We start from the raw sequence: 55345 nt of genomic DNA on the forward strand, positions 1-55345 counted from the left end.
GATCATGCTGTTTGGGCAGAATTTGATCGGTCTGGGGCTTGGGCCGTTCCTGTTCGGCGTGCTGTCCGACGCGCTGCAGCCGGTGGCGGGGCAGGAAAGCGTGCGCTGGGTGCTTTACGGCGCGGCGTGGCTGGGGCTGATCCCGGCCTTCTTCTTCTGGCGCGCGAGCCTCAGGCTCAAGGCCGAACTCAAGTCGGGTTAATAGGGCGGGTCGACCTTCGCTCGCTGCGCCTTGGCCGCGTCGATCCACCAGTTCAGGTCGTCGGCGAAGCGTGGGAAGGCCTTTTCGAGCCTCGCCCCGTCATCGCCCGCCGGCTTGCCGTCGGTGTCGAACGCGCGGCCGATGCGCGCGACGGGCAGGATCGAGGAGATTACCGCCATGCCCATCTCGCCCAATATGTCGCGCCAGCCCATCATTGCGCGCACCCCGGCAAAGGAACCGCCCGAGTAACAGGCGATCGCGGCGGGGCGCCAGAACCATTCCTCGAGAAAATGGTCGGTGAGGTTTTTCAGCCCCGGCTGCGGCCCCCAATTATATTCGCCGGTGACGAACAGGAAGCCATCGGCGGCGCGGATCTGGCTCGCGAGTTCCTCCATCGCGGGCGGTGCCTCGCCTTTCGGATATTCCTTGTACATGCGGTCGAGCATCGGCAGGCCGACCGCCTTGGCGTCGATCAGCTCGGCGCTGTCGCCGCGCGCCGCGATCGCATCGACGAGCCACTCGGCGAACCTGATGCCCTGCCGGTCGCGGCGATAGCTGCCATAGAAGAGGAGGATGCGGCGGGACATGATGGCTCCTGCAAAAACTTATGTTCGACGGCGTAAATCTTCCCGAACCCCCGAGCCCTTCGACTGCCCTGGCGGGCGCTCAGGATAAACTTCGGCCTTTGGCCGAAGACGAGGGGCTCGTTCGAGCGAAGCGAGAACCTCGACATCGCTGCCTCACCTTCGCTCGGCATAGTCCCTCGACTTCGCTCGGGAAAGCGGCACTTCGCTAAGGTCGTGAATTGCTAGGGGCGTATAGGGAACGGAGTGCCGTCGGGAACGACATCCCACAGCTGCTTTATCCCGGCGTCGATGAGCGCACTAGCCGCCGGCGACACGGCCGATCAGCGTACCCTTCGTACCCGACCGGTCATAGGCGAAATCGATCTGCGGCCACCGCTTCTGCCAGCGCCGCGCGACCAGGCGCTCGCCGGGTCGTGCCGCATCGTCGAGCAGGATCATGGCATCGTCGGCAAGACGCGGGAACAGCGATTCGGCAGCGCCGCGCACCAGCGGATGCAGCGCCCAGGGCGGACCGTCGATCACGAGCAGGCCGATGTCGGTCGGCAGGTCGGCGAGCTGATACCAGAGCCCCGGCCAATCGCCCGGCGGCAGGCCAAGCGGCGCGTGGCGCAGGTCGGCGGCCACGCCCTGGCTCGCCAGCCAGTGGCCGGTTTCGACCACAAATTCCTGATGCTGATCGTAACTGATCAGCCGGCCGCCGCCGAACATCGATAGGGCCTTGGCAATGACGAGGCTGCTCGCGCCGCAGCCGAGTTCGACGACGACGGAGGGGCGCAGCTCCTCGATGGCGTCGACGATGTGCGTCAGGAAGCGCGTGTCGGCCTTCCAGCTGCCGAGATGTGGCAGGGCGTCGTCGGCGAGGTCAAGCCGTTGCAGCAGCGCTGCCTTTTCCGTTTTGCGGCCGCCCCACAAGGATCGCAGGAGCCACGGCCACTGGATCGCGCCAAAGGCGATAACCTCGATCCGTTCGCGCGCCGGGCGCGGCAGGGCGTCGTACATGTCGGGACGCGCGAGGAGATGCGTCGTTTCGCGGCTTGTCATCCGCAGCCAACTAATGACGGCCTATGGCAGTTCAGTGACGATAAGCCTGCTTGCGCCCAGTCGCCGCGCTTGCGCGACGACCGGCATTCCAAAATCAATCGCTGAACGGGTCGCGAATCAGGATCGTGTCTTCGCGCTCGGGGCTGGTCGACACCAGCGCGATCGGGGTTTCGATCAGCTCCTGCACGCGCTGGATATATTTGATCGCCTGCGCGGGAAGGTCGGCATAGCTGCGCGCACCCGCGGTCGATTCGTGCCAGCCGTCCATTTCCTCGTAAATCGGCTCGACCTCGGCCTGATCGGCCGAATGCGCCGGGAAATAGTCGAGGATCTTGCCGCGGAGCCGGTATCCGGTGCAGATGCGGATGGTGTCGAAGCCGTCGAGCACGTCGAGCTTGGTCAGCGCGATGCCGGTAACGCCCGATACCGCGCAGCTCTGGCGCACCAGTACCGCGTCGAACCAGCCGCAGCGACGCTTGCGCCCGGTGACGGTGCCGAATTCATGCCCGCGCTCGCCGAGCTTTTGCCCGGTCGCATCCTCGAGCTCGGTCGGGAAGGGGCCGCTGCCGACGCGCGTCGTATAGGCCTTGGCGATACCGAGCACGAAGCCGACCGCGCCGGGCCCGAGGCCCGAACCGCTCGCCGCGGTGCCGCTGACGGTGTTCGAGCTGGTGACGAAAGGATAGGTTCCATGATCGATGTCGAGCAGCACGCCCTGCGCGCCCTCGAACAATATGCGCGCGCCGGCCTTGCGGACTTTTTTCAGGCGCTTCCAGACGGGCTGGGCATATTCGAGCACATAGTCGGCGATTTCGGTGAGGTCGGCGATCAGGCGTTCGCGATCGATCGGCGGTTCGCCGAAGCCGGCGCGCAGCGCGTCGTGGTGCGCGGTCAGGCGGTCGAGCTGCGGTTCGAGCTTGTCGAGGTGCGCCAGGTCGCAGACGCGGATCGCGCGGCGGCCGACCTTGTCCTCATAGGCGGGGCCGATGCCGCGGCCCGTGGTGCCGATCTTGCCCGCGCCCGCCGCGGTCTCGCGCAGCGCGTCGAGGTCGCGGTGAAAAGGCAGGATTAGCGCGCAATTGTCGGCGATGGCGAAATTCTCGGCGTTAATCACGACGCCTTGCCCGCGCAGCTTGGTGATCTCGTCGCGCAGCGCCCACGGGTCGAGCACGACGCCGTTGCCGATGATCGACAGCGTCCCGGTGACGATACCCGAGGGGAGCAGCGATAGCTTGTAGACCTGCTCGCCGACGACGAGCGTATGGCCGGCGTTGTGACCGCCCTGGAACCGGACCACGGCATCGGCGCGGCTGGCGAGCCAGTCGACGATCTTGCCCTTGCCCTCGTCGCCCCATTGCGACCCGATGACGGTAACATTTGCCATGATGCTGTCCTGCTGAACGGGCCCCAAAAAACAACCGGCGCTGGCCCGGCGCGGCCTTAGCGGATTTGGCCGAAGAGGCAAGCGCGCTGGGATGAATTTGCGACATTTGGCGGGCAGGCAGGTGCCGCCGGGACCCGAAGGAGATGCTGCGATGACCAATCGATACTGGATCGGAATTCTGGCGGTGACAGCGTTCGTCGCGGGCGGTGCCGACCCGACCGACGCGCGGGAGAAGATGCGCGACCGGCTACGCGAGCGCCTGGCGGAACGAATGGGCGCCGACGAAGGACCGAAGGTTCCGGGCGGCGAGACGATATCCTATGGCAGCGACCCGCTGCAGATGCTCGATATTTGGCGCGCCAAGGGAGCGAAGGGGCCGACGCCGCTGGTTGTCTTCGTCCATGGCGGCGGCTGGAAACGCGGGAGCAAGGACAATGCAACGGGGCGCTTCAAGCCCGAACATTATCCGGCCGCGGGCTATGCTTTCGCCTCGATCAACTATCGGCTGGTCCCCGACGCAACGGTCGAGCAGCAGGCGGCCGACGTGGCAAGCGCGGTGAAAGCGCTGGTGAACCGCGCCGACGGCCTTGGTATCGACCGGCGACGCGTCGTGTTGATGGGGCATAGCGCAGGTGCGCATCTGGTCGCGCTGGTCGGCACCGACGAGCGCTATCTGAAGAGCGCGGGGCTCTCTTTTGCCGACATATCGGGGGTGATCCCCATCGACGGCGCGGCTTATGACGTACCCGCGCAGATGAAGGACGGGCCGCCGATCATGCAGGCGACCTACGGCCAGGCATTCGGCACCAATCCGACCCGGCAAAAGGCGCTGTCGCCGACCGCGCACGCTATTGCGCCCAATGCGCCGCAATTCCTGTTGCTATACGTCCAGCGCGCTGACGGCGTTCGGCAGGCCGAGGCGCTCGCCGCCGCGCTGACGGCGGGCGGTAGCCGGGTCGAGAAGGGCAGCTTCCCCGGTGAGGGGCTGAAGGGTCATGCCGAGATCAACCGTCGCCTTGGCGATCCCGCCTATGCGCCGACGGCGGCGGTCGATGCCTGGCTGAAACGGGTTTTCGCACGCTGATCGATGCGATAGGGTTGGGACATGACGAACCCCGACGCCCCCTATCACGCCCATATCTATTTCGACGATTCCGAACGCGTTGCTGCGACCGGGCTGCGCAAAGATTTTGGCCGCGATCCCGCGATCCTGTTCGTCGGCGACATGACCGACGGTGCCGCCGGGCCGCATCCGATCGCGCAATATGAGGTGCATTTTCTTGCGCGCTCGAAGGATGGCGTCGTCGCGGCCATCGAGGCCACCGGACTGCGCGCGCTCGTCCATCCGCTCACCGACGACGACCTTGCCGACCACACCACCCTTGCACACTGGATCGGCGAACCCGTCGAGCTCGACGTGACCGTGCTCGATCCGCCCGGGATCAACCAGGGCATCCCGCGCTTCGGAATATCGGACTTTTAGGCTTCGACCGGCCCGTCGGGACCGAGCCACCAGCCGCACCCAAGCGCGCGCGCGTCGTCGGCTTCGGACAGTGCCGCCACCGTCTGCCAGTCATCGGCGCGCAGGCTTGCCGCGAGCGCGGCGTCGTGGCCGAGCGGCAGGAAGATGCGGCGGTCGGCATCGTCCTCAGCGCCGAGTCCTGCGTCGATCAGCGGATCGGGGTAGAGCGAGAAGCCGACGGCTGATTCTTCCTGTTCGCCCACGGGAATCGAGTAACCGCCGCCACGGCCAACCGCGTCGCCTTGCCCCGGAACGAAGATCTGGAAGCCGAACCAGCTTTGATAGGCGAAGCCATGGCGTTCGGTCGGATCGAGGGTCAGGGTGACGCGGTCCCGCACCGGCGCCGCGATGGCTTCGAGCGCGTCGATGCGGGCGGAGAGTACGCCGGTGGTGTCGAAGGCGCGAAGGTCGGCGATTGCTTGGTCGAACGGGCCCGTGGCGCGGAGTAGCGGCAGATAGGCCTGTGCGCCAAGCCGCGTCAGCGCGCCGGCATCCTTGGCGTCGAGTTCGTCGCGAAGCTGCTGGATGTTGACATCGACGGGGAGTGGCCCGGTCGCGAGCAAGTCGACGACATCGGGCAGGGTGAAATCGATCGTGACGGGGCCAATGCCCGCGGCTTCGAGCGCGTCGATCGCGACGGTGACGATCTCGCGCGCCGCGGCGACGCTGTCGCTGCCGATCAGCTCGGCGCCGACTTGCAGCATCTCGCGCGCGGGGCGGAGCTGGCTGGCGCGCAGTTTGACGACCTGCCCGGCGTAGCAGAGGCGTAGCGGACGCGGCGCGTCGGCGAGCAGCGAGGTTGCGATGCGGCCGACCTGTCGTGTGATGTCGGGGCGCAGCGCGAGCGTGCGCTGCGACACCGGATCGGTGAAGCGGAGCAGATCGCGGGTCGAGCGGTCGTCATCGCCGCCGAGCGTCTCGCGGAACTCGGCGAGCGGCGGCGAGACACGGCCATAACCATGCGCGCGCATCGCATCGACGAGCGCGCGCGTCACGCGCGACGCGGCTTCCGCCTGTTGGGGGAGGCGGTCGCGCAAGCCTTCGGGCAGCAGGGCAGGGGCCTTGGTCATGGGTGCGGCCTTAGGCGGGTGGCGGCGGGAGTTCAATATAGTCCCCCTCCCGCTTGCGGGAGGGGTTAGGGGTGGGCAGCGACGTTGCCGGACCCACCCCGCTGCGACTTAGCGAGCAAGCTCGCAAGTCTCGCTGCCCCTCCCGCAAGCGGGAGGGGACAATTCGTTTTAGAACTTCAAACCCTTCACCGTCTTCACGCCGGGAAGCTGGCAAAGCTGCCACAGCAAAGGCTCGGGCATCGGCGAGTCGAGACTGAGCAACAGCACCGCTTCGCCCCCCGCGGCGCGGCGGCCGAGGTGGAAGGTGCCGATGTTGAGCCCGGCTTCGCCGAGCGCGGTGCCGATGCGGCCGATGAAGCCCGGCGCGTCCTCGTTGACGATATAGAGCATATGGCCGTCGAGATCGGCCTCTACCTTGATCCCGAACATCTCGACGAGGCGCGGGTCGCCGTTGCTGAACAAGGTGCCCGCGACCGAGCGGTCGCCCTGTTCGGTCGCTACCGTGACGCGAACCAGCGTATGATAATCGCCGTCGCGGTCGTGGCGCACTTCGCGCACATCGAGCCCGCGCTCGCGCGCGAGATGCGGCGCGTTGACCATGTTCACGCTGTCCGAATAGCGGCGCATCAGGCCGGTGAGAACCGCCGCGGTAATCGGCTTCAGGTTGAGCTCGGCGGCGGCGCCTTCAACTTCGACCGAGATCGTCGTGAGATTGTCGTGCGCGAGCTGCCCGACGAGGCTGCCGAGCTTCTCGGCGAGGCTCATATAGGGGCGCAGCTTCGGCGCTTCCTCGGCCGACAGGCTGGGGACGTTGAGCGCGTTCGTGATGCCGCCGGTGAGGAGATAATCGCTGATCTGCTCGGCGACCTGGATTGCGACATTGACCTGCGCCTCGTCGGTCGACGCGCCGAGGTGTGGCGTGCAGATGAAGTTCGGCGCGCCGAACAGCGGATGGTCGGCCGCCGGCGGTTCCTGCACGAACACGTCGAGCGCCGCGCCCGCGACCTGGCCGCTTTCGAGCGCGTCCTTCAGCGCCGCCTCGTCGATCAGCCCGCCGCGCGCGCAATTGATGATCCGCACGCCCTTCTTCGCCTTCGCGATATTCTCCGCCGACAGGATGTTGCGCGTCTGGTCGGTCAGCGGCGTGTGCAGCGTGATGAAATCGGCCTTGGCGAGCAGCGTGTCGAGATCGGCCTTTTCGACGCCAAGCTCGATCGCGCGCTCGGGGGTGAGGAAGGGGTCGAACGCGACGACCTTCATCCGCAGCCCCAATGCGCGTTCGGCGACGATGCTGCCGATGTTGCCGCAGCCGATCAGGCCGAGCGTCTTCGAGGTCAGCTCGACCCCCATGAAGCGATTCTTTTCCCACTTGCCCTGCTGGGTCGACACGTCGGCCTCAGGGATCTGGCGCGCGAGCGCGAACATCATCGCGATCGCATGTTCGGCGGTGGTGATGCTGTTGCCGAAAGGCGTGTTCATCACGATTACGCCCTTTTTCGACGCCTCGGGAATGTCGACATTGTCGACGCCGATCCCGGCGCGGCCGACGACCTTGAGGTTCGTCGCGGCGGCGAGGACGTCGGCGGTGACCTTGGTGGCCGAACGGATCGCAAGGCCGTCATACTCGCCGATCATCGCGATCAGCTCATCCTTGGTCTTGCCGGTGATCTCGTCGACCTGGATGCCGCGTTCCTTGAAGATCGCGGCGGCTTTGGGGTCCATCTTGTCGCTGATGAGGACTTTGGGTTGGGTCATTTCGATATTCCTTTTACCTCGTCATTCCCGCGAAAGCGGGAACCCAGTGTGGGGGCAGTCCAAACACGCTCTGGGTCCCCGCTTTCGCGGGGATGACGAAAAGAGACTAGGCAGTGAGGGTCGCGTAGGCCCAGTCGAGCCACGGGCCGAGCGCTTCGGCATCGGCGGTGTCGACGGTCGCGCCGCACCAGATGCGAAGGCCCGGAGGCGCGTCGCGGTAGCCCGCGATGTCATAGGCCGCGCCTTCCTTCTCGAGCAGGCCCGCGAATTTCTTGATGAAATCCGCATCGGCGCCCGCAACCGACAGGCAGACCGAGGTCTTCGAGCGGCTGGCGGGATCGGCGGCGAGGTGGCTCAGCCAGCCGCGTTCCTCGACGATCTTGTCGAGCGCGGCGGCATTCGCATCGCTACGTGTCTTCAGCCCATCGAGGCCGCCGAGCGATTTCGCCCATTCGAGCGCGAAGATCGCATCCTCGACCGCGAGCATCGACGGGGTGTTGATCGTCTCGCCCTTGAACACGCCCTCGGCAAGCGCGCCTTTCGAGACGAGGCGGAAGACCTTCGGCAGCGGCCAGGCGGGGGTGTGACTTTCGAGCCGTTCGACTGCGCGCGGGCCGAGGATCAGCACGCCATGGCCGCCTTCGCCGCCGAGCACTTTCTGCCAGCTGAAGGTCGCGACGTCGATCCTGTCCCACGGCAGGTCGTAAGCGAATACCGCGCTGGTCGCGTCGGCGAAGGAGAGGCCCTCGCGGTCGTCGGCGATCCAGTCGCCGTTCGGAACGCGCACGCCGCTGGTCGTGCCGTTCCAGGTGAAAAGCACGTCGTTCGACCAGTCGACCTCGGTCAAATTGGGAAGCTGGCCGTAATCGGCGCGGATGACGGTCGGATCGAGCTTGAGCTGCTTCGCCGCGTCGGTGACCCAGCCCTCGCCGAAGCTCTCCCAGGCGAGCGTCGTTACCGGCTTGGCGCCGAGCATCGTCCACATCGCCATCTCGAAGGCGCCGGTGTCGGAGCCCGGGACGATGCCGATGCGGTGGGTGTCGGGCAGCTGCAGCATCTCGCGCATCAGGTCGATGCAATAGGCGAGGCGTGTCTTGCCGATCTTCGCACGATGCGAGCGGCCGAGCGATTCGGTAGCGATTTTGGAGGCATCCCATCCGGGCGGCTTTGCGCAGGGGCCGGAGGAGAAATAGGGGCGCAGAGGGCGCAATTGTGGCGTCGGCACTTCAGTCATCATAGTCTCTCCTTGCAGAGAGCTCGCGCGGCGTTGGGACCGCGTGGCCCGGCGCCGCGTTTAGGGCGCGCGCGCGGGCTGTCAAACAAATTGCACGGGCCGGGCGAAATTTTCGACGAGCCGAAGAAAAGGTATACAGCTTGTTAACCATTTCGTCGGTATTTTGACGCCATGGGGGTCCCTGCGTTCTTGAAGCTCCGGATATTGGTTGCCGCGACCGCGGCGCTGGCGCTGTCGGCCTGTTTCGGTGCACCCGAGGCGATGAAGAATGGTAACGGCAAACGCCCGAGCGCGAGCACGCAAAAACGCCCGCAAATCGCGAGCACCCCCTCCTTCACCAGCGCCGAAGCTCAGCAATGCGCCTTCGACCTCAAACAGGCGGGGGTGCGTTTTACCCCGCTCGCCAATGAGGATCATGGCGGCGGATGCACTTCGATCGATTCGGTGAAGCTGCTCGACATCGGCACCCCGGTGACGAACCTCGGCGCGATGACCTGTCCGTTGGCGCGCAACTTCGCGGCATGGGCGCAATATGCGGTGAAGCCCGCGGCGCGCAAATATTTCGGGACCGAGGTCGTGAAGATCGAGACCTTCGGCACCTATAGCTGCCGCAACATCTATGGCGGCCGGTCGGGCAGGATGTCGCAGCACGCCTATTCGAACGCGGTCGACGTGTCGGGCTTCGTCCTCGCCGATGGGCGCCGTATCATGCTCGACGGCGGGTGGACGGGCGACCAGGCGTCGCAGGACTTCCTCCGTGCGCTGCACAAATCGGGGTGCCGCCGCTTCGGGACCGTGCTTGGCCCCGATTACAACGCGGCGCACTACAACCATTTCCATTTCGACATGAGCGGCGGCGGTTACTGCCGCTGAAACAGCCCCATCTTGGCAAAGCCATGCGAAGCGGCTAGCCGTCCGCTAATGGCAGAAGATAAACAACCCCATCGTTCGCGTTTCCACAAAGCCAAGGACGACGCGCAGTTCGCCAAGCAGGCGACAACCACCCCGCAGACCGCGAGCGCCGCTTACAAGCTGGCCTTTCAGGACAATGACTTCCTGCTGCGCGAGGATTTGCGCCCCGTTCGCTTCCAGCTCGAGCTGCTCAAGCCCGAACTGCTGCTCGACGAGGCGAAGATCGAATCGATGCTCGTCATCTATGGCTCGGCGCGTATCCCCGAGCCCGCGGAAGCCGATGCGCTCGAGGCCGCGGCGACCAATGACGTTCAGCGCAACATCGCGCGCCGCCTGAAGGAAAAGGCGAAATATTATGAGGAGGCGCGCGCACTCGCGCGGCTCGCGAGCCAGGTTCCACCCGACGAAAATGGCTGCCGCCACTTCGTCGTCTGCTCGGGCGGCGGGCCGTCGATCATGGAAGCCGCGAATCGCGGCGCCGACGACGTGGGCAAGGAATCGGTCGGGCTAAACATCGTGCTGCCGCATGAACAGGCGCCCAACCGCTTCGTCACCCCGTCCTTGAGTTTCCAGTTCCACTATTTCGCGTTGCGCAAGATGCACTTCCTGCTGCGCGCCCGCGCCGTGTGCGTCTTCCCCGGCGGTTTCGGCACGTTCGACGAAATGTTCGAACTGCTGACGCTGATCCAGACGGGCAAGATCAAGCCGATCCCGATCGTGCTGTTCGGCAAGGAATTCTGGACCCGGGTGGTCAATTTCGACGCACTGGTCGAGGAGGGCGTGGTGAGCGCGCGCGACCTCGACCTGTTCAAATTCGTCGAGACCGCGGACGAGGCATGGGCGATCATCCAGGATTTCTACGCCAACATCGAGCATCATTGATTAGCGTCCTCCCAGCGAAAGCTGGGACCGCTATCGGCCCTGCACGACGCAAGCGATCCCAGCTTTCGCTGGGATGACGGTCACTTCGACTGTTCTTCCAGATACAGGATCAGTGCCTTGCGATCGGCGGCGTCGATCACGCCGGCAAAGGCCATGCGCGTTCCCGGCACCGCCTTCATCGGCGCCTCAAGATAAGGGTCGAGCGCCGCTTCGTCCCAGACCCCGCCCTTCGCCTTCATCGCGCCCGAATAGGAAAAGCCGGCGTGCGATGCGACCGCACGGCCGACAACACCATGCAGATTGGGGCCGATGCCGTTCGATCCGCCCTTGTCGATCGTGTGGCACGCGACGCAGCGTTTGAACACCTGCTCGCCCATCGCCGCGGTCGGCTGAACGAGAGGCGCTTCGACGCCGGGTTCGCCGGTCGCCGGCGCATCGGCCGGTTTATCGCTCTTGCCGCAACCGGCGAGCGTCAGGGCGCCCGCCAGCAGGACGGGCGCGAGCCGCATTATTTCTTGGCTTCGGCCGGAGCGGGGGTCGCGGCCGCCGGGGCGCCTGCAGCCGGAGCGGCTGCGGCGCCTTCGGCCGGTGCTGCGGCAGCGCCCTCTGCCGCGGCGGCGCCGTCCGCGGGTGCGGGTGCGGCTTCAGCGGCGGGCAGCGGCAGGTTCGAACCCTGGGCGTTCAGATAGGCGATCAGGTTCGCGCGGTCTTCGGGGCTGCTGAGGCCGGCGAACGACATCTTCGTGCCCGGCGCATATTTACGCGGGCTCGTGATCCACGCGTTCATGCCTTCGAAATCCCAATTGCCCGCGACGCCCTTCAGCGCATCCGAATAAGCGAAGCCCGGGACATGGCCATGCGGCTTGCCCAGCGCGCCGAAGAGATTCGGGCCGATGCCGTTGGCGCCGCCCGAATTGATCGTGTGGCAAGCGGCGCATTTCGCGAACACCGCCTCGCCCTTCACCGGATCGGCAGTCGCGAGCAGGTTGGCGAGCGGCACCGCCGATTCGCCGCCACCGGCGCCGGCTTCGGCGTCTTCGATCGGATAACCGGGCTTTTCCGGGTTGTGGCTGGCGAACAACATGCTCGACCCGATCGTCAGGCCCAGCGCGCAAATGCCGGCGAACAGCACCCATCCGGCAATAGTGTTGTTGCGATTGTCCATGCTCTTGCAGCCCCGTTAGCTGGCGCCCGCTTGCCGGGCGCGTATTTGATTTGGACGCTCCCTTACTGGCGCGGCGACGGCGGCGCAAGGGGATGAAATGGGCGAGCGCGCCGGTTGCGTGGACAGCGTCTGGCCGCTATGCGCCGCGGCTTCGGCTTGGGAAGGCAATCATGGGCAGTTATTCGGCTTCGGCACAGCATCTGGTCGACGAAATGCGGACGGTGGCACTCGCGCAGCCCGCACGCGGGCTGGCGTTCCAGGGCGCACCGGGGGCGAACAGCGACCTCGCCGCGCGCGAATATGATGCGAACGCGCTGCCGATGCCCTGCTACGCATTCGAGGATGCGATCGAGGCGGTGCGCGAAGGCCGCGTCGACCGCGCGATCATCCCGATCGAAAACAGCCTGCACGGCCGCGTCGCCGACATCCATTTCCTGCTTCCCGAATCCGGCCTGTCGATCGTCGGCGAGCATTTCCTGCCGATCCGCTATGGCTTGATGAGCCGCGACCTCGGCCCGGTGACGCGCGCGATGAGCCACGAGCAGGCGCTCGGCCAGTGCCGTCACTGGTTGCGTGCCAACGGGATCGCACCCGTCGCGCATAGCGACACCGCGGGCGCCGCGGCGTGGGTGGCCGATAGCGACGAGGTCGGACTCGCCGCGCTGGCGCCGCCGCACGCCGCCGAACTCTATGGGCTGACGCTCCACGGCACGGGGATGGAAGACGCCGATCACAATACGACGCGCTTCGTCGTGCTCGCGCGCGAACCGCTGAACGACGTCGCGGCGATCGAGGGGCCGGTGATGACCACCTTCATCTTCGAGGTGAAGAATATTCCCGCCGCGCTCTACAAGGCGCTGGGCGGCTTTGCGACCAATGGCGTCAACATGACCAAGCTCGAAAGCTACCAGACCGGCGACAGTTTTGCCGCGACGCAATTCTACGCCGATATTGTCGGCGCACCGGGCGAGGAGCGGATCGACCGCGCGCTCGAGGAGCTGGATTTCCAGACCAAGTCGCTGCGGCTGCTAGGCACCTACGCCCAGGCGCGGGTTCGGCCTTAAATCGCCTCACCCGCCGCGACGGCGGAGCATCCGCGCGGTCGCCGACGTCTGGACGATGAACAGCGTCACAAGGATGCTGGAGACCACCAGCGCGAACAGGTCGAAAGCCGACAGCGTCGTTCCCGCCACCAGGCCGGTACCGACGATCGGCATCAGGGCGGTCATCGCCATCAGCATCAAACGCAGCTCGGTCGGGCCGCCGGCCATATAGGAGAGGCGGAATTCGCCGACGACCTTGGCCGCGATGAAGGTGTGGATCGACAGCAGGAAATAGCCGGCGACGCCCATCAGGGCGACGTCGAGGCGCATATAGGGGCTGACGCCGATCGCGCTGATCATCATCAGCGTCGCGAGCGCGTCGACGCTATGGTCGACGAAATAGCCATAGTTGGGCCGCTCGATGCCGCGCCAGCGGGCGAGGCTGCCGTCGAGCGAATCGCCGAACCAGTTGACGATATAGCCCACGAGCGAGAGGCCGAGCCATTCGCTGTCGAACCAGCTGAGCACATAGCCCGCGGCGACCAGCACCGCGCCGGCGAAGCCAAGCGCGGTCAGCTGGTCGGGCGTTACCCAGCCGGGGAGGCGTACACACAGCCAGTTGAGGAGGCGGCGCTCGCCGCGGGCGAGGATATTCTGCTGAATACGAACCGGCGCCGAAACGACGGGTTGGAACTTGCTCATGTGGACCCTTTGTTGCTGGCTGTCACAAAGGCGCCAACCAGATGTCATCGGATCGTCATAGAGAGAAAGTTGCGGCGGCGAAAGGGCAGGGCCGTCGGCGCGGCGTATCGGAGCGCCGGTCAGTCCCGCCAGGGGCCGATCTCGCCGACCTCGCCGACCGTGCGGTAACGAACCGCGTCGTCGATCCACGCAACCTCCCACATCGGCGCGGGGCGTGCCCATTCGCCGATCACGAACAGCGGTAGCTTGTTCGCGGCGACAAAGGCGAGGTCGTCGGGCGTCGGCCCGGGGACGATGGTTTCGGACCGCTGGTGCAGCCGGACGATCGCGAGCGTGCCCCGCGGCGGGGCGGGCAACGCCTGACGCGAAGGAAAGCCGATACTGGTCGCGATCACCGGGAAACCTTTGTCATCGCGCGCAATCAGCAGGATCTTGTCGGCGGTGGTATAGGGCCCGCCGACCGCACGCCCCGCGACCTTGCGCCCGGCGATCGCGGCAAACTCGCGCAGATCGGTGTCGGCAATGGGGGACGGGGGCGCAGGCACCACTGCGCCGGCCGCCGCTCCGGGGGCCGCGACAACCGGATCGGCGGCGAGCGCCGCGACGAACAACAGTGCGGAAATCAATGCGCTTCGCCCCAGCTCTTCCCGGTGCCGATCTCGACTTCGAGCGGGACCGACAGCTTGAGCGCAGGTTCGGCGGCGCCCGACATCACCGCACGAATGACCGCGCCCGCGGCTTCGGCCTTGTCTTCCGGCGCCTCGAACACGAGTTCGTCGTGCACCTGCAGCAGCATTTTAACGTCGGACAGACCCGCATCGGCCAGTGCCTTCGGCATGCGTGCCATCGCGCGTTTGATCAGGTCGGCGCTGGTGCCCTGGATCGGGGCGTTGATCGCGGCGCGCTCGCTGCCGGCACGTTCATTCTGGTTCGCCGCCTTGATCCGCGGGAACCAGGTTTTGCGGCCGAACAGCGTCTCGGTATAGCCCTTCGCCCGCGCATTCTCGAGCGTGTCGGTGATATAGTCCGAAATGCCGGGGAAGCGCTCGAAATAGCGCGCGATCAGCGCCTGTGCCTCGTCGGGGGTGACTTCGAGCCGGCCCGCGAGGCCCCAGCGCGAAATGCCGTAGAGGATCGAGAAATTGACCGTCTTCGCCTTGCCGCGCGTGTCGCGATTGACCTCGCCGAACAATTCGATCGCGGTCGCGCTGTGGATGTCCTGCCCCTGCGCAAAGGCCTCCTTGAGTTCGGGGACGTCGGCCATATGCGCCGCGAGGCGGAGCTCGATCTGGCTATAGTCGGCGGCGATCAGCATATGGTCGGGCGCTGCGATAAAGGCGTCGCGAATCTGGCGCCCGACCTCGGTGCGGATCGGGATATTCTGGAGATTCGGATCGGTCGACGACAGTCGCCCGGTCTGCGCGCCGACGAGGCTGTAGCTCGTGTGGACCCGCCCGGTCTTCGCGTTGATCTGCTGTTGCAGCGCGTCGGTATAGGTCGATTTCAATTTCGCGAGCTGGCGCCATTCGAGGATCTTGCGCGCGATCGGCACGCCGTCGCGTTCGAGGCGTTCGAGTTCGCTCTGGTCGGTCGACCAGTCGCCCGACTTGCCCTTCCGACCGCCCTTCAGCGCCATCTTTTCGAACAGGATCTGGCCGAGCTGCTTGGGGCTGCCGATCGCGAAAGGCTGTTCGGCTAAGGCGTGGATCTCGCCCTCGATACGCAGCATTTCGGTCGCGAACTCGCCCGACAGCTTCGCCAGATAGTCGCGGTCGACCATGATCCCGGCGCGCTCCATCCCCTCGACGATGGCAGCGAGCGGACGGTCGACCATTTCGTAGACGCGCGTGCCGCCCTCGATCGGCAGGCGCAGCTTGAGCAGCTTCCACAGCCTGAGGGCAACATCGGCATCCTCGGCGGCATATTCGGTCGCGCGGTCGAGTTGCACTTCGGCAAAGCTGATCTGCGATTTGCCCGTGCCGCACATTTCCTTGAAGGTCAGACAGGTGTGATCGAGGTGGAGCTTCGCCAGCTCGTCGAGCCCGTGCTGATGCTTGCCTGCGTCGAGCGCGAAGCTCATCACCAGCGTGTCGTCATAGGGCGCGATGATGACCCCATGCTGCGCGAGCACGCCGATGTCGTACTTCAGATTATGCCCCACCTTGAGCACCGCATCGTCGGCGAACAGTGCGCCGAGCCGCGCGAGCGCTTCGTTCATCGGGATCTGGTCGGGCTTTTCGGCGAACATGTCGGTGCCGCCGTGGCCAAGCGGGATGTAGCAGGCGCGGCCGGGCGCGGTCGCCATGCTGACGCCGACGAGGCGGCCGGTGACGCTGTCGAGGCTCGCCGTTTCGGTATCGACGCCGATGACATGCGCGGCGCGCGCTTCGGCGATCCAGCGGTCGAGCGCGTCGATAGTCGTGACGCATTCATACGCCGACCGATCGATGGCGGGCATCGGGGGGAGCGTCGGTGTGGACGGCCCGGTGGAGGGGGCCGCCACCGGCGCCGCGCTTGCGCGCGGGAACGTCGGTGGTCCGCCCGGCGTCGCGCCAAGGTCGAGCTTGGCCGAAAGCGAGCGGAAACCATGTTCGTCGAGGAACAGTTTGAGCGGTTCGGGCGGGATCGAACCGAGCTTCAGATCGTCGAGCGCGTCGATAAGCGGCACGTCGCGCTTCAATTCGACGAGGATGCGCGACAGCCGCGCCATATCGGCATGTTCGATCAGATTGTCGCGCAGCTTCGACGTCTTCATCGTCTCGGCGCCGGCGAGCACGCCGTCGAGGCTTTTATATTCCTGGATCAGCTTGGTCGCGGTCTTCGGCCCGACGCCGCGCACGCCGGGCACATTGTCGACGCTGTCGCCCATCAGCGCGAGGACATCGCCGACAAGGCTCGGCGTCACGCCGAACTTCTCGTCGACCGCCTCCAGCCCCATGCGGACATTCTTCATCGTGTCGAGCATGTCGACCTGCGGCGTGCCGTCGCCTTCGCGGATCAGCTGCATCAGGTCCTTGTCGGACGACACGATCGTGACGTCCCAGCCCGCGAGCACCGCGGCCTCGGTATAGCTGGCGATCAGATCGTCGGCCTCGAACCCTTCCATCTCGATGCACGGCAGCGAGAAAGCGCGCGTCGCGTCGCGGATCAGCGGGAATTGCGGGCGCAGATCCTCGGGCGGCTCGGGCCGGTTCGCCTTGTACAGGTCGTAGATGTCGTTGCGGAACGACTTGCTGCTATGGTCGAGGATGACCGCAAGATGCGTCGGCCCGTCGGCGTCGTGCAGATCCTTCGCGAGTTTCCACAACATCGTCGTGTAGCCATAGACCGCGCCGACCGGCACCCCCTTCGGGTTCGTCAGCGGCGGCAGGCGGTGATAGGCGCGGAAGATGTAGCTGGAGCCATCGACCAGATAGAGATGATTCTTCTCGGACATGGCGGGGATGTAGCAGGGGTGCGACGGCGGTGCGAGACCCCGCCGTCGCTTCCGGTCACACCGCGTCTTGGGAGCCGTTAATTACCCAGCTGCCCGCGGATCGCTCCGTCGGGATAGGCGGTCGTATGGATGTTCACATAATAGTTCGACGGATCGCGCTCGATCGCGCCCTCGGTCCATTCGGCCCGCTTCTTGCAGCCCTTCCAGCCACCTTCATTGGCCTGCGTCATCGGGAACACGACAGGTCCATTGACCCCGGCGCGGCCGCGGTGGATGTGCATGCCGGTGATATTGTCGAGGTTGCGGATGTCGTTGATGTCGTAGCAGATTTGATCGAGCTCGTCGGTGACGGTGATTTGGGCCCGCGCGTAGCCGTCGGGATCGCCGCGGCCCACTTCGTTCGCGCCCGATAGCGTGGCGTTATAGGTGTCGCCGATACGTTGGGCGACACCCTCCTCGACGGTGGCGCAACCGGCGAGCGCGATGGTAGCGAGCAACGGACCCGCCCAGATATGGCTTTTCATGACATGTCTCCCAGGGAGTAGTGGCCCGGCGGGCCATGATAACCCAACCCCTGGCAGACGGGGCGGTTCCGCCGCCCGGATTAACGCAGGCGCGGCCGCAGGTTCAGCAATAGTCGATGACCAGCTTCCCCGCCGCCGCGACCGCCGCCGCGCGCGCATCGTCGGTCGTGCCGCCCGCGACACGCGCCAGCGCGACCCCCATGCGACGGTAGGGCCGCGTGACGGGTTTGCCGAAGATGCGCGCGTCGACCGCCGTCGCGGCATCGGGCGCGGCGAGCGCGTGGGCGAGGCCGGTTATCGTAAAATCCGCCGCGTCGCGGTCAGCGAGCAGCACGGCGCTTGCGCTCGCGTCGGGCGCTTCGACGACAGGGATCGGCAGCCCAAGGATTGCGCGCGCGTGGAGGTCGAATTCGGACAGCGATTGCGAAATCAGCGTCACCATGCCGGTGTCGTGCGGCCGCGGCGAGAGTTCCGAGAAGATCACCTGATCGCCCTTCACGAAAAATTCGACCCCGAAAATGCCATGGCCGCCGAGTGCATCGACGACCTTTGTCGCCATATTTTGTGCGCTCGCGAGCGCAACGTCCGACATCGCCGCGGGCTGCCAGCTTTCGCGATAGTCACCGCGCTCCTGCCGGTGGCCGATCGGAGGGCAGAAGGCGACGCCGTCCTTGTGGCGGACGGTCAGCAGCGTGATTTCGTAATCGAAATCGATAAACGCCTCGGCGATAACGCGCAGCCGGTCGCCGCGCATGCCGGTGGCGGCATAATCCCATGCGGCGTCGACGCCCGCGGCGTCCTTGACCGTGCTCTGCCCCTTACCCGACGACGACATGACGGGCTTGACCACCAGCGGGAAACCGATGCGCGCCGCCGCGGCGGCCAGTTCCTCGCGGCTCGTCGCATATTCGAAGGTCGAAGTAGCAAGGCCAAGCTCGCTCGCCGCAAGGTCGCGAATCGCGTCGCGGTTCATCGTCAACTGCGCCGCGCGCGCCGACGGCACGACATGGAAACCTTCGGCCTCGACTTCGGCGAGGATTTCGGTGCGGATCGCCTCGACCTCGGGCACGATATGGTCGGGCCGGTGCTTCTCGATCGCGGCGCGCAGCGCATCGCCGTCGAGCATCGAGAAGACCTCGAAACTGTCGGCGACCTGCATCGCGGGCGCGTCTTCATAGCTGTCGCACGCGATGACGCGACAGCCGAGACGCTTCGCCGAGATCACGAATTCGCGGCCGAGCTCGCCCGAACCTAGGAGGAGGATGATGGCGGTGGGGGTCATGTGCGGCTCCGATTCTGCGGCGCCCTCCACACCCGATATTGCGGAAAAGCGCAACGCACGTTTGTTCAACGCATCCACGCCGCTGCCCGTTAGCCTCTTCGCGACATCAAGGGAGAAAAAGGATGGCCGCCAACGCACAAATCGAACGCCCCCTTTCCATCGAGGCCTTGTTCGACCGCTATCATGTCGGTTGGGAAACCAAGGATCCCGACCTGATCGCGTCGCTCCACAGCGAAGATACAATCTTTGCGCTCCGCGACGGGACCGAAGCTGTGAAAGGCCGCGAGAGGCTGCGCGAGCATTGCCGGCAATTGTTCGCGACCTTCGACTTCGAGCAGGAGATGGGCCGCCGCCTCTATGGTGATGGTCATTGGGTGTTCGAATGGACGATGCTGCTCTCGCTCCGCGAGCCCGGCGGCACCCCCTTCACCGCGCGCGTCGGGATGCTCGACGTCGTCACCCTGAACGGGGCGGGCGAGGTAACGCGCAAGGATGTGTATCCGAATGGGCGCGAGATGCACGCGGCGTTCGCGCGCGCCGGGATTGCACAATAGGAAGGCGGATCGATGAAAGGATCGGGGCCGGGCAAGGCTTTCCCCTCCGCCGCCTCTTGCGCGCCGTCCGCGCGGGGAGGATAGTCGCGGCGATGCCCGACCCGATCTCGCCCTTCCTGTATTCCTGCTTTCCGGTGGGTAGCCGCAAGCTTGCGGCGCATGCCAATCCCGTGACCGCGGTGCTGGTCGGGCGGTCGGGTCCCGTGCGGCTGGAGCGCGAGGGCCAGCGGGTCGAGGGCGATATATTGCTCGTCCGCCCCGGCATCGTCCACGCGGTTGCCTTTGCCGAGCGCGGCGCCGACGTCCTCTACCTCAATGGCCTTGGCTTTCCGTTCGACACACTGTTGGGGCGCGGCCTGACGGGCGCGCCCGCGTATCTGGCGCTCGACGCGATGCGCGGCGACGAATCCGCGATGGCCGAGCTGCGCGACAGACTGACCCCGGCCGCTTGCGCGCCGCCGCCTGCAGTCGCAGCCGCCGTGCAAGCGATCCACGCCGACCCGATGTGGCGGATGCCGCAGTCCGAACTGGCAAGCCGCCTCGGCATGGAGCGCACGCAAGCCTTGCGCGCCTTCAAGGCAGCGACAGGGCAAAGCTTTCGTGCGTTCAAGCTGTGGTCGGCGCTGCAATATGCGACGCAGCAGATGGCCGAGGGTGCGCTGGTCCGCACCGCGGCGATGGATGCGGGCTTTGCCGACACCGCGCATCTCTCGCGCGTGTTCCATCGCCACTTCGGGTTGACGCCCAGCGCGGCGATCGCGGGGCTTTCGGTGAACTGACGCGCGGCGTGCCTATTCAGGCCATGTGCCGGTGTCGTGATCGGGGTGCTGGTGGTTGCTCGCCTTGATCGCGCCGACGAGCGCGTGCATCGTCTCCTCGGTCGTGCCTTCTTCGCGCAAGGGAAGGCACTCGAATGTCGGCAAGCGGGCTTCGATACCGAACTGCATTTTCGGCGGGAATTGGCCGGGGTCGTCGAACGATCCGGTCGTCAGGTTGATATGCTTGCTCTCGAAATAATCGTAAAGGAGCGGCGTCCCGCAATCGCCGCAAAACCCGCGTGCCGCCTTGTCCGAACTGTTGAAGGTCGCGGGCCTGCCGCGTGTCCATGTGATTGCATCGCGCGGAACGCCGATCAGCGCGATGAAGAAATTGCCCGCCGCCTTCTGGCACATGCGGCAATGGCAGATATGCGACGTGTCGAGCACCGCGCTGACATGATAGCGCACCGCGCCGCACTGGCATCCGCCCGATGCTTCGGTTTCGATCCTGTCCATCGGCATTTGCTATCAAAGGCGACGCGCTCTCACAACATCGGTTGCAACGATGAGGTGCGCGGCGGCGCGGGGCCGCCGCGCACCGCTATGCGGGTCAGGCGCCGTAACGGTCGATCACTTCGTCGAGCGGAACATGGCCCAGGCACAGGCCGCGGCCTGCCGCGACCTCGCCGCTTTCGAGCGCGGTGGCATAGATGACGGCCGGGTCGGCCTCCAGCCGTGCGCCGAGTGCCGCGAGTTTCGGCCAGCGAGTCGGCTCGGCAACCCCGTGGAACGCCAGCCATCGCGCGACGCCGATGAACAGCGCATCGGCTAGCGTCGGCCGATCACCCGCCAGATAGGCGCTGTCGCCCACCATCGCCTCCAGTTTGTCGTGCCGTTCGATGACCGCTTCCTTGCCCCATTCGCGAAGCGCCGACTGCAGCGCGGGCCGCGGGGGAGCCATCTCGAGCGCGACCCAGAGCGGGCTGAAGGCGCCGGTGAAGCCCGTGTTGATGAATGCCATCAACTGGGTCATCCGGTCGGCTTCGGGCGACAGCGGGTCGAAGCTGATGCGCCGTTCGCTGTCGCGCGCCGCGAACCAGCGGGCGATCGCCATGGTTTCGGTCAGCACATTGCCCTGATCGGTGATCAGTGCCGGCGTCTCGTGCCGCGCGTTGATGCGGGCATAGGCGGGCTCGCGCATTTCGCCGAGCATGTCGACGCGGCACAGGCGATAGGGTTTGCCCAGCCATTCGAGGGCTGCGACGAGCCCCATGGAACTTCCCAGCGGGAAGCCATAGATAAGGATCGGTTCCAATGTATTGCTCCATCTTCTTGAGGGGGAGCTGCGCAGCGGAACCAGATATAGGGCGCGCTGCCCGCGCGTAAATTACGCACCTTTTTGTAACCATGAGGCTCCGATGAAAGATCTGGTTTCGCGCTGTCCGATCGAGGAAGTGATGCAGGTGCTGAGCGGCCGCTGGCCGACCTTGCTCATCTATTATCTCAGCGACGGGACGAAGCGGTTCAGCGACCTGCGCCGCGACAATCCGACGATCTCGCACAAGATGCTGACGCTCGAGCTGCGCAAGCTCGAGGATGCGGGGATCGTCCGGCGCACCGAGTTCGAGGGCTATCCGCGGCGCGTCGAATATGACCTGACCCCGGACGGCGAACGGCTTGTCCCGTTGATCGATGCGCTTGGCGACTGGTGGGATGCAATTGCTGTCGGCGCCGATGTCGACGAAGCTGTCGTCACTGCGACCAACGCTTGAAACCGCTTCGCAGCGGTGTCATTTGGCCTTTTGCGGGTGAAAGGTCTCGCCGCGCTTCAGCATCGCCACAAAGTCGGCAATCTTCTTCGTCCGTCCCGCCTCGGTCTTGATATTGCCGAGACGGAAGATCAGCGCGAAACGGTTCTGCGCGGTCAGCTTTTCCAGCATCGCCTTGGCCCCGGGTTCGGCATCGATTGCGGCCTGCAAGTCGTCCGGAATATCCGAACCCTTGACGCGATAGGCGCGGTCCCATCGGCCATCCGCCTTGGCGGCTTCGACCTGCTTCAGGCCATGCTCGGTCATCTTTCCTTCGGCAGTGAGGCGCGCGACATTGTCGATGTTGATCTGGCTCCAGACGCTCTTCGCTCCGCGGGGCGAATAGCGTTGCAGGAAGCTCTTCTCGTCAAAGGATTTTCGAATCCCGTCGATCCACCCCCAGCACAGCGCGGCCCAGATCGCCTGTTCGGGCGAGATCGATTGGAGGCCGGATTTGACCTTGTGGATCTTGATCCAGACTTCGCGTTCGGCGGCGTGATGTTTGGCGAGCCATTGATAGAAGCCGTCCATGTCCGCAAATTCGTGGACCTTGTCCGGGTTTACCTCGACGGCGGCCATGATCCTATTCCCACTCGATCGTCCCCGGCGGTTTCGACGTATAGTCGTAGACCACGCGGTTGATGCCCTGCACCTCGTTGATGATACGCGTCGCGCAGCGGCTGAGGAAGGCGGCGTCGAACGGGTAGATGTCGGCGGTCATGCCGTCGGTCGAGGTGACCGCGCGCAACGCGCAGACATGATCGTAGGTGCGATAATCGCCCATCACGCCGACGGTCTTGACGGGCAGCAGCACCGCGAACGCCTGCCAGATCGCATCGTAGAGCCCAGCATTGCGGATTTCTTCCAGATACACCGCGTCGGCCTTGCGCAGGATGTCGCAGCGTTCCTTCGACACTTCGCCGGGGATGCGGATCGCGAGGCCGGGGCCGGGGAAGGGATGGCGGCCGACGAAAATGTCGGGAAGGCCGAGCTCCTTGCCGAGCAGGCGGACCTCGTCCTTGAACAGCTCGCGCAGCGGCTCGACGAGCGCCATCTTCATGCGCGCGGGCAGGCCGCCGACATTGTGGTGGCTCTTGATCGTCACGCTCGGCCCGCCGGTGAACGACACGCTTTCGATGACATCGGGATAGAGCGTGCCCTGCGCGAGGAAGTCGGCGCCGCCGAGCTTCTGCGCTTCCTCGTCGAAGACGTTGATGAACTCGCCGCCGATGAACTTGCGCTTCGCCTCGGGATCGGTCACCCCGGCGAGGCCCGCCATGAAGCGCTCCTCGGCGTCGACCACCACCAGCGGGATATTATAATGATCGCGGAACAGGCGCTCGACCTGCTCGCGCTCGTTCATACGCAACAGGCCATGATCGACGAAGACACAGGTCAGCTGCTCGCCGATCGCTTCGTGGATCAGCACCGCCGCGACCGCGCTGTCGACGCCGCCTGATAGGCCGCAGAGGACGCGTTTGTCGCCAACCTGCGCGCGGATCTCGGCGATTTTGGTCGCGCGGAACTCGGCCATCGTCCAGTCGCCCGAACAACCGCAGACGTGGCGGACGAAATTGGCGATCAGTTTGGCGCCGTCGGGGGTGTGGACGACCTCGGGATGGAACTGCGTGCCATAATAGCGCCGCTCGTCATCGGCGATCAGCGCGAAGGGCGCGCCGTCGCTGATCGCGACAATCCGGAAGCCCGGCGCAAACTTGGTCACGCGGTCGCCGTGGCTCATCCACACCTGGTGGCGTTCGCCGACCTCCCACAGGCCGTCGAACAAGACGCAGGGTTCGGTGACGGTGAGGAACGCTCGGCCGAATTCGCCGTCGCGCTCGCCGTCGGCGCCGCCGGGGTCAACCTGCCCGCCAAGTTGCTGGCTCATCACCTGCTGGCCGTAGCAGATGCCGAGGACGGGGAGGCCGCTATCGAAGATCGATTGCGGCGCGCGCGGGCTGCCCGCCGCGGGGACCGACGCGGGCGAGCCCGAGAGGATCACGCCCTTCGGCTGCATTCGTTCGAGCGCGGCCTCGGCCTGCGTAAAGGGGACGATCTCGCTATAGACCCCCGCTTCGCGGACGCGGCGGGCGATGAGCTGGGTCACCTGGCTGCCGAAATCGACGATCAGGATGGATTCGGGCGGAGTGGAGGAGTCTGGAGTCGGCATGGCTGGCCGATAAGGGCGCGCGCCCATGCTGTCCAGCGGTCGTAGTGGGATACCGGTCGAACTTTTATGGTCCTGCCATATTGTTGCGACAAATTGCGACCAGATGAACCGCGGGCGCGTTTCAGTGTCATCACGCGTTAAGCCACGGCGCCCTAAGAAAAAAACCAATATAAAAATGAAGAAGGCATCTCCCCCATGAATAAATCTCGCCTGTCCTTTTCCGCGCGCGCCGTTTTGCTGGCGGCGACCGCGTCGCTCGCCTGGCCCGCGATGGCGGAAACAGGCGCGGTGTCCGAAAGCGCGGCGACGACGGCCGAACAGCCCGCCGATACGGCCCCGAGCGCTTCGGACGATCCCCAGGATGATTATGACGAGATCGACGGCGAAGAGATCGTCGTCACCGCGCCGCGGCTCGCCGGACAGCTCGACACCGAGATCAAGGCCGAGGCCGAACTCGATGAGGCGGCGATCGCGAGCTATGGCGTGTCGAACGTGTCCGAACTGCTCGACGCGCTTGCGCCGCAGACGCGCTCGGGCCGCGGGCGCGGCAGCGGTCGGCCGATCATCCTCGTCAACGGGCGCCGCGTCGGCGGTTTCGGCGAGGTGCGCAACCTGCCCCCCGAAGCCATCGCCAAGGTCGAGGTTTTCCCCGAAGAGGTCGCGCTCCAATATGGCTATTCGGCCGACGAGCGCGTCGTCAACCTCGTGCTCAAGCCCAATTTCCGCCAGATCGCGGTCGAGGCCGAGGGCGGCATTCCGACGCAGGGCGGGCTGTTCAAGAGCGAGATCCAGCCGAGCTTCCTCGCCATCGGCGACAATGGGCGCCTCAATGTCAACGCGGGTTGGGAACATGCGACGATGCTCCGCGAAAGCGAGCGGAGCCTGGGCTATGACGACCCCGCCCAGGCTGCGGAGGCCGCGGCGCGCAGCCTGCTGCCCGCGACCGACCAATATTCGATCGACGCGACGATCCAGCGCAGCCTGAACAAGGTCACCGACGCATCGATCAACGTGCGGTTCGACCAGACCGACAGCCTCTCTTTGCTCGGCCCCGGCGCTGGCGGCGTCACCGATCCACTCGAACGCGACAGCCGCAGCCAGAATCTGACCACGACCGCCAGCGTCAACGGGATGCTCGGCGACTGGCGCTGGTCGGTGTCGGGCAATTATGGCGATGCGGACCAGCGCACCTTCACCGAACGCGACACCGGCACGCGCGACCGTTTCGACAGCAGCCAGCAGAGTTTTGGCGCCAACGCCAATTTGTCGGGCACCGTGACCGAGGGCTGGGCGGGGCCGATCCGCCTGTCGATGACCGGCGGCTATTCGGGGCTGCGCTTCGACAGCCGCTCGGACCGTTCGGGCGACATCGTCACGACCGATCTCGCGCGCGACCTGCCGAGCGTGTTCGGTTCATTGACCGTGCCGCTGCTCGATCCCGAATATGAGGTCGGCAACATCGGCCGCGTCTCGCTGACGCTGAGTGGTCAGGTCCAGAACCCCAGCGATTTCGAGGCGCTCAAAAGCTGGGGCGCCAACCTCAACTGGGGCGTGACCGATAATCTGTCGCTGATCGCGAGCTTCAACAATGACGAGGCGGCGCCTGGCATCCAGCAGCTCGGTGCCGCGCCGCTGACGACCGACGGGGTCACCTATTACGACTTCTCGACCGGGCAGACGGTGCAGATCACGACGACGACGGGGGGCAACCCCTTCCTGCTCGCCGAGCAGCGCCGCGACCTCAAACTGGGGCTCAACTGGTCGCCGCCGATGGTCGAAGGGCTGAATGTCTCGATCAACTACAACCGCAACAAAAGCTATGACACCGCCAACGCATTTCCGCTGCTGACCCCCGAGATCGAGGCGGCGTTCCCCGATCGCGTGACGCGCGACGCGAACGGCGTGCTGATCGCGCTCGACCAGCGGCCGGTCAATTTCGATCGCGCCGAAAACTCGCAGATCCGCTGGGGCCTCAATTTCGGCAAGAGCTTTGGCCAACAGGAGGCCCGCGGTCCGGGCGCTGGCGGCGCGCGCGGCGAGGGTGCGGGCGCTGGTCGTCCGCGTGGGCCCGGAGCCGGTGGGCCGCGCATGGGCGGCCGCGGTGGCCGTGGCGGCGGCGGTCCGGGCGGGATGCTCGGCGGCGGTCCGCAGGGCGGGCGCTGGCAGGTGTCGCTCTACCACACCATCAAACTCACCGACAAAGTGCTGATCCGTCCGGGCGTTCCCGAGCTCGATCTGTTGAACGGGTCGGCGACCGGCAGCGGCGGCGGCAGCAACCGCCACCTCTTCGAACTCGACGGCGGGCTTTTCAACAAGGGGCTCGGCGTGCGCCTCGCCGCCAAATATGACAGCGGCAGCACCGTCACGGGCGGCACCGCAGGCGACCTCAAATTCGGCGACCTCGCGACCTTCAACCTCCGCTTCTTCGTCGATTTCAACCAGAAGCCGAAGCTGACCGAGGATTTGCCCTTCCTCAAGGGATCGCGCCTGCGCCTGTCGTTCGACAATATCTTCGACGCCCAGCGCAAGATCACCGACGCCAACGGCATCGTGCCGCTCAACTACCAGCCGGGCTATATCGACCCCTTGGGCCGCTATATCGAGCTCGAGTGGCGCAAGACGTTCTAGGCGGCGAGCCCGGCAGCGCCGATCGCGCCTTCGGGCGCCGGCTCGCTGGGGACGAAGGTCAGCGCTTTCGCGAACTGCGCGGTGCAGGACGACCAGCTATAGCGCGCACCCAGCGCCGCCGCGTCGGCGCGGTCGCATGCCAGCGCGGCGTCGATGGCGCGGTCGAGATCGCCATCGAGCGCGCCGGCGCCGTCCCTCAGGATGTCGCCGGGGCCGGGCACCGGATAGGCGGCGACGGGGGTGCCGCAGCTTAGTGCCTCAATGATAACAAGGCCGAAGGTGTCGGTCCGGCTGGGGAAGACGAAGACGTCGGCGCCCGAATAGGCCGAAGCGAGCGTTTCGCCGCCGAGTTTGCCGAGGAACAGCGCGTTCGGATGCTGGACTTTCAGTTCGGCGAGCGCGGGGCCGTCGCCGACGATGACTTTGGTGCCCGGGTGTTCGGTGGCCAGGAAAGCGCCGATATTCTTCTCGACCGCGACGCGGCCGACATAGAGCTGGATCGGGCGCGGCAGTTCGGCGAAGGCTGGATGTGGCGCGCGGTCGGGGCGGAACAGGTCGTGGTCGACGCCGCGCTCCCACATCATCGTCTGGCCAAGACCCTGCTCGGCGAGCTCGCGCGCGAGGCTGCGCGTCGCGACCATGATGTGGCGCGCCGGGCGGTGGAACCAGCGGATGAAGCGCCACACGAAAGCAGGCGACAGCGGCAATCGCGCCGCGACATATTCGGGAAAGCGCGTGTGATAGGCGGTGGTGAAGGGGAATTTGTTGCGCATGCACCAGCGCCGCGCCGCCATGCCGAGCGGGCCTTCGGTCGAGATATGGATTGCCTGCGGCGCGAACGCACGGATATGGCGCCCGACCCGGCGCCAGCCTGCCAGCGCGAGGCGGATTTCGGGATAGGAGGGGCAGGGGAACGAGCGGAAGAGGTCGGGCGAAACGATCCCGACCTCATGCCCCGCCGCGCGCAGTTCGCCGACTGTCGCCTGCAACGTGCGGACGACGCCGTTGACTTGCGGCTCCCACGCGTCGCTGACGATGAGGATCCTCATGCAGCGCGCGCCGGAGCGGGAAGGTCCAGCGGCGTCGGCGCCGCACGGCTCGCGACCTCCTCGGCCCAATGAAGGATTTCCATGCGTCCGTCATGATGCTCGACCAGCGCGGTGCAGCCTTCGACCCAGTCGCCGTCGTTATAATATTCGGTGCCCTCGATCTCGCGCATCTCGGCGCTATGGATGTGGCCGCACACCACGCCATCGACCCCGCGCGAGCGCGCGGCGTGGGCGACGACTTCTTCGTAGCGGCCGATGAACTGGACCGCGTTCTTGACCTTGTGCTTGGCGACCATCGACAGCGACCAATAGGGGAGGCCGAAGGCGCTGCGGATGCGGTTCACGACCACATTGCATTTCATCAGCGCGGTGTAGGCGGCGTCGCCGACGAAGGCGAGCCAGCGGTGCGCGAGCATCACCGCGTCGAACTCGTCGCCATGAACGACGAGCAGCTTGCGGCCGTCGGCGGTTTCGTGGATCGCCTCGCGGCGGATTTCGACGCCGCCGAAATCGAACCCGTCGAAGGGCTTGCACATCTCGTCATGGTTGCCGGGAACATAGACGACGCGTGTGCCGCGCTTGGCGCGCTTCAGCACGCGCCACACGACGTCATTATGCTCGGGCGGCCAGAAATGCCGTTTCTTGAGCCGCCAGCCGTCGATGATGTCGCCGACGAGGTACAGCGTCTCGCAATCGACATGGTCGAAGAAGTCGATCAGCATCGCGGCGTTGCACCCGCGTGTGCCGAGGTGGATGTCGCTGACCCACACCGTGCGATAGCTCCGCCGCTCGCCGATCACCCGTTCCGGAACATGCGGATCGGTGGTGAAGGGGTCGGGAAAGCGGGCGGGGATGGGCAGGGTCGAAATCGATGCCATGTCACACTCCGAAAGCAGCCTTTAGCTGCCCCCGGCCTAGACAGGAGATTTGTTACAGCGTGCGAATCAAAGCCGCGACAGTTTGAAGAAAGTTCGAAGGCGGTTGTGTGACGTTGCCTATTTGACACATGCCCGCGTTAACCACGATCCAATCAGGTTCGCCGGATCACCAGGTTCCTGATTTCGCTCATATCTTCCATCGCAAAACGCACACCCTCGCGGCCGAGCCCGCTGTCCTTCACCCCGCCATAGGGCATATTGTCGACGCGATAGCTCGACACGTCGTTGACGACGATACCGCCGACCTCGAGATGATCCCACGCCTCGAGCACCTTGTGCAGGTCGCGCGTGAAGAGGCCCGCCTGGAGGCCGAACTTGCTGTCGTTGACCTCGGCGAGCGCGGCTTCCCAGTCGGTGAATTTCGACAGGATAACGACGGGGCCAAAGGCTTCCTCGCGCACGACGTCGGTGTTGCCGGGGACGTTCTCGAGCAGCGTCGCTTCCATCATATTGCCCGCGCAGCCGCCGCCCGCGAGCAGGGTCGCGCCCGCGGCGACCGCATCGTCGATCCAGCCCTTCAGCCGCTGCGCTTCCTTGACCGAGATCATCGGGCCGATGAAGGTGTCGCGAAGTTTCGGATCGCCCGATTTCAGCGTCTTGACCTTCGCGGCGAGCAGGTCGCGGAACCGGTCGTAAATCTCCTCATGGATGATCACGCGCTGGACATGGATGCAGCTTTGCCCCGACTGATAATAGCCGCCGAAGATGATGCGCGCGAGCGCGTGGTCGAGGTCGGCATCCTTGTCGACCACCACCGCGGCATTGCCGCCGAGTTCGAGCACGACCTTCTTCTTGCCCGCCTTGGCCTTCAGTTCCCACCCGACGCCAGGCGAGCCTGTAAAGGACAGCAGCTTCAGCCGCTCGTCGGTGGTGAACAGGTCGGCGCCGTCGCGGCTCGCGGGCAGGATCGAAAAGGCGCCTTCGGGCAATATGTCGCACTCGGCGAGCACCTCGCCCATGATGATCGCGCCCAGGGGCGTCATCGACGCGGGCTTCATGACGAAGGGACAGCCGACCGCGATTGCGGGTGCGATCTTGTGCGCGGCGAGATTCAAGGGGAAGTTGAAGGGCGAGATGAAGCTGCACGGCCCGATCGGCACGCGCTTCCACATCCCCATATAGCCCTTGGCGCGCGCCGAAATGTCGAGCGGCTGGATCTCGCCATAATTGCGCACCGCTTCCTCGGCGGCGATGCGGAAGGTGTCGATCAGGCGGCTGACCTCGCCCTCGCTATCGGCGATCGGTTTACCCGCCTCGATGCACAGCGCATAGGCAAGCTCGTCGAACCGCTCCTGAAAGCGCCCGACGCAATGGGTGAGCACGTCGCGCTTCTCGAAACTCGCGAGCCGCGCCATCGGCTCGGCGGCGCGAACCGCGCCGGCGATCGCTTCGTCGATCACGTCGGGGGTCGCGAGCGCGGTGCGGAACGCGACTTCGCCGGTGAACTTGTCGATCACCTTCAGGTCGGTGTTCGGCTGCACTGCCTTATTGTTGAGGTAGAGCGGATAGACGTCTTTGAGTTTCATCATTCTACTCCCCCCTCCCGTTTGCGGGAGGGGTTGGGGGTGGGCCAGCAACGGTGCGGTATGCCCACCCCGCTGCGACTAGCGAGCAAGCTCGCAAGTCTCGCTGCCCCTCCCGCTTGCGGGAGGGGAGTTGATGTTACAGCTCCTTCGACAGCCGCTTGATGTCGTTGTTCAAAATCTGGTCATTCTCCGAATAATCGACCGGGCAATCGATCAGGTGCACCCCCGGCGTGCTGATCGTATGCGCCAGCAACTCCTTCAGATGCGCGGCGCTTTCGACGCGGTGGCCGTGCGCGCCATAGCTTTCCGCATATTTGACGAAATCGGGGTTGCCATAGGTCAGCCCCCAATCCTTGAAGCCCATGTTCGCCTGTTTCCAGCGGATCATGCCATAGCTGTTGTCGTTGAGGATCAGGACGGTGATGTTGAGGCCGAGGCGGACCGCGGTCTCCATCTCCTGGCTGTTCATCATGAAGCCGCCATCGCCGCAGATCGCCATGACCTTGCGCCCCGGATAGACCATCGCCGACATCATCGCGCTGGGCAGCCCCGCGCCCATCGTCGCAAGCGCATTGTCGAGCAGCACGGTGTTCGGCTTGCACGCGGTATAGCCGCGCGCGAACCAGATCTTGTACACGCCATTGTCGAGGCAGATGATCCCGTCGTCGGGCATCGCGTCGCGGACCGACTGGACCAGATGCGGCGGGAAGATCGGGAAGCGTTCGTCCTTCGCCAGCGGCGCGGTATGGTCGACCTCGGCCTGGCGATAGGCGAGCAGGTGGTCGAATTTCCACCCGCCGTTGGGGACGATGTCCTCCTTCATCTGCCACACGGCATTGGCGATGTCGCCGATGACCTCGATATTCGGAAAATAGACCGGATCGACCTCGGCGGTCTTGCTCGACACATGGATCACGGTCGGGCCGCCGCGCTGCATGAAGAAGGGCGGCTTTTCGATCACGTCATGGCCGAGGTTGACAATGCAGTCCGACGCCTCGACCGCGCGGTGCACAAAATCGCCCGACGACAGCGCCGCGCAACCGAGGAATTTCGGGTGCCGCTCGTCGATCACGCCCTTGCCGAGCTGCGTCGTCAGGAAGGGGATGCCGGTCTTTTCGATGAACTGCAGCAGCATCCGGCCGGTCATCGTGCGATTGGCGCCGGCGCCGATGACGAGCACGGGCGAGGTCGCCTTTTCGAGCGCCTTCACCGCCTCGCGGATCGACTTCACATCGGCGTTCGGCCGGCGCGAATGGCTGCGCTTCAAGGGCGTCGAATCGGTATGCTCGTCGGCGATGTCCTCGGGCAGTTCGATATGCACCGCGCCGGGCTTTTCTTCTTCGGCGAGGCGAAAGGCCTCGCGCACGCGGCTCGGGATATTGTCCGACGATGCCATCTGGTGCGTATATTTGGTGATCGGCCCCATCATCGCGACGACGTCGAGGATCTGGAAGCGGCCCTGCTTCGATTTCTTGATCGGCTTTTGCCCGGTGATCATCATCATCGGCATGCCGCCCAGCTGCGCATAGGCCGCGGCGGTAACGAAGTTGGTCGCGCCGGGGCCGAGCGTCGCGAGGCACACCCCGGTCTTGCCGGTGTGGCGGCCATAGGTCGCGGCCATGAACCCCGCGCCCTGTTCGTGGCGGGTCAGGATCAGCTTGATCTTCTTCGAGCGCGACAGGCTGTCGAGGAAATCGAGATTTTCCTCGCCCGGAACGCCAAAAATATATTCGACGCCTTCTTCTTCCAGGCACTCGATGAACAGGTCGGATGCTTTTTTCATGCGTAGTCGCCCCCTCAGCCACGCATCATCATGATGCGGCCCCAAGCCCGTGCCGGCGACCCCTCAGCACAAATGTCGTTGCAGCGGCTCTCGTCGTCAGGCCGCGAGTCCCTGCTGCACCGGAAGGGTTTGTAACGAGGGGTAAAGCTGTTGTCACCCTGCGCGGCGCGGGCCGTATCCGATCAGCGCCGGTCGACCCACAGATCGCGGTCGAGGCGGCCCGAAACCTCGGAGCCAGCCGGGATTTCCGCGCTGCGGCCGGTGGAAATGAACGGCAAGACCAGAAAGGCGGCGGCGGTTGCCGCGGTATCGCCGCCATCCTTCTTGCCGCGGGCTTCCAGTGTGCCACTGACGCGGAGCGGGCCGCCGGGCAGTTCGGCGTAGAGCAATTGCACGTCGAGCTTGCCGGATCTCCCGAATGCACCGCGCTTTTCGGCGCGCGTCAACTGGGCGACGACGACGGTATCGACGGGTATCACGGTCACGCCGCCGACGATCACGGGCGTCGCGACCTTCAGGTGCAAAAGGTCGCCCTTTTCATTCTTCTTCGTCGAGATGGCGTCGAGGGTGACGAGGGCGATCAGCGTGCCCGACGGTACCAGGAGGCGCGAGGCAGCGCCCGCGGCGGGTTCGTCCGGTTCGTTGCCGACGGCCGGGCACGCCAGCGCCAGCCCGATCGCGGTTAGCAGCGCGCGCGCGGCCTTCACGGGATGGCCGGCTTCGGGCGCGGAATTTCGGTGTCCTGTTCGACGAATCCGGTCATCAGCTCGCCAGCCTTGATCTTGGCATTATTGCCTTTGGCGAACAGGCCGAGCGGTCCGAGCGCGAGGATGCCGAGCGCGGTCTCGGCGCCGCCGCTCGCGCCCTTGGCGGCATTGGTGCCGCTGATCGGCACGCGATACCCATTGACATCGACATAGAGAAGCCGCGCTTCCAGTGATCCGGACTTGCCGGCATTGCCGCTCTTCTTCGCGGCGAGCACTTCGCCCCACGCGGTTGTGCCGACGGGCAGGGCAAGGGTCCCGTCGACGAAGACCGGCTTGTCGACGCGCAGCCTGAACCGGTGTCCCTGTGTGTGGGTCTTCGTCGTCACCTCCGACACCACCATGAAATGAATCGGCGTGTCGCGTTTCAGGATTAGCGGAGCAACTGCCGGTTCGGCTGCGGTCGCCGGGGCAGGCTCTATCGCCGCGCCGGTTTCGACAACCGCCCCAGATTGCGTTGTTGCCGAAAGTAAAACAGCCATCGCTGCGCCAAATATCAACGCCATTTCTTGCCCCCTCTGACCCCATGCGACGTAGGCCATGAATAGGCGAAGTTGCCAAGCCAGAATCTTGTTGACCCGGTTGAAAATGAGAGGGAATTGTCGCGGACCAACAAGGGGGAGCTGACAATGAAATCCATCAAGATGATCACCGCCATCAGCATCGCCGCCATCGCGATTTCGACGCCGGCGATGGCGAAGAAAAAGGATGGCGCCCACGTCATGGTCAATGAGGAAATGGGCGTGCCCGTCTTCCCCCATGACATCACCGACAAGCCGTACAAGATTGTCGGCGTGGTGACCGCGGGCGTGCGCAAGGCGACGATCTTCAGCAAGGAGCCGTCGCAGAAGAAAATCTATGACGAGATTTGGGAGCGCGGTGAAAAGCTGGGCGCCGACGCGGTGATCGGCGCCAAATATGGCGACAGCCATGTCACCGCGCTGAGCTGGGGCAACACAAAGGCCGGCGGCGTCGCGATCAAGTTCCTGACCGCGGAGGAGATTGCGGCCGGGACGAAGAGCGATACGCTCGAGGGTTTCGACCCCGAGGCATGGACCGGCAAGACGAAGTAGACCGGTAATCAGTCATCCCGGCCTTCGCCGGGATGACGATAGGAAAAGCCGGCGGTAAGCCGTCCGGCTTTTAGTCGATGTCGAACAACCCCGCGAGCTGCTCGACCATCGTGCCGCCCAACTGCTCGGCGTCCATGATCGTCACCGCGCGGCTATAGTAGCGCGTCACATCGTGGCCGATGCCGATCGCGCACAGCTCGACCGGCGAGCGGTTCTCGATCCATTCGATCACCTGGCGCAGATGCTGGTCGAGATAGGCACCGTGGTTGACCGACAGCGTGCTGTCGTCGACCGGCGCGCCGTCGGAAATCACCATCAGGATCCGGCGTTCCTCGGGACGGCTGATGATGCGGCTGTGCGCCCACATCAGCGCCTCGCCGTCGATATTCTCTTTCAGCAGCCCCTCGCGCATCATCAGCCCGAGCGACTTGCGCGCGCGGCGATAGGGTTCGTCGGCGGGCTTGTAGATAATGTGGCGCAGGTCGTTGAGGCGGCCGGGGTGCGCCGGGCGCCCCGCGGCGAGCCAGTCCTCGCGGCTTTGCCCGCCCTTCCACGTCCGCGTCGTGAAGCCCAATATCTCGGTCTTCACGCCGCAGCGTTCGAGCGTGCGCGCGAGGATGTCGGCGCTGATCGCGGCGATACTGATCGGCCGCCCGCGCATCGACCCCGAATTGTCGATCAGCAGTGTGACGACGGTGTCGCGAAAATCGGTATCGCGCTCGATCTTGTAGCTCAGCGAATGACCGGGCGAGACGATGACGCGCGCAAGCCGCGCGGCGTCGAGCTGGCCTTCCTCCTGATCGAAATCCCACGCGCGATTCTGCTGCGCCATCAACCGGCGCTGGAGCCGGTTGGCGAGCTTGGTCACCGCGCCCTGCAGATGCTGCATCTGCTGGTCGAGATAGGCGCGCAGTCGCGTCAGCTCATCGGCATCGCACAGCTCGGTCGCGAGGATGATCTCGTCATGTTTTTCGGTGAAGCGCAGATAGTTGAAATCGGGAATGTCGCTCGGCAGGCGATTGGGCCGGACGGGCAGCATGCCCTCGTCACCTTCGCCGCCCATTTCGGGCTCGCCGTCGGCTTCCATTTCCTGCGCGTCGGGGTCGCTGTCGCCGTCGTCGGCCTGGTCGCCCGCCATCTCGGCGCGCGCGTCGACCTGGCTCTCGCCGCTGCCGCCGTCTTCGCTGTCCTGTTCTTCCTGGCTCTCTTCGGCCTCGGACTCATCCTCCTCGCCGCCGTCTTCGGACCCCTCTTCCATCGGCTCGTCGCCATAGATGAGGTCGAGATGGCGGAGGGCAAGCTTCGCGGTCTCGGCGAACGCGGCCTGGTCGTCGAGCAGCATCGAGAGCGCGGTCAAATCGCCGCCGGCTTCCTTCGAAATCCATTCGCGCACCAGCGACAGGCCGGTTTCGGTGCCCTGCGGCGCCTGTTCGCCGGTCAGCGCCTCGCGCAGCATCAGCTCGAGCGCGCTCGACACCGGTACTTCGTCGCGGTTCTGGGCGCGCGAAATCGGGTCGCTACGCATCCGCATCGCCAGGCTGGCGGCGAGGTTGCCGCGCATCCCGTTCATATGGCGCGCGCCGAGTGCCTCGATCCGTGCGCGCTCCATCGCGTCGAAGGCGGCGGCGGCAAGCGGCTCGGCGGGGCGCGCCGCGGCGTGCAATTTCTCGCTGTGATGCTTCATGCGCAGCGCATAGCTGTCGGCAAAACCGCGCGCCTCGGCAACCTGTTCCGCCGGAAGCGTGCGCGACGGGGTCGGCACCTTGATCGCCTTGCCGATCTGCGCGGGCGCATCGGCGGTGAAGCCGACCTCGACCTCGGCATCGCGCGTCACCGCGCGCGCGACGCTCGACAGCGCGGCCTTGAAATCGTCGAGGGGAGATTGGGCAGACATCGACTCGGCTCTAACCAGCTTTGGGTGTCGAAGAAATCCCTTTCATCGTCACCCCGGACTTGATCGGGGTGACGAAAGAGAGGGTAGGCAAGGCTATAGCTAAGCTCGCTTGACCTCGCATGGGCGTGGGAGCATTCGGCATCGCATGAACTCTCCCGCACTCTCCCCCATGAAAAAGCCCTGGATCGTCATCGCCTGCGCGGCTTTCATCGTCACCCTCGCGATGGGCGTGCGCCAGAGTTTCGGTCTGTTCCTGCCGCAGATGAGCGTCGACATCGGCATCAGCCGCTCGGACTTCGGGCTCGCGATGGCGCTCCAGAACCTGCTGTTCGGCCTCGTCCAGCCCTTCGTCGGCGCGCTCGCCGACAAGCATGGCGCGGGGCGCGTCGTGCTTGCGGGCGCGCTGCTCTATGCACTCGGGCTGATCGGCGCGGCGTTCGCGACCGATGCGATCGGGCTGCATATCAGCTTCGGGCTGCTGATCGGCATGGCGCAGTCGGCGACGACCTTTGTCGTCGTACTCGGCGCGGTGGGGCGCGTGGTCAGTCCCGAAAAACGCAGCAGCGCCTTCGGTATCGTCACCGCGGGCGGATCGCTCGGTCAGTTTCTCGTCGTGCCGCTGGCGTCGATGCTGCTCGGCAATATCGGCTATCACGAGACCTTGTGGATCATGGCGGGGCTCGTCGCGCTCTGCGGTCTGCTCGCGATCGGCGTCTCCGGCCGCACCGACACGCCGGGCACGCTGCAGGCTGAAGAGCAGACCGCCCGCGATGCGCTGCGCGAAGCGGCGACCCACCGCGGCTATTGGCTGCTCAACGCCGGCTTTTTCGTCTGCGGCTTCCACATCGCCTTCATCGCGACACACCTGCCGGCCTATCTCGACGACAAGGGGCTCGGCATCGAAATCGGCGCGCAGGTGCTCGCGCTCGTCGGACTGTTCAACATTCTTGGCTCGTATGTGTTCGGCCGCGCCGGCGATTTGCTGCGCCAGAAATATGTGCTGTCGGGGCTCTATGTCGCGCGCTCGGCGGTGATCGCGCTCTTCCTCTTCCTCCCGCTCAGCCACGCGAGCGCACTGGTGTTCGCGGGCGCGATGGGCTTCCTGTGGCTCGGCACCGTGCCGCTGACCAGCGGCATCGTCGGGCGCATTTTCGGCATCCGCTATCTCTCGATGCTCTATGGCATCGTGTTTTTGAGCCACCAGCTCGGCAGCTTCTTCGGCGCATGGATGGCGGGGCTGATCTTCGATGCGACCGGCAGCTATAATATCGCGTGGGGCTTTTCGATCGCGCTCGGTCTGTTTGCGGGGCTCGTCCATTTGCCGATCGCCGACGCGCCGGTCAAACGGCTGCAACCGGCATGAAGCTCGCGCGGCAGGACTGGGTGGCGCTCGCGCTGTTCGTCCTCGTCGCGATCGGCGGCCTGTGGCTGTGGACGGGCGAGGGGCCGGTCGTCTGGCTCACCAACTTCGCGATCATGTGCGGCTTCGGCTAAACCCCACTCAGTCCTCTTCGCCGCCCAACGTCCGGCTGCAGATCAGATTGTCGTCGGGCTTGGGATTGGCCGGATCGGGGAGCAGCCGGAACACATGGGCAAGGTGCGTGGCGGTGCGTTCGGGCCGCGTTCGCTTGCCTTGAGCGACATCGATGAAATCGCGGCATGCGACCGCGCTGCGCAGAAAATTGCCGTGCCCCGTCGCACTGCGCGAAACATCGGTGGTGTCGATCACGGTCAGCCCCGGAACCGCCGTCGCATAGCAACGGACCGGCAGCCCCTTTGCCTTGAGGTCGGCCGCCTCGAACGGATTGAAGCAATAGGGCGAGCCGAGGCGTGGATAGCCGTGCAGCGCGCGCGATGCGGCAAGCGCCTTGTCGGCGTGCGAGACGTAGACGGTGATCCGCCGGTCGCGCGCGACGCGATGCGCGGACAGCACCTCTTCCTCGATATCGCGTTCAAAAGTCTCGCGATCAATATCGGGCGAGGCAAGGATCACGTTCGAAATATTGCTGCTGTTGGCGCTGCTCGAGGTGCGGTCGACATAGGAAATCGCGGGAATGACCAGCCGCGCACCGAGCGAATGCGACACGATGACGATTTCTTTCACCCACGGCCGCTCGGCGAGTGTCTTCAGGAAATCGCGGAAATTGCGGACGTCGTGATACATGTTGGTCTCATCGACAGCATAGCTCAGCAAATCGCCCTGCGACGGCCAGCTATATTCGATCACCGGCCCGGCGAAGCCCGTCATGCGCGCGATTTGCGCGGCGTCATTCGAAGTCTTTTCGAACGTCTCGCGATAGCCATGGATATAGAGCAGGACGCGCCCCTGCCTTTTGTCGGTTTCGGCCTGCAGGGCGCTCCACCAGTCGGCGGAATCCTGGAACGCCATCGGCGTACGCAATTTCTTCTTCCCGGCGACCGTGGTTTCGTGCGGGGCGGCAAAGCGGCCATAGCGGATCCTGTCGCCGCGATGGCGCAGCAGGCTGATGGGGTCGGTGCGGCAGTCGGGCAGGCGGCTCGTCGCGAAGAACAAGGGCAGCGCCGCGCCGTCGACCACCGCGCCCGGCTGCGCGGTGCAGCGCGGATCGGCGACATAGGCGGCGTGGCGCACCTTCCCATAGTCGACCGCCGCGATGCTGCAGCCCGACAGCGGCACGATGGCTAGCGCCGCCAGCAGGCACTTGGTTCGCACGGCGCGCTTCATCTTTGAAAAGCCTGACACATCGCGCGACGCTGGCAGAGGAGGGGCGGCTTTGGAAGCCCGAAAATCACGCTTCCAAAGAGTGTTGATCAAGTAATACACTTCCCCTATCCCGAATCCATCGCGGTCGGTTTGGCCCCCAAAAATGGAGAAGCTTCGTGTCGGCATTTACCGCCCTGCTGTTGACGATGACCGTAGCCGCGCCGCCCGCCTATGCTCCGGCTTTCGATCCGGGCGCGCTGAAGGACGGGGTCGCTGGAACGCCGAACGAGACGCTGGTGCTCGGATCGCCGCACCTGTCGGGATTGCCCGATGGCTTCGCCCCTGAAAATCTCGAACCTTTGCTCGCGCGGCTGGCCGCATGGAAGCCGGCGATCATCACGATCGAGGGACTGTCGGGTCCCGATTGCGAACGGCTGATCCGCTACGCGCCGCTTTATCCGGGCGCGTCCGATTATTGCCGGGACCCGAGCGCGGCGCAGAAGGTCGTGGGGCTCGATATGGTCGCCGCGACGGTCGAGGCCGACAGGCTGCTCGGTGCCTGGCCCGCAGACCCCGCGCCCGCCGCCCGCCGCCGGCTCGCGGCGCTTTTTCTCGCGGGCGGCGAACCCGCCTCGGCGCTTGTCCAATGGCTCCGGCTATCCGCAAGCGAACGGCGCGCGGGCGACGGTCTCGACGAAACGCTCGTCGCGATGCTGGGCAAGCTGACGACGCGCCGCAACGAAAATTTCCTGATCGGGTCGGCGCTCGCCGCGCGGCTGGGGCTCGAGCGCGTCCATGCCGTCGACGATCACAGCGCCGACGCGGCGACCGCCTCGCTCGACAAGGACCCTGGATACGGCGCGGCGATGCAGCGGATATGGGATAATCCGGTGGTGAAGGCGCGGCTCGCCGATGAAAAGGCAATCGAGGCGCGGCTCGACGGCGAAGGCATGCTGGCGCTCTATCGCTTCTATAACCGGCCCGCGACGACGCGCGTGGCGTATGACAGCGATTTCGGACCCGCGCTCGCCGATGCGACCCCGCAGAATTATGGACGCCGCTATGCAGGCTGGTGGGAAACGCGGAACCTGCGCATGGTCGCGAACATCCGTGCCGCGATGGCGACGCGGCCGGGCACGCGGACGCTCGCAATCGTCGGCGCCTCGCACAAGGGCTATTTCGAAGCCTATCTCGATATGATGCACGACGTCCGGCTGGTCGATGCCGAGAGCGTCTTGAAGTGACCGGTTATTTGCCGATCACACCCTCGGGCAGGTCCTCGCCGAACACGCGCTGATAATATTCGGCGACGATCATCCGCTCGGCTTCGTCGCATTTGTTGAGGAAGGTCAGGCGGAAGGCGAAGCCGAGGCTGTTGAAGATCGCGGCATTCTGCGCCCAACTGATCACCGTACGCGGCGACATCACGGTCGAGATGTCGCCGTTGATGAAGCCCTGGCGCGTCAGGTCGGCGACCTTGACCATATTGGCGACCGTTGTGTCGTCGGTGCCGGGAACCTTCGCCAGGACGATCGCGCTTTCGGTCGCGGCGGGCAGGTAATTCAGCGTGACGACGATGTTCCAGCGGTCCATCTGGCCCTGGTTGATTTGCTGGGTACCATGGTACAGTCCACTCGTGTCGCCGAGCCCGACGGTGTTGGCGGTCGAGAACAGCCGGAAATGCGGGTTCGGGCGGATGACGCGGTTCTGGTCGAGCAGAGTCAGCTTGCCCTCGGCCTCGAGCACGCGCTGGATCACGAACATCACGTCGGGGCGGCCGGCATCATATTCGTCGAAGACGAGCGCGGTCGGGGTCTGCAGCGCCCAGGGGAGCAGGCCTTCGCGGAACTCGGTGACCTGCTGCCCGTCCTTGAGCACGATCGCGTCGCGGCCGACAAGGTCGATACGGCTGATATGCGCGTCGAGGTTGACGCGGATGCACGGCCATTTGAGCCGCGCCGCGACCTGTTCGATGTGCGTCGACTTGCCGGTGCCATGATAGCCCTGCACCATCACGCGGCGATTGTGCTTGAACCCCGCGAGAATCGCGAGCGTCGTGTCGCCGTCGAAAACATAGGCGGGGTCGAGGTCGGGGACGCGCTCGTCGGCTTCGCTGAACGCGGGCACCTTCATGTCGACATCGACACCGAAAACCTCGCGCGCATCGATCTCGGTATCGGGCGCCGAAAGGAGCGTCGAGCCGTGGTGATCGGGAAGGCTGTTCGGAATATCGGTCATGATCGCGTCCATTTATGTTCGTCATGCTGAACTTGTTTCAGCATCCATGGCCCGACATCGCGGCCTTAGACCATGGACCCTGAAACAAGTTCAGGGTGACGAGGAAGAGGAATCGGCGCTGTACGGCCGACTGTCGAAGCGCGGTATCGTCATGGGTTGCGGCTTGCAACGCCTTTTCAGAGCAGCCCGAGCGCCCGCATCACCGCCGACTGGTCGTAATAGGGGCGTTCGCAGACGATCTTGTCGCTGCCCGCCGCGAATTCGAAACTCGCGGCCATACGAATGCGGAACGCCTTCCCGGTCGGCTCGATCGTGCGCAGCCCGAGCCGCAGCGGGCCGAGATGCGTGCCGGTCAGCCAGAATTCGACGAGCACCGTATCGGTTTCGGCATCGGCGGCGATCGCGATGACCTCGTTCGCCTGGTCGGGAAAGGGCTCGCGCGACGCGGAGAAATAAGACCGTACCGCCGTCTCGCCGTCAAAGATGGTGCCGGGGCCCATCAGTTCGTAGCGCGGACGCTCGAAAGTGGCGATGACGCCGTCCCAGTCGTGCGTGATTTCGAGCGCCATATGGCGGCGCACCACCTCGATCCGGGCTTCGTCGAGTTCGGTCATCGCGCGTCTCCTTATGCGAAAGCCTCTAAGCAAAGGCCTTTGTCTTGCGCAGCAACTGATAGGCCGCGACCACTTCGCCGAGCCGCGACTCGAAGCTGCGGTCGCCGCCGTTGCGGTCGGGATGATAGCGGCGGACAAGCTCGCTGTAACGCCGCCGTAGCGCCGCGCGGTCGGCGTCGGCGGGCAGGCCGAGCAACTGCATCGCGCCATGCTCTTCGCGCGTGAGGCCGGGGTTGGCCGCCTCGCGCCGCGCCTCGTCCATCCGCTGGCGAAAACGCGCGCCGAGCGCGTCGATCGGGTCCTTGAAATCGGCCCAGCGCGGCGGCAGGTCGGCGCTGCCCGCGGCGCGGAAAGCGCGGCTCTCGGTTTCCCAGCCAGCCGTCGGCGATTGCGCCGCCATGATCTGATCGGTGTTCATGCCCTCAAAGAAATTATAGCCCGCGTTGAATTCGCGGACATGGTCGAGGCACAGCCAGCGATATTGCGGCGGACCGTCGGGCGAGCGGGTCCACGACATCGGCGCGCGAAATTCGCCGCGCTCGCGGCATCCGGGCGCGGCGCAGGGTTCTTCGCGCGGGACGCGGCCATGGAATCGATTGGGGCGGGAAGCAGAAGGCAATGATCTCTTGTCCGTTTGTGCTGAGCTTGTCGAAGCACCGTATTTCCCTATTTAGGGATAAGGACGGCCCTTCGACAAGCTCAGGGCGAACGGAAATGAGGTTTCGCGATGACGAACGGACTGGTTCAGACAGAGATGGAAGGGTTGCTCACCGCCGCTTTCCCGGGAGCGAGCTTCATCCTGAGCAACGACAGCGCCAGCCATCATGGCCACACCGGCGACGACGGCAGCGGCGAATCGCATTTCAGCCTGGCTATCGAATGGGCGGGCTTTGCCGGTCTCAATCGCGTCGCGCGCCAGCGCGCAGTGAACAAGGCGCTCGGCGACCTGCCGGGCCAGCGCGTGCACGCGCTCGCGATCAAGGCGACTGCGCCGGGGGAATGACGATGCCCGACAAGGTGAACCTCGCCGACGCCTTCGCGACCTTCCACGATTACTGGAACCCGCGCGTCGCGGGCGACATCAACAATTTCCAGGTCAAGCTGGTGAAGTTCGACGGCAAGTTCGACTGGCATCATCATGAAACAGAGGACGAACTCTTCCTCGTCGTCGCTGGCCGGATGAAGATGGGCCTGCGCACCGGCGACGTGATCGTCGAACCCGGCGAGTTCATCATCGTGCCGCACGGCACCGAACATTGCCCCGAGGCGCTGGGCGGCGAATGCCAGGTGCTGCTGCTCGAACCGGGTTCGACACTCAACACCGGCAATGTCGAAACCGAAAAGACGCGTAAAACACTGGAAAGGCTCGATTGATGTTCGACATCATCACCCCCTCGACCCACGACCTCGGCGCCTTCGAAGTGCGCCGCACGCTGCCGAACAAGGCGCGGACGATGGTCGGCCCCTTCATCTTCGTCGACCAGTTCGGCCCGGCGCATTTCGACATCGGGCAGGGCATGGACGTGCGTCCGCACCCGCACATCAACCTGGCGACCGTCACCTATCTCTTCGAAGGCGCGATCGACCATCGCGACAGCCTGGGGACGCTCGCGACGATCCGCCCCGGCGCATGCAATCTGATGACCGCGGGCAGCGGGATCGTCCATTCGGAGCGCACCCCCGCGGCCGAGCGCGCGACCGGATCGGCGATCTCGGGAATGCAGACCTGGCTCGCTTTGCCCGACGGCAAGGAAGAGATCGACGCGGCGTTCGAACATGTCGCGAAGGACGATCTGCCGCTGATCGAGGACACGGGCGTGTCGGCGCGCATCATCATGGGCAGCCTGTGGGGCAAGACCTCGCCGATCACCCAGCACGCTGCGACCATCTATGCCGATATATTGATGATCGCCGGCGCGACGATCCCGATCGAGGCCGAGGCCGATGAGCGCGCGATCCTTGTCGCGCTCGGCGACGCGAGCCTCGATGGCGAGGCGCTCGATCGCTACAGCCTGTATATCCTCAAGCCCGGGCAGGCGATGACGCTGCGCGCCGACAGCGACGCGCGGGTGATGCTGCTCGGCGGCGAGGCATTCAAGACGCCGCGGCACGTGTGGTGGAATTTCGTGAGCTCGAGCCGCGACCGCATCAACCAGGCCAAGCATGACTGGAAGGAACGCAAATTCCCGCTAGTCCCCGGCGACAGCGAAGAATTCATCCCGATCCCCGAAGTGCCGAAAACGGTGAGCTACCCATGAAGGGATTTTTGCCGTTGGATATGGCGCGAATATCCGTCGTCAGCTTTCGAGCGATTGCAGGCTTTTAACTCCTTGTTACCCGGATAACTCCTCGGATGACGAAGGTCAGAAGACCGCTGTCCGCTCCCCAATCCAAAGCAGGGCATCGTCTTCAAATAAGTCTTTCCTACATTATCCGGCTGTGTCAGCCTTCATCCGGCTCTTTCATTTGGTGGATAAAGCGGTCGCTGCCCGGCTTGCCGATACAGCCACGGCGGGGCGTGCCGGGCGCGTCCAGCACGCCGCAAGGCCCCAATCGGGCGATGCACAGGGCTGACCTTTCCTGAACTTTGGAATGATTAGGCGATCCTTGCGCGACCGGATCCCGGATCCAACTCGGGATGACGAAAGAAGCCAATGGCGGATCGCCACCCCAAGGCTGACGCTTCTCGCCGCGTCGACTTTTTGCGGGATGTGCGCGGCTGGGCATGCCCACTTGCCAGTCGCTTAGATCCCCGCCAGATTGGTTTTGAAAAGAAACCAAAGGAGCGATGTCGATGATCGGCGATTTCGAACAGCAGCGCGTGACGCTTTCGACCGGGGTCGAGCTCGACGTCGTCGACATGGGACCGCGCGACGCGCCCGTCCTGATCTTCCTCCACGGCTTTCCCGAATCGCACCGCACCTGGCGCCACCAGCTGCCGCATTTTGCGGACCGCTTCCGCTGCATCGCCCCTGACCAGCGCGGTTATCGCGGCTCGTCGAAACCGCAGGACGCCGAATCCTATACCCCCGACAAGTTGATCGCCGACATCTTCGCGCTCGCCGATGCGCTGAGTGTCGGCGAATTCACGATCGTCGGCCACGACTGGGGCGGGGCGATCGCGTGGGGCGTCGCGCTCGGCGGCCAGCCGGGCGGGCTGCATCCGGCGTGGGCCGGGCGGGTTACCCGCGCGGTCATCGCAAATGCGCCGCATCCCGCAATCTTCCAGCGCCTCGTCGCCAGCAACCCCGAGCAGCGCGCGGCGAGCCAATATATCCGCACCTTCCGCGATCCCGCGAGCGATACGATCATCGAGGAGCACGGCATCGCCGGGATCCTCGCCCATGCCTTTGCCGGGCGCGTCCCGAGCGGCGGGCTCCAGCCCGCCGACGAGATCGGCCGATTGCTCAAGGATTGGGAGGATCGCGACAGCTGCCGCGCGATGATCAACTGGTATCGCGGTTCGACGATCGACGTGCCCGCGATGGACGAGCCCTATGTCGATCCGCCCGCGATGCCCTTTCCCAAGCTCAATATCCCGACGCTGGTGATATGGGCGCTCGACGATGTCGCGCTGCCGCCGTGCAATCTCGACGGCATGGAGGAACTGGTTCCGGGCGTGGCGATCGTCCAGGTGCCCGATTGCGGTCATTTCGTGCCGTGGGATGCGCCCGATGCGGTCAACGCGGCGATGGACGCGTTCCTCGCAAGAACCTGAACTCCGGTCCGTGGCTTCCGCAAAAAGGGTGGCGGGCGGCGATTAGGCCGCCCGCCTTGGGGGGGGTCTGGTCGGGCGTGTTTGGGGCACGCAAAATATTCTGGCCCACATGCGCTTTCTCCCGGCTGTCCCCGACAGCCGAAGAATTTGGAGCGGCGATTTAACCATAGAATCCGTGCAGATAGCAGGCTTTCAGATTCTCCCATACTTGCCATAGTGACAATATGGATGTGGGTGGACTCAAGGTCGCCTCGATCGTCGACCGGATCGATGGACCCTCAAGCTGGACAATCGAACGCGATGTCCATGCGCTGATCCTGTACGAGGCGGGAAGTTATCACTGGCTCGAAACCTGGCTTGACGAACGGCGAACATCGCTCGGCGATCCGCTCCCCGGCGAAATGTGGCTGGCGCCGGCCGGCCGCCGCTACCGCGGCGAAGCGAAAGGCGGCGCGGTTCGGTATGTCGAGGTGGAAATCTCGACATCGCGGTTGGTGGTTGCGCCGGACACACGGGCGCTTGCGGCGCATTATGACCTGACGCTCGCGGCGCTAGTCCGCGCCCTGCTTGCCGGCGATGCCGCGGCGGCCGATCCGCTGGTCACGATTCTCGCCAGGACGCTGGAGGGGATGGCGGGACGCCCGGTGGTGCCCCCGGTGGCCGAGCGCATCAACGACCTGATGGCATTTATCCAGACGCAACTGGAGGGATCGCTCACCGTCGAGGAGATGGCGGCGGAGGCCGGGATGTCGGTCAACAGCCTGATCGTCCATTTCACCAGCGTAACGGGTCGCACCCCGGCGCAATATATGCTGCGCCAGCGGCTGCGCCGTGCGTGCTGGTTCCTGATGAACCGCCCGCTGTCGGTCGCCGAGATCGCCTTTGCGACCGGCTTTTCGAGCCACGCGCATCTGTGCGCCATATTCCGCCGCAAACTGGGCATGTCGCCGGGCGAGTGGCGTCGTCGCCATGTCTCGGCTATCGTCCCCCCGGCTTGGGAGGAATAGTCGATGTCGCATACCGCCATGATGCTGCTTGCGGGACTCGCGCTCCTGTTCATGGTTCGCCTGACCATCCGCGATGCGGCGCGCGCAACCCGCTTGTTCCTGCTCCTCTGGCTGATCGTCTCGGTCGGCAACCTGCTCGTCGGCGTGCTTTACGCCGGTTATGGCTGGGGCGAGGAAGCGGTGATCGCGCTGGTGGTATTTGGCCTACCGGCGGCGCTCGCGCTGGGCGCCGCGCGTGTTGGCGTCAAGCCGCGCGATTAGGCACCGGTTTGCGCCCGAAGCCTTAATTCTCGGGCCGCAGCAAACAGCCGCTGGCACCCACAAAACGCGCGCTGCGCGAGGCGAGCAGCGGGACGCTGCCGGTCACCGTCTTGGTCGCCGGGTCTTCGCTCAGCGACACCATTTCCATTCCCGGCTCGAAATCGCTCTGGCAGCTTTCGAGGCTGCGTCCCTGGACGTATCGGCACGAACAGCCGACGCGTGCGGCATAGGCCGAACCGAGCTCGGCCTGCGCCTTGAACGACGGGAATTTCCAGATCGCGAAGATGGCGAACAGCACCGCCAACACCAGCAACCACGGCATGCAACCGCCCCAGCGGCTGGGCTTTTTGCGTGGCTCGGCCGGCGGCGGGGTGGGGGCGGCCGGGGGGAGAGTCTCGCCCGTTGAAGGACCCGTCGGGTTGATGCTAGTCACTGGTGCCATGATCACGAAAAAACGGCTGCTGGCAAGTGCCGCCCTCGCGATGCTCGGTGCCTGGTCGCTGACGCAGGCGGCGGGGCAGGGCAATCTGGCGCCCGCATCGCCCGCGCCCAGGCTGGGCGCTTCGCTCGACGGTGTCGCCGCGGTCGATACGCCGCAGCCGCTGCCTGCGCTGCCCGCCGCGATCCGGGCTCGCGCCGATGCGTTGTTCACCGATGCCGACGAGGTCGGCCAGACCCGCGCGCTCTATGTGCTGCGCGACGGCGAGCCGATCTACGAACGCTATGCCGCGGGTTTCGGCCCCGAATCGAAGCTGATCAGCTGGTCGATGGCGAAAAGCATCACCGCGGTGCTCACCGGCTTCCTCGTCGCCGACGGGCAATTGTCGCTGGGCGCCCCCGCGCCGGTCGAAGCCTGGCAGCGCAGCGGCGATCCGCGTGGCACGATCACGCTGCAGAGCCTCCTCCATATGACGTCGGGGCTCGAGCATGTCGAAAATGGCGATCCGGTGTGGCAGGGCGATACCGTCGCGATGCTGTTCGGCGGCGGCGCGGGCGACATGGCGGGCTTTGCCGAAGCGAAACCCGCGGCGGCGCAGCCGGGCGAGGCGTTCAACTATAGCTCGGCGACCAGCGTCATCCTCGCGGACATTCTCGCCGACACGCTGACCCCGTCGCAGAACCCCAACGCGCGCCGCGACGCAATGCGCGATTTCATCGGCGGCCGGCTGATCGAGCCGCTCGGGATGACCAGCCTGACCCCCGAGTTCGACGCGAAGGGCACGATGATCGGCGGGTCGATCATGCACGCGACCGCGCGTGACTATGCGAAGTTCGGCGAATTTCTGCGCAACCATGGCGTCGTGAACGGCCAGCGGCTGCTCCCCGAAACCTGGATGAAGTTCATGCTGACCCCGTCGGCGAACGATGCCGGCTATGGTGGGCATATCTGGCTCAACCGCAGGCGCCCGGCGGGGGTGACCCCGGCGCTCTGGCCCGACCGCGGCCCCAACGACCTGTTCGCTTGCATCGGCCATCAGGGGCAATATATCATCGTCTCGCCGTCGCAACGGCTGACGATCGTGCGGCTGGGCGTCACCAACGATGACCAGTTCCCCGCGCTGCGCCGGCATTTGGCGGATCTGACCGCGGCGCTTTGATATTTTTTCGCACGAAGCCACGAAGCCACGAAGCCACAAAGCCACAAAGCCACAAAGCCACAAAGCCACAAAGCCACAAAGCCACAAAGCCACAAAGCCACAAAGCCACAAAGCCACAAAGATTTTTTCCTTCCGCTTGCCCTTCGACAAGCTCAGCACGAACGGGTTTGAGAAACTTTGTGGCTTCGTGGCTTTGTGCGAGTCCATTCTTCAGAGCAGGAAATCACCCACCAGCGTCGTGACGCAGGTCCCGGTCAGCTCGACCTTGTCGCCGTCGAGGCGGCAGCCAACATGCCCACCGCGCTCGCTCGCCTGATAGGCTGCGAATCTGTCGCGCCCCAGCCGGCCCGCCCAATAGGGCGTGAGCACGCTGTGCGCCGATCCGGTCACCGGATCCTCGTCGATCCCCGCACCCGGCGCGAAAGCGCGGCTGACGACATCGGCGCCCGACGGATCGCCGGCGCCCGGCGCGGTCGCGATGTAGAGGATATCGCCGCCCTTCTTGAGCGCGCGCAGATCGGGTTCGAGCGCGCGGACGCTCGCTGCATCGGCGTAGACGATCAACGCGTAGCCGCCGTCATGCCACAGCGTCTCGGTGGGACTGCCGCCGAGCGCGCGGACGAAATCGGGCATCGCCTTGGGCGCGGGCGGATAGGCGGGTAGCGCCATTTTATAGCCTTCGTCGTCGCCGTTTCGCGCGACGCGCAGGATCCCGGCCTTGCGCGTGCGAAAGGTCATTTCATTCCGCCACGGCGCCGCCGACAGCAGCACATGCCCGCTCGCGAGCGTCGCATGGCCGCACAGCGCGACCTCCAGCCCCGGGGTGAACCAGCGCAGCTCATAATCGGCTTCGCCGCTCTCGTCGGGGATCAGGAAGGCCGTTTCGGCGAGATTATTCTCGGCCGCGATCGCCTGTAGCACGCCATCGCCGAGCCATTCCTCGAGCGGCATCACCGCGGCGGGATTGCCGGTGAAAGGACGATCGGCAAAGGCATCGACCTGGGTGATCGGCAGGCGGCGTGATGCGCTCATGGATAAAGCAATCCTTTCGACCAGCCGGCGCCGGTGCGCGAGAAGAGGGTGCGTTCATGCAGGCGGTGCGCGCGGTCCTGCCAGAACTCGATCGCCGAGGGCGTCACGCGCCAGCCCGACCAGCGCGGCGGGCGCGGCACGTCCTGCCCCGCAAAGCGTGCCTCCATCGCCGCAAAGCGCGCTTCGAAGGTCGCGCGGTCATCGAGCGGGCGCGACTGGTCGCTCGCCCATGCGCCGAGCTGGCTGTCGCGGCTGCGCGTCGCGAAATAGGCGTCGGCGGTGGCATCGTCGACCGGGGTCACCGCGCCTTCGATGCGGATCTGCCGCCGCAGCGACTTCCAGTGAAAGAGCAGCGCGACATGCGGGTTCACGGCCAGCTCGCCGCCCTTGCGGCTGTCGAGGTTGGTGTAGAAGATGAAACCGTCGGGGTCGTGGCCCTTCAGGAGCACCATGCGTAGCGACGGGTGGCCGTCCGCCGTCGTCGTCGCCAGCGACATCGCATTGGCGTCATTGGGCTCGCTTGCCCGCGCTTCGGCGAACCACACATCGAACAGGGCAAAGGGATCGGTCGTCATCCGCGCGGTCATAATGCGCGATAGGCCGATGGTCGAGGTCGATCGTCATCCCCGCGGAGGCCGGGATCTCAACCTCGCATAGATGCTCACCGGCGAGATCCCGGCCTTCGCCGGGATGACGGGTGGAATGTGGCTGCGCACTCGCGGAACTTGACCGTTTCGCGGCACATTACCACATGGCCCACGCAATCGGGCCTTCACGGCCAGTCACTTATCGGGTTACAGGAGCAAAATGGCCGATCCCTATTCCATCCTGGGCGTTGCGAAGAGTGCGAGCGAAGCGGAGATCAAATCCGCCTATCGCAAGCTCGCCAAGGAACTGCACCCCGACAAGAACAAGGATAATCCGAAGGCGTCGGAGAAATTCTCCGACGTCACCAAGGCATATGACATCCTGTCCGACAAGACGAAGCGCGCACAGTTCGATCGCGGCGAGATCGACGGCGAGGGCAATCCCGCGATGCCCTACGGCTATGGCGGTGGCGGCGGTTTTCGCGGCGATCAGCGCACCGGTCCCGGCGGTTTCAGTGGTTTCGGAAACGAGAGCGCCGATTTCGGCGATATTTTCGAAGGATTGTTCGGTGGCCGCGGCGGCGCCAGCGGCGGCGGTCCGTTCGGCGGCTTTGGCGGGCGTAGCGCGCCGCCGCCCAAGGGCGCCAATGTCGCCTATCGCCTCGCCGTGTCCTTCCTCGACGCCGCAACGCAGGCGCCGCAGCGGATCTCGCTCGCCGACGGCGGCACCATTGACCTGAAGCTCCCCGCCGGGGTCGAAACCGGCACCCAGATGCGCCTTGCGGGCAAGGGGCAGCCAGGCCCGGGCGGCACCGGCGACGGTATCGTGACGATCACGGTCAAGGACCATCCCTTTTTCGTACGCGAGGGCGCCAATATCCGTCTCGACCTGCCGGTGACGCTCAGCGAGGCGGTCAAGGGCGCGAAGGTCAAGGTGCCGACCGTTGACGGCCCGGTCATGCTGTCGATTCCCGCCGGCTCCTCGTCGGGCAAGGTGATGCGGCTCAAGGGCAAGGGGTTCAGCCAGAAGAGCGGCGGCCGCGGCGATCAACTCGTGCGCTTGATGGTCGACCTGCCCACCGACGACGACGCGCTGGTGACCTTGCTCAGCGAATGGACCGATCCGCGCGCGGTGCGGGCGGATCTGGGCGTATGATGCGTGGCTGAATCGAACGATCAGCGGGCAGCGGATGCGCTGGCCAAACAGGTCGCCGAGGAAGTTGGCAAAGAGTTTCTGGCGGAGGGGCATTCGCCGCATTCGCCCGAAGCGCGCGCCGAACGCGCGAAGCGGATCAAGCTCCGCGCGCGCGCGCAGGGCATCATCGATCGCGGCCGCGAAAGACTTGGTCCCGGAACGCGGGCCTTTCATATCGTCCGCCGCGTCGTCGTCGGCACCTATACCGACGGTTTCATTCACGCGGGCAATCTTGCCTATCTCGCGCTGATCGCGCTCTTTCCTTTCTTCATCCTGCTCGCCGCGGCGCTGTCGATCTTCGGCGGCAGCGTGGGCGGCGAGGCAGCGGTCGAGGCAGTGTTCTCGACGATGCCGCCGACCGTCGCGAAGGCGCTGTCGGGGCCGATCCGCGAAGTGATGACCGCGCGCACCGGCATTTTCCTGTGGCTCGGCGCGCTCGTTGCGCTGTGGACCGTCGGCAGCCTGATCGAGACGGTGCGCGACATCCTGCGCCGCGCCTATGGCACGCACTTCAACAAGGGATTCTTCCACTACCGCTTGCTGTCGATCGGTATCATCACCGGCGCGGTCGTGCTGATGCTGCTGTCGTTCAGCATGCAGGTGCTGATCGTCGGTGTCGAACAATTCGTCACCCGCGTCCTGCCCGAAAAATATCAATCGGTGGGCGTCGTCGCGATTTCGCGCGGGGTGTCGGGGCTTGGCCTGTTCCTCGCGATCTATATGCTTTTCTATAGCCTGACGCCGTCGAAATACCGGCGGCGGCAATTCCCCAAATGGCCCGGCGCGCTGTTCACCACCCTGTGGTGGATCGGCGTCACCCTCGCGCTGCCGCCGCTGCTCGCCGGCCTGCTGAGCTATGACGCAACCTACGGCAGCCTCGCGGGTGTGATGGTCGCGCTGTTCTTTTTCTACCTCGTTGGCCTCGGTATGGTAATGGGCGCCGAACTCAATGCCGCGCTCGTCGAGGTTGAGGATTTGGGCCACGACGCTATTGGGCGCATCGACGACGTAATTATCGAAAAGGCCGGAGACAAAAAATGACGGGTCTGATGAAGGGCAAGCGCGGGCTGATCATGGGCCTTGCGAACGACAAGTCGCTCGCGTGGGGCATCGCCAAGGCGCTGCACGGCGCGGGCGCCGAACTGGCGATCTCGTACCAGGGCGATGTGATGCTGAAGCGCGTGAAGCCGCTCGCCGACGAACTCGGCTGCGATTTCCTGATCGACTGCGACGTTGCCGACATGGACAATCTCGACGCGGCGTTTGCGACGCTCTCTGCGCGCTGGCCGACGATCGATTTCGTCGTCCATGCGATCGGCTTTACCAACAAGGAAGCGTTGCGCGGCCATTATGCCGATGTGACGCTCGACGACTTCCTGATGACGATGAACATCAGCGTCTACAGCTTCACCGCGGTCGCCAAACGCGCCGCATCGATGATGACCCCCTTCGATCCCGAAACGGGCAACGGCGGCGGCTCGCTGCTGACCTTGAGCTATTATGGCGCCGAGAAGGTCATCCCGCATTATAACGTCATGGGCGTCGCCAAATCGGCGCTCGAAACCAGCGTCAAATATCTCGCGAACGATTACGGCCCGCAAGGCGTGCGTGTGAATGCGATTTCGGCGGGGCCGATCAAGACGCTGGCGGCATCGGGCATCGGCGATTTCCGCCTGATCCTCAAATGGAACGAGCATAACGCGCCGCTGCGGCGCAACGTCACGATCGACGACGTCGGCGGCTCGGCGCTCTATTTGCTCAGCGATCTTTCCAGCGGCGTCACCGGCGAAACCCACCATGTCGACGCGGGTTACCACACCGTCGGCATGAAACAGGAAGACGCCCCGGACATCTCGCTTGTCTGACGACATCGGCATCCGCGTCGCTACGGCGGCGGATGCCGATGCTGTCGACATAATTATCCGGGCGGCTTTCGCCGGCACCGATTTTGGTCATCAGGGCGAAGCCGAACTGGTGCGGATGATCGATGGGGACGGGGACACGTTGGTTTCGCTCGTTGCCGAACGGGACGGCGTGATCGTCGGGCATGTGCTGTTTAGCCGAATGGACGTGGACGCCGATGGTCAGCCGTTAGCCGCCGCCGGGCTGGCGCCTGTCGCGGTTCGGCCGGGCCTGCAAGGGCAGGGTATCGGCGACGCCCTGATCCGCGCCGGACTCGACGTGCTTCGCGAGCAGGGCATCGCGATCAGCTTCGTCCTCGGCCACGAAGCTTATTACCCGCGTTTCGGCTATTCGCCCGAACTCGCGGCGCGCTTCGCTTCGCCCTTTGCGGGGCCGCATTTCATGGCAATGATGCTGGACTCGGGCGCGCCTTGGCCGCTAGGCGGACGGGCAGACTATGCACCCGCATTTGGCCGTTTGGGGTAAGGCGATGAGTTTCAACAGCTTCGGACGTGTCCTTCGCTTCACGACATGGGGGGAAAGCCATGGCCCCGCGCTCGGCGCGGTCGTCGATGGCTGCCCGCCGCGGCTGTCGCTCTCCGAAGCCGACATCCAGCCCTATCTCGACAAGCGCCGCCCCGGCCAGTCGCGCCACACGACGCAGCGGCAGGAGCCCGACCAGGTGCGCATCCTGTCGGGGGTGTTTGAGGGCAAGACGACGGGCACGCCGATCAGCCTGATGATCGAGAATGTCGACCAGCGATCGAAGGATTATGGCGACATCGCGCAGGCCTATCGTCCCGGCCACGCCGATTACGCTTACGACGCGAAATATGGCATCCGCGATTATCGCGGCGGCGGCCGGTCGAGCGCACGCGAAACCGCGGCGCGCGTCGCCGCGGGCGGCGTCGCGCGGCTCGTGATCCCCGAAGTGCATATCCACGCGTGGGTCGCCGAAATCGGCGGCGATGCGATCGATCCCGCGAACTTCGATCTCGAGGAAATCGATCGCAATCCCTTTTTCTGCCCCGATCCCGCCGCGGCGCAGCGCTGGGAAGGGCTGATGGACGCCGCGCGCAAGGCGGGCAGTTCGCTCGGCGCGGTCATCGAATGCGCCGCCAGCGGCGTTCCCGCAGGCTGGGGCGCGCCGATCTATGCCAAGCTCGACAGCGACCTCGCCGCCGCGATGATGGGAATCAACGCGGTGAAAGGCGTCGAAATCGGCGCCGGCTTCACCGCCGCGCGGCTGCGCGGCGAAGAAAATGCCGACCCGATGCGCCCCGCGACCGACGGCAGCAATCGCCCCGATTTCCTTTCGAACAATGCCGGCGGTATCGCGGGCGGTATCTCGACCGGCCAGCCAGTCGTCGTCCGCGTTGCGTTCAAGCCGACCAGCTCGATCTTGACCCCCGTTCCGACGGTGAACAAGGCGGGCGAGGCGACCGACATCGTCACCAAGGGGCGCCATGACCCCTGCGTCGGCATCCGCGGCGCCCCGGTGGTCGAGGCGATGATGGCGCTCGTCCTCGCCGACCATAAACTGCTCCACCGCGCCCAGTGCGGCTAAAGGTCGCGGGCGGGCATCGGGCGATTGCCCGCGGCGCGTCGGGCTGTTACCCCCGCTTCCATAAAGACCCGCGATAGCGGGACAGGGGAGTAATTTATGGGCCATCGCCTGACTTTGTATATTTTGATCGGCATGATCCTGGGGGTCATCACCGGCTATCTGGTGCGGGTGTATGTCCCCGCCGACAGCCAGGCTTTCGAATATTGGCTCCGGAGCTTCACCTTGCTCTCGACCATCTTCCTCAACCTGATCAAGCTGGTGGTTGCGCCGCTGATTCTCGGCACGCTGGTCGCGGGTATCGCGCATATGGGCGACAGCTCGGCGCTCGGCCGCATCGGGACGCGCGCCATTGCCTGGTTTATCCTCGCGAGCCTGATTTCGATCAGCCTTGGCCTGATCATGGTCAATTTTTTCGAGCCGGGCACGGGGCTGAACCTCACGGTCGGAACGCATTCGATCGCCGAGGTAGGCGAGGTCAAGAAGCTCGATCTGTTCGAATTTATCGAGCATGTCTTCCCGAAGAATATCTTCCAGGCGATGGCGGACAACAACGTCCTCCAGATCCTCGTCTTCGCGCTGTTCGCGGGTGTCGGCCTCACCGCGATCGGCGAAAAGGGCAAGCCGCTGGTGCGCGGCGCCGAGGCGCTTGCCGAACTGATGCTCCAGATAACCGGCTATGTGATGCGTCTGGCGCCGATCGCGGTGTTCGGCGCGCTCGCGGGCGTCGTCGCCAAATATGGCCTCGGCATCCTCGCCACCTATGCCGAGCTGGTCACCGAATTCTATCTGTCGCTCTTCGTGCTGTGGGTCATCCTGCTCAGCATCGGCGCGATCTTCCTGCGTCGACGCATCTTCTCGCTGATCCGCTATATCCGTGAGCCGTTGCTGATCGCCTTCTCGACCGCCTCGTCCGAAGCCGCGATGCCCAAGCTGTTCGAACAGCTCGACCGCTTCGGCGTGCCGCGCCGTATCTCGGGTTTCGTGCTGCCGCTGGGCTACAGCTTCAACCTCGACGGATCGATGATGTACGCGAGCTTCGCGACGATCTTCATCGCGCAGGCCTATGGCATCGAGCTGTCGATCACGCAGCAGATATTGATCCTGCTGACGCTGATGGTGTCGTCGAAGGGGATCGCCGCGGTGCCGCGCGCGAGCCTCGTCGTCATCACCGCGACGCTCGCGATGTTCGACCTGCCGGTCGAGGGGGTCGCGCTGATCTTCGCGATCGACCAGTTCCTCGACATGGGCCGCACCGCG

At 65.2% G+C, this 55345-nt stretch carries 58 protein-coding genes (2 of these 58 running past the window's edge); 27 read left to right on the plus strand and 31 right to left on the minus strand.

The window, feature by feature from the left end:
- Positions 1-202: the final stretch of a spinster family MFS transporter gene (locus V6M50_RS14650; protein ID WP_332819303.1), read on the plus strand. 1115 nt of this gene lie to the left of the window's left edge; only the last 202 of its 1317 coding nucleotides appear in the window; its start codon lies beyond the left edge, outside the window; the stop codon is at positions 200-202.
- Here the strand turns inward: V6M50_RS14650 and V6M50_RS14655 are convergent.
- From V6M50_RS14655 to V6M50_RS14665, 3 genes are all read right to left on the minus strand, one after another.
- Entirely contained in the window at positions 199-789 is a 591-nt protein-coding gene (locus tag V6M50_RS14655) for an NADPH-dependent FMN reductase (RefSeq protein WP_332819304.1), read from the minus strand. The two genes, V6M50_RS14650 and V6M50_RS14655, sit on opposite strands and share 4 nt — an antisense overlap.
- A 297-nt stretch (positions 790-1086) precedes the next feature.
- Complete coding sequence (locus V6M50_RS14660; RefSeq protein ID WP_332819305.1) at positions 1087-1830, minus strand: class I SAM-dependent methyltransferase; 744 nt, start codon at positions 1828-1830, stop codon at positions 1087-1089.
- Between the two features lie 94 nt (positions 1831-1924).
- On the minus strand, positions 1925-3214 hold the full coding sequence (locus tag V6M50_RS14665) for an adenylosuccinate synthase (RefSeq protein WP_332819306.1): 1290 nt from the start codon (positions 3212-3214) through the stop codon (positions 1925-1927).
- 151 nt (positions 3215-3365) lie between these two features.
- Between V6M50_RS14665 and V6M50_RS14670 the strand changes: the two genes are divergently transcribed.
- Positions 3366-4298, plus strand: a complete 933-nt coding sequence (locus V6M50_RS14670; RefSeq protein WP_332819307.1) for an alpha/beta hydrolase — start codon at positions 3366-3368, stop codon at positions 4296-4298.
- A 21-nt stretch (positions 4299-4319) separates the two neighbouring features.
- Positions 4320-4697 carry a DOPA 4,5-dioxygenase family protein gene (locus tag V6M50_RS14675; protein ID WP_332819308.1) on the plus strand — a complete coding sequence of 126 codons (378 nt, stop codon included), beginning with the start codon at positions 4320-4322 and terminating at the stop codon, positions 4695-4697.
- Here V6M50_RS14675 and V6M50_RS14680 read toward each other — a convergent pair.
- From V6M50_RS14680 to V6M50_RS14690, 3 genes are all read right to left on the minus strand, one after another.
- Entirely contained in the window at positions 4694-5806 is a 1113-nt protein-coding gene (locus V6M50_RS14680; protein ID WP_332819309.1) for an ATP phosphoribosyltransferase regulatory subunit, read from the minus strand. The two genes, V6M50_RS14675 and V6M50_RS14680, sit on opposite strands and share 4 nt — an antisense overlap.
- A gap of 168 nt (positions 5807-5974) precedes the next feature.
- Positions 5975-7561, minus strand: coding sequence for a phosphoglycerate dehydrogenase (gene serA, locus V6M50_RS14685; RefSeq protein ID WP_332819310.1), 1587 nt, complete (start codon positions 7559-7561; stop codon positions 5975-5977).
- 106 nt (positions 7562-7667) lie between these two features.
- Entirely contained in the window at positions 7668-8798 is a 1131-nt protein-coding gene (locus tag V6M50_RS14690; protein WP_443030523.1) for a phosphoserine transaminase, read from the minus strand.
- A 168-nt stretch (positions 8799-8966) separates the two neighbouring features.
- Here V6M50_RS14690 and V6M50_RS14695 point away from each other — a divergent pair, with 168 nt between their 5' ends.
- The gene (locus V6M50_RS14695; protein ID WP_332819311.1) at positions 8967-9668 is read left to right on the plus strand and encodes an extensin family protein; all 702 of its coding nucleotides are present in this window, start codon (positions 8967-8969) and stop codon (positions 9666-9668) included.
- A 48-nt stretch (positions 9669-9716) separates the two neighbouring features.
- On the plus strand, positions 9717-10589 hold the full coding sequence (locus V6M50_RS14700; protein WP_332819312.1) for an LOG family protein: 873 nt from the start codon (positions 9717-9719) through the stop codon (positions 10587-10589).
- 80 nt (positions 10590-10669) lie between these two features.
- Here the strand turns inward: V6M50_RS14700 and V6M50_RS14705 are convergent, their stop codons facing one another.
- Both V6M50_RS14705 and V6M50_RS14710 read right to left on the minus strand, forming a co-directional pair.
- Complete coding sequence (locus V6M50_RS14705) at positions 10670-11098, minus strand: c-type cytochrome (RefSeq protein WP_332819313.1); 429 nt, start codon at positions 11096-11098, stop codon at positions 10670-10672.
- On the minus strand, positions 11098-11754 hold the full coding sequence (locus tag V6M50_RS14710) for a c-type cytochrome (protein ID WP_332819314.1): 657 nt from the start codon (positions 11752-11754) through the stop codon (positions 11098-11100). Before V6M50_RS14710 ends, V6M50_RS14705 begins: the two co-directional genes overlap by 1 nt.
- 170 nt (positions 11755-11924) lie before the next feature.
- Between V6M50_RS14710 and V6M50_RS14715 the strand changes: the two genes are divergently transcribed.
- A complete protein-coding gene (locus V6M50_RS14715) occupies positions 11925-12818 on the plus strand; it encodes a prephenate dehydratase (RefSeq protein ID WP_332819315.1) in 894 nt (297 codons plus the stop codon).
- 6 nt (positions 12819-12824) lie between these two features.
- Here the strand turns inward: V6M50_RS14715 and V6M50_RS14720 are convergent, their stop codons facing one another.
- The 5 genes from V6M50_RS14720 to purT form a co-directional block, all read right to left on the minus strand.
- Positions 12825-13499, minus strand: coding sequence for a CDP-alcohol phosphatidyltransferase family protein (locus tag V6M50_RS14720; protein WP_332819316.1), 675 nt, complete (start codon positions 13497-13499; stop codon positions 12825-12827).
- Between the two features lie 119 nt (positions 13500-13618).
- Positions 13619-14125: a hypothetical protein gene (locus V6M50_RS14725; RefSeq protein ID WP_332819317.1), complete on the minus strand. Its 507-nt coding sequence runs from the start codon at positions 14123-14125 to the stop codon at positions 13619-13621.
- Positions 14122-16935, minus strand: a complete 2814-nt coding sequence (gene polA / locus V6M50_RS14730) for a DNA polymerase I (protein WP_332819318.1) — start codon at positions 16933-16935, stop codon at positions 14122-14124. The genes V6M50_RS14725 and polA overlap by 4 nt, the downstream gene beginning before the upstream one ends.
- 77 nt (positions 16936-17012) lie before the next feature.
- The gene (locus V6M50_RS14735) at positions 17013-17459 is read right to left on the minus strand and encodes a CHRD domain-containing protein (RefSeq protein ID WP_332819319.1); all 447 of its coding nucleotides are present in this window, start codon (positions 17457-17459) and stop codon (positions 17013-17015) included.
- A 103-nt stretch (positions 17460-17562) separates the two neighbouring features.
- Positions 17563-18741 carry a formate-dependent phosphoribosylglycinamide formyltransferase gene (purT, locus tag V6M50_RS14740; protein WP_332819320.1) on the minus strand — a complete coding sequence of 393 codons (1179 nt, stop codon included), beginning with the start codon at positions 18739-18741 and terminating at the stop codon, positions 17563-17565.
- 122 nt (positions 18742-18863) lie between these two features.
- On the opposite strand from purT, the gene V6M50_RS14745 reads away from it, so the two are divergent.
- Both V6M50_RS14745 and V6M50_RS14750 read left to right on the plus strand, forming a co-directional pair.
- On the plus strand, positions 18864-19295 hold the full coding sequence (locus V6M50_RS14745) for a nuclear transport factor 2 family protein (protein ID WP_332819321.1): 432 nt from the start codon (positions 18864-18866) through the stop codon (positions 19293-19295).
- A gap of 92 nt (positions 19296-19387) precedes the next feature.
- The gene (locus V6M50_RS14750; protein ID WP_332819322.1) at positions 19388-20074 is read left to right on the plus strand and encodes a helix-turn-helix domain-containing protein; all 687 of its coding nucleotides are present in this window, start codon (positions 19388-19390) and stop codon (positions 20072-20074) included.
- Between the two features lie 12 nt (positions 20075-20086).
- On the opposite strand, the gene V6M50_RS14755 is transcribed toward V6M50_RS14750, so the two are convergent.
- Entirely contained in the window at positions 20087-20569 is a 483-nt protein-coding gene (locus tag V6M50_RS14755; protein ID WP_332819323.1) for a GFA family protein, read from the minus strand.
- 94 nt (positions 20570-20663) lie between these two features.
- Complete coding sequence (locus tag V6M50_RS14760) at positions 20664-21368, minus strand: glutathione S-transferase family protein (protein WP_332819324.1); 705 nt, start codon at positions 21366-21368, stop codon at positions 20664-20666.
- A 103-nt stretch (positions 21369-21471) separates the two neighbouring features.
- Here V6M50_RS14760 and V6M50_RS14765 point away from each other — a divergent pair, with 103 nt between their 5' ends.
- The gene (locus V6M50_RS14765) at positions 21472-21825 is read left to right on the plus strand and encodes a winged helix-turn-helix transcriptional regulator (protein WP_332819325.1); all 354 of its coding nucleotides are present in this window, start codon (positions 21472-21474) and stop codon (positions 21823-21825) included.
- Between the two features lie 18 nt (positions 21826-21843).
- On the opposite strand, the gene V6M50_RS14770 is transcribed toward V6M50_RS14765, so the two are convergent.
- Together V6M50_RS14770 and guaA are read right to left on the minus strand one after the other, a co-directional pair.
- Complete coding sequence (locus V6M50_RS14770) at positions 21844-22440, minus strand: YdeI/OmpD-associated family protein (protein WP_332819326.1); 597 nt, start codon at positions 22438-22440, stop codon at positions 21844-21846.
- Positions 22441-22444: 4 nt separating this feature from the next.
- On the minus strand, positions 22445-24031 hold the full coding sequence (gene guaA, locus V6M50_RS14775) for a glutamine-hydrolyzing GMP synthase (protein ID WP_332819327.1): 1587 nt from the start codon (positions 24029-24031) through the stop codon (positions 22445-22447).
- A 195-nt stretch (positions 24032-24226) separates the two neighbouring features.
- Here guaA and V6M50_RS14780 point away from each other — a divergent pair, with 195 nt between their 5' ends.
- A complete protein-coding gene (locus tag V6M50_RS14780; protein WP_332819328.1) occupies positions 24227-26659 on the plus strand; it encodes a TonB-dependent receptor plug domain-containing protein in 2433 nt (810 codons plus the stop codon).
- On the opposite strand, the gene V6M50_RS14785 is transcribed toward V6M50_RS14780, so the two are convergent.
- From V6M50_RS14785 to V6M50_RS14810, 6 genes are all read right to left on the minus strand, one after another.
- Positions 26656-27708, minus strand: a complete 1053-nt coding sequence (locus V6M50_RS14785; protein ID WP_332819329.1) for a glycosyltransferase family 4 protein — start codon at positions 27706-27708, stop codon at positions 26656-26658. The two genes, V6M50_RS14780 and V6M50_RS14785, sit on opposite strands and share 4 nt — an antisense overlap.
- The gene (locus V6M50_RS14790; protein ID WP_332819330.1) at positions 27705-28586 is read right to left on the minus strand and encodes a UDP-2,3-diacylglucosamine diphosphatase; all 882 of its coding nucleotides are present in this window, start codon (positions 28584-28586) and stop codon (positions 27705-27707) included. Before V6M50_RS14790 ends, V6M50_RS14785 begins: the two co-directional genes overlap by 4 nt.
- Positions 28587-28738: 152 nt before the next feature.
- Positions 28739-30175 (minus strand): aldehyde dehydrogenase family protein, encoded by a 1437-nt coding sequence (locus V6M50_RS14795; protein ID WP_332819331.1) that lies wholly within the window; start codon positions 30173-30175, stop codon positions 28739-28741.
- A 133-nt stretch (positions 30176-30308) separates the two neighbouring features.
- The gene (locus V6M50_RS14800) at positions 30309-31955 is read right to left on the minus strand and encodes an acetolactate synthase large subunit (RefSeq protein ID WP_332819332.1); all 1647 of its coding nucleotides are present in this window, start codon (positions 31953-31955) and stop codon (positions 30309-30311) included.
- 182 nt (positions 31956-32137) lie between these two features.
- Positions 32138-32662 (minus strand): hypothetical protein, encoded by a 525-nt coding sequence (locus tag V6M50_RS14805; RefSeq protein ID WP_332819333.1) that lies wholly within the window; start codon positions 32660-32662, stop codon positions 32138-32140.
- The gene (locus V6M50_RS14810) at positions 32659-33261 is read right to left on the minus strand and encodes a hypothetical protein (RefSeq protein ID WP_332819334.1); all 603 of its coding nucleotides are present in this window, start codon (positions 33259-33261) and stop codon (positions 32659-32661) included. The genes V6M50_RS14805 and V6M50_RS14810 overlap by 4 nt, the downstream gene beginning before the upstream one ends.
- An 87-nt stretch (positions 33262-33348) precedes the next feature.
- On the opposite strand from V6M50_RS14810, the gene V6M50_RS14815 reads away from it, so the two are divergent.
- Positions 33349-33792, plus strand: a complete 444-nt coding sequence (locus V6M50_RS14815; protein WP_332819335.1) for a hypothetical protein — start codon at positions 33349-33351, stop codon at positions 33790-33792.
- A gap of 70 nt (positions 33793-33862) precedes the next feature.
- On the opposite strand, the gene cobT is transcribed toward V6M50_RS14815, so the two are convergent.
- Positions 33863-35686, minus strand: coding sequence for a cobaltochelatase subunit CobT (gene cobT, locus V6M50_RS14820; protein WP_332819336.1), 1824 nt, complete (start codon positions 35684-35686; stop codon positions 33863-33865).
- Positions 35687-35855: 169 nt separating this feature from the next.
- Here cobT and V6M50_RS14825 point away from each other — a divergent pair, with 169 nt between their 5' ends.
- Positions 35856-37049, plus strand: coding sequence for an MFS transporter (locus V6M50_RS14825; RefSeq protein WP_332819337.1), 1194 nt, complete (start codon positions 35856-35858; stop codon positions 37047-37049).
- Positions 37046-37180 carry a hypothetical protein gene (locus V6M50_RS14830; protein WP_332819338.1) on the plus strand — a complete coding sequence of 45 codons (135 nt, stop codon included), beginning with the start codon at positions 37046-37048 and terminating at the stop codon, positions 37178-37180. Before V6M50_RS14825 ends, V6M50_RS14830 begins: the two co-directional genes overlap by 4 nt.
- A gap of 7 nt (positions 37181-37187) precedes the next feature.
- Here V6M50_RS14830 and V6M50_RS14835 read toward each other — a convergent pair whose 3' ends face one another.
- Positions 37188-38378 carry an alpha/beta hydrolase gene (locus tag V6M50_RS14835; RefSeq protein ID WP_332819339.1) on the minus strand — a complete coding sequence of 397 codons (1191 nt, stop codon included), beginning with the start codon at positions 38376-38378 and terminating at the stop codon, positions 37188-37190.
- A gap of 167 nt (positions 38379-38545) precedes the next feature.
- Here V6M50_RS14835 and V6M50_RS14840 point away from each other — a divergent pair, with 167 nt between their 5' ends.
- On the plus strand, positions 38546-39613 hold the full coding sequence (locus V6M50_RS14840) for a DUF5694 domain-containing protein (RefSeq protein WP_332819340.1): 1068 nt from the start codon (positions 38546-38548) through the stop codon (positions 39611-39613).
- A gap of 4 nt (positions 39614-39617) precedes the next feature.
- Here V6M50_RS14840 and cobS read toward each other — a convergent pair whose 3' ends face one another.
- The 3 genes from cobS to V6M50_RS14855 all read right to left on the minus strand — a co-directional run bounded on the left by cobS (position 39618) and on the right by V6M50_RS14855 (position 41738).
- The gene (gene cobS / locus V6M50_RS14845; protein WP_332819341.1) at positions 39618-40607 is read right to left on the minus strand and encodes a cobaltochelatase subunit CobS; all 990 of its coding nucleotides are present in this window, start codon (positions 40605-40607) and stop codon (positions 39618-39620) included.
- Positions 40608-40783: 176 nt separating this feature from the next.
- Positions 40784-41221: an ester cyclase gene (locus tag V6M50_RS14850; protein WP_332819342.1), complete on the minus strand. Its 438-nt coding sequence runs from the start codon at positions 41219-41221 to the stop codon at positions 40784-40786.
- A gap of 25 nt (positions 41222-41246) precedes the next feature.
- The gene (locus V6M50_RS14855; protein WP_332819343.1) at positions 41247-41738 is read right to left on the minus strand and encodes a J domain-containing protein; all 492 of its coding nucleotides are present in this window, start codon (positions 41736-41738) and stop codon (positions 41247-41249) included.
- 210 nt (positions 41739-41948) lie between these two features.
- Here V6M50_RS14855 and V6M50_RS14860 point away from each other — a divergent pair, with 210 nt between their 5' ends.
- From V6M50_RS14860 to V6M50_RS14885, 6 genes are all read left to right on the plus strand, one after another.
- Positions 41949-42224 (plus strand): BolA family protein, encoded by a 276-nt coding sequence (locus tag V6M50_RS14860; RefSeq protein WP_332819344.1) that lies wholly within the window; start codon positions 41949-41951, stop codon positions 42222-42224.
- Entirely contained in the window at positions 42221-42595 is a 375-nt protein-coding gene (locus V6M50_RS14865; RefSeq protein ID WP_332819345.1) for a cupin domain-containing protein, read from the plus strand. Before V6M50_RS14860 ends, V6M50_RS14865 begins: the two co-directional genes overlap by 4 nt.
- The gene (locus V6M50_RS14870; RefSeq protein ID WP_332819346.1) at positions 42595-43479 is read left to right on the plus strand and encodes a pirin family protein; all 885 of its coding nucleotides are present in this window, start codon (positions 42595-42597) and stop codon (positions 43477-43479) included. Before V6M50_RS14865 ends, V6M50_RS14870 begins: the two co-directional genes overlap by 1 nt.
- Positions 43480-44015: 536 nt before the next feature.
- Positions 44016-44939, plus strand: a complete 924-nt coding sequence (locus V6M50_RS14875; protein ID WP_332819347.1) for an alpha/beta fold hydrolase — start codon at positions 44016-44018, stop codon at positions 44937-44939.
- 224 nt (positions 44940-45163) lie between these two features.
- Positions 45164-45946, plus strand: a complete 783-nt coding sequence (locus tag V6M50_RS14880; RefSeq protein ID WP_332819348.1) for an AraC family transcriptional regulator — start codon at positions 45164-45166, stop codon at positions 45944-45946.
- 3 nt (positions 45947-45949) lie between these two features.
- Positions 45950-46207: a hypothetical protein gene (locus V6M50_RS14885; RefSeq protein WP_332819349.1), complete on the plus strand. Its 258-nt coding sequence runs from the start codon at positions 45950-45952 to the stop codon at positions 46205-46207.
- A 22-nt stretch (positions 46208-46229) separates the two neighbouring features.
- Here the strand turns inward: V6M50_RS14885 and V6M50_RS14890 are convergent, their stop codons facing one another.
- Complete coding sequence (locus V6M50_RS14890; protein ID WP_332819350.1) at positions 46230-46529, minus strand: hypothetical protein; 300 nt, start codon at positions 46527-46529, stop codon at positions 46230-46232.
- Between the two features lie 118 nt (positions 46530-46647).
- Between V6M50_RS14890 and V6M50_RS14895 the strand changes: the two genes are divergently transcribed.
- A complete protein-coding gene (locus tag V6M50_RS14895) occupies positions 46648-47805 on the plus strand; it encodes a serine hydrolase domain-containing protein (RefSeq protein ID WP_332819351.1) in 1158 nt (385 codons plus the stop codon).
- Between the two features lie 210 nt (positions 47806-48015).
- Here the strand turns inward: V6M50_RS14895 and V6M50_RS14900 are convergent, their stop codons facing one another.
- Complete coding sequence (locus tag V6M50_RS14900; protein WP_332819352.1) at positions 48016-48837, minus strand: PhzF family phenazine biosynthesis protein; 822 nt, start codon at positions 48835-48837, stop codon at positions 48016-48018.
- Positions 48834-49412, minus strand: a complete 579-nt coding sequence (gene pdxH / locus V6M50_RS14905) for a pyridoxamine 5'-phosphate oxidase (protein WP_332819393.1) — start codon at positions 49410-49412, stop codon at positions 48834-48836. Before pdxH ends, V6M50_RS14900 begins: the two co-directional genes overlap by 4 nt.
- A 232-nt stretch (positions 49413-49644) precedes the next feature.
- On the opposite strand from pdxH, the gene V6M50_RS14910 reads away from it, so the two are divergent.
- The 6 genes from V6M50_RS14910 to V6M50_RS14935 form a co-directional block, all read left to right on the plus strand.
- Positions 49645-50580: a DnaJ C-terminal domain-containing protein gene (locus V6M50_RS14910; protein WP_332819353.1), complete on the plus strand. Its 936-nt coding sequence runs from the start codon at positions 49645-49647 to the stop codon at positions 50578-50580.
- 3 nt (positions 50581-50583) lie between these two features.
- Positions 50584-51660, plus strand: coding sequence for a YihY/virulence factor BrkB family protein (locus V6M50_RS14915; RefSeq protein WP_332819354.1), 1077 nt, complete (start codon positions 50584-50586; stop codon positions 51658-51660).
- Complete coding sequence (fabI, locus tag V6M50_RS14920; RefSeq protein WP_332819355.1) at positions 51657-52484, plus strand: enoyl-ACP reductase FabI; 828 nt, start codon at positions 51657-51659, stop codon at positions 52482-52484. The genes V6M50_RS14915 and fabI overlap by 4 nt, the downstream gene beginning before the upstream one ends.
- The gene (locus V6M50_RS14925; RefSeq protein ID WP_332819356.1) at positions 52477-53007 is read left to right on the plus strand and encodes a GNAT family N-acetyltransferase; all 531 of its coding nucleotides are present in this window, start codon (positions 52477-52479) and stop codon (positions 53005-53007) included. Before fabI ends, V6M50_RS14925 begins: the two co-directional genes overlap by 8 nt.
- Positions 53008-53011: 4 nt before the next feature.
- Positions 53012-54088 carry a chorismate synthase gene (gene aroC / locus V6M50_RS14930; protein WP_332819357.1) on the plus strand — a complete coding sequence of 359 codons (1077 nt, stop codon included), beginning with the start codon at positions 53012-53014 and terminating at the stop codon, positions 54086-54088.
- 96 nt (positions 54089-54184) lie between these two features.
- On the plus strand, positions 54185-55345 hold the 5' portion of the coding sequence (locus V6M50_RS14935; RefSeq protein ID WP_332819358.1) for a dicarboxylate/amino acid:cation symporter. It continues 192 nt past the right edge of the window; only the first 1161 of its 1353 coding nucleotides appear in the window; the start codon lies at positions 54185-54187; the stop codon falls past the right edge of the window.

Origin of the sequence: Sphingopyxis sp. (assembly GCF_036675685.1) — a bacterium.
Classification (GTDB): domain Bacteria; phylum Pseudomonadota; class Alphaproteobacteria; order Sphingomonadales; family Sphingomonadaceae; genus Sphingopyxis.

Coding starts and splice junctions, on each gene's coding strand:
- V6M50_RS14860 (WP_332819344.1), top strand. CDS start 41,949: ATGACGAACGGACTGGTTCAGACAGAGATGGAAGGGTTGCTCACCGCC.
- V6M50_RS14890 (WP_332819350.1), bottom strand. CDS start 46,529: ATGCCGTGGTTGCTGGTGTTGGCGGTGCTGTTCGCCATCTTCGCGATC.
- V6M50_RS14755 (WP_332819323.1), bottom strand. CDS start 20,569: ATGGACAGGATCGAAACCGAAGCATCGGGCGGATGCCAGTGCGGCGCG.
- V6M50_RS14695 (WP_332819311.1), top strand. CDS start 8,967: ATGGGGGTCCCTGCGTTCTTGAAGCTCCGGATATTGGTTGCCGCGACC.
- V6M50_RS14660 (WP_332819305.1), bottom strand. CDS start 1,830: ATGACAAGCCGCGAAACGACGCATCTCCTCGCGCGTCCCGACATGTAC.
- V6M50_RS14875 (WP_332819347.1), top strand. CDS start 44,016: ATGATCGGCGATTTCGAACAGCAGCGCGTGACGCTTTCGACCGGGGTC.
- polA (WP_332819318.1), bottom strand. CDS start 16,935: ATGTCCGAGAAGAATCATCTCTATCTGGTCGATGGCTCCAGCTACATC.
- aroC (WP_332819357.1), top strand. CDS start 53,012: ATGAGTTTCAACAGCTTCGGACGTGTCCTTCGCTTCACGACATGGGGG.
- V6M50_RS14720 (WP_332819316.1), bottom strand. CDS start 13,499: ATGAGCAAGTTCCAACCCGTCGTTTCGGCGCCGGTTCGTATTCAGCAG.
- V6M50_RS14670 (WP_332819307.1), top strand. CDS start 3,366: ATGACCAATCGATACTGGATCGGAATTCTGGCGGTGACAGCGTTCGTC.
- V6M50_RS14880 (WP_332819348.1), top strand. CDS start 45,164: ATGGATGTGGGTGGACTCAAGGTCGCCTCGATCGTCGACCGGATCGAT.
- V6M50_RS14705 (WP_332819313.1), bottom strand. CDS start 11,098: ATGCGGCTCGCGCCCGTCCTGCTGGCGGGCGCCCTGACGCTCGCCGGT.
- purT (WP_332819320.1), bottom strand. CDS start 18,741: ATGACCCCCACCGCCATCATCCTCCTCCTAGGTTCGGGCGAGCTCGGC.
- V6M50_RS14800 (WP_332819332.1), bottom strand. CDS start 31,955: ATGAAAAAAGCATCCGACCTGTTCATCGAGTGCCTGGAAGAAGAAGGC.
- V6M50_RS14675 (WP_332819308.1), top strand. CDS start 4,320: ATGACGAACCCCGACGCCCCCTATCACGCCCATATCTATTTCGACGAT.
- fabI (WP_332819355.1), top strand. CDS start 51,657: ATGACGGGTCTGATGAAGGGCAAGCGCGGGCTGATCATGGGCCTTGCG.
- V6M50_RS14765 (WP_332819325.1), top strand. CDS start 21,472: ATGAAAGATCTGGTTTCGCGCTGTCCGATCGAGGAAGTGATGCAGGTG.
- V6M50_RS14895 (WP_332819351.1), top strand. CDS start 46,648: ATGATCACGAAAAAACGGCTGCTGGCAAGTGCCGCCCTCGCGATGCTC.
- V6M50_RS14810 (WP_332819334.1), bottom strand. CDS start 33,261: ATGGCCTACGTCGCATGGGGTCAGAGGGGGCAAGAAATGGCGTTGATA.
- V6M50_RS14865 (WP_332819345.1), top strand. CDS start 42,221: ATGACGATGCCCGACAAGGTGAACCTCGCCGACGCCTTCGCGACCTTC.
- V6M50_RS14750 (WP_332819322.1), top strand. CDS start 19,388: ATGCCCGACCCGATCTCGCCCTTCCTGTATTCCTGCTTTCCGGTGGGT.
- V6M50_RS14710 (WP_332819314.1), bottom strand. CDS start 11,754: ATGGACAATCGCAACAACACTATTGCCGGATGGGTGCTGTTCGCCGGC.
- V6M50_RS14885 (WP_332819349.1), top strand. CDS start 45,950: ATGTCGCATACCGCCATGATGCTGCTTGCGGGACTCGCGCTCCTGTTC.
- V6M50_RS14850 (WP_332819342.1), bottom strand. CDS start 41,221: ATGACCGAACTCGACGAAGCCCGGATCGAGGTGGTGCGCCGCCATATG.
- V6M50_RS14815 (WP_332819335.1), top strand. CDS start 33,349: ATGAAATCCATCAAGATGATCACCGCCATCAGCATCGCCGCCATCGCG.
- V6M50_RS14910 (WP_332819353.1), top strand. CDS start 49,645: ATGGCCGATCCCTATTCCATCCTGGGCGTTGCGAAGAGTGCGAGCGAA.
- cobS (WP_332819341.1), bottom strand. CDS start 40,607: ATGACCGATATTCCGAACAGCCTTCCCGATCACCACGGCTCGACGCTC.
- V6M50_RS14780 (WP_332819328.1), top strand. CDS start 24,227: ATGAATAAATCTCGCCTGTCCTTTTCCGCGCGCGCCGTTTTGCTGGCG.
- V6M50_RS14830 (WP_332819338.1), top strand. CDS start 37,046: ATGAAGCTCGCGCGGCAGGACTGGGTGGCGCTCGCGCTGTTCGTCCTC.
- V6M50_RS14745 (WP_332819321.1), top strand. CDS start 18,864: ATGGCCGCCAACGCACAAATCGAACGCCCCCTTTCCATCGAGGCCTTG.
- guaA (WP_332819327.1), bottom strand. CDS start 24,031: ATGCCGACTCCAGACTCCTCCACTCCGCCCGAATCCATCCTGATCGTC.
- V6M50_RS14825 (WP_332819337.1), top strand. CDS start 35,856: ATGAAAAAGCCCTGGATCGTCATCGCCTGCGCGGCTTTCATCGTCACC.
- V6M50_RS14700 (WP_332819312.1), top strand. CDS start 9,717: ATGGCAGAAGATAAACAACCCCATCGTTCGCGTTTCCACAAAGCCAAG.
- serA (WP_332819310.1), bottom strand. CDS start 7,561: ATGACCCAACCCAAAGTCCTCATCAGCGACAAGATGGACCCCAAAGCC.
- V6M50_RS14785 (WP_332819329.1), bottom strand. CDS start 27,708: ATGAGGATCCTCATCGTCAGCGACGCGTGGGAGCCGCAAGTCAACGGC.
- V6M50_RS14715 (WP_332819315.1), top strand. CDS start 11,925: ATGGGCAGTTATTCGGCTTCGGCACAGCATCTGGTCGACGAAATGCGG.
- V6M50_RS14795 (WP_332819331.1), bottom strand. CDS start 30,175: ATGATGAAACTCAAAGACGTCTATCCGCTCTACCTCAACAATAAGGCA.
- V6M50_RS14855 (WP_332819343.1), bottom strand. CDS start 41,738: ATGTCGTGGACCCGCTCGCCCGACGGTCCGCCGCAATATCGCTGGCTG.
- V6M50_RS14680 (WP_332819309.1), bottom strand. CDS start 5,806: ATGACCAAGGCCCCTGCCCTGCTGCCCGAAGGCTTGCGCGACCGCCTC.
- cobT (WP_332819336.1), bottom strand. CDS start 35,686: ATGTCTGCCCAATCTCCCCTCGACGATTTCAAGGCCGCGCTGTCGAGC.
- V6M50_RS14790 (WP_332819330.1), bottom strand. CDS start 28,586: ATGGCATCGATTTCGACCCTGCCCATCCCCGCCCGCTTTCCCGACCCC.
- V6M50_RS14655 (WP_332819304.1), bottom strand. CDS start 789: ATGTCCCGCCGCATCCTCCTCTTCTATGGCAGCTATCGCCGCGACCGG.
- V6M50_RS14665 (WP_332819306.1), bottom strand. CDS start 3,214: ATGGCAAATGTTACCGTCATCGGGTCGCAATGGGGCGACGAGGGCAAG.
- V6M50_RS14770 (WP_332819326.1), bottom strand. CDS start 22,440: ATGGCCGCCGTCGAGGTAAACCCGGACAAGGTCCACGAATTTGCGGAC.
- V6M50_RS14735 (WP_332819319.1), bottom strand. CDS start 17,459: ATGAAAAGCCATATCTGGGCGGGTCCGTTGCTCGCTACCATCGCGCTC.
- V6M50_RS14870 (WP_332819346.1), top strand. CDS start 42,595: ATGTTCGACATCATCACCCCCTCGACCCACGACCTCGGCGCCTTCGAA.
- V6M50_RS14900 (WP_332819352.1), bottom strand. CDS start 48,837: ATGAGCGCATCACGCCGCCTGCCGATCACCCAGGTCGATGCCTTTGCC.
- V6M50_RS14690 (WP_443030523.1), bottom strand. CDS start 8,798: ATGATGACTGAAGTGCCGACGCCACAATTGCGCCCTCTGCGCCCCTAT.
- pdxH (WP_332819393.1), bottom strand. CDS start 49,412: ATGACGACCGATCCCTTTGCCCTGTTCGATGTGTGGTTCGCCGAAGCG.